The 54,933-nt window shown below is 38.4% G+C and carries 61 protein-coding genes and 1 pseudogene (1 of these 62 cut by a window edge); 26 read left to right on the top strand and 36 right to left on the bottom strand.

The genetic code is table 11. The annotated features are described in order from the left end of the window. From ACTCIM_RS05815 to ACTCIM_RS05770, 10 genes are all read right to left on the bottom strand, one after another. A partial coding sequence (locus ACTCIM_RS05815) for a hypothetical protein (RefSeq protein WP_472314383.1) occupies positions 1 to 189 on the bottom strand: 189 nt, incomplete at its 3' end. A 36-nt stretch (positions 190 to 225) separates the two neighbouring features. Further along, entirely contained in the window at positions 226 to 471 is a 246-nt protein-coding gene (locus tag ACTCIM_RS05810) for a hypothetical protein (RefSeq protein ID WP_464280082.1), read from the bottom strand. Positions 472 to 1,679: 1,208 nt separating this feature from the next. Then, a complete protein-coding gene (locus ACTCIM_RS05805; protein WP_029967977.1) occupies positions 1,680 to 2,216 on the bottom strand; it encodes a Fe-S-containing hydro-lyase in 537 nt (178 codons plus the stop codon). After that, the gene (locus ACTCIM_RS05800) at positions 2,217 to 3,053 is read right to left on the bottom strand and encodes a fumarate hydratase (protein ID WP_464280083.1); all 837 of its coding nucleotides are present in this window, start codon (positions 3,051 to 3,053) and stop codon (positions 2,217 to 2,219) included. A 9-nt stretch (positions 3,054 to 3,062) separates the two neighbouring features. Beyond that, positions 3,063 to 3,812 carry a fumarate reductase iron-sulfur subunit gene (locus tag ACTCIM_RS05795; RefSeq protein ID WP_464280084.1) on the bottom strand — a complete coding sequence of 250 codons (750 nt, stop codon included), beginning with the start codon at positions 3,810 to 3,812 and terminating at the stop codon, positions 3,063 to 3,065. Positions 3,813 to 3,830: 18 nt separating this feature from the next. Beyond that, positions 3,831 to 5,684: a fumarate reductase flavoprotein subunit gene (locus tag ACTCIM_RS05790; RefSeq protein ID WP_035260325.1), complete on the bottom strand. Its 1,854-nt coding sequence runs from the start codon at positions 5,682 to 5,684 to the stop codon at positions 3,831 to 3,833. 15 nt (positions 5,685 to 5,699) lie between these two features. Beyond that, on the bottom strand, positions 5,700 to 6,344 hold the full coding sequence (locus tag ACTCIM_RS05785; protein ID WP_464280085.1) for a succinate dehydrogenase/fumarate reductase transmembrane subunit: 645 nt from the start codon (positions 6,342 to 6,344) through the stop codon (positions 5,700 to 5,702). A 12-nt stretch (positions 6,345 to 6,356) separates the two neighbouring features. Next, positions 6,357 to 7,121, bottom strand: a complete 765-nt coding sequence (locus ACTCIM_RS05780; protein WP_029967986.1) for an exodeoxyribonuclease III — start codon at positions 7,119 to 7,121, stop codon at positions 6,357 to 6,359. 21 nt (positions 7,122 to 7,142) lie between these two features. Continuing rightward, positions 7,143 to 7,805 carry a metallophosphoesterase gene (locus ACTCIM_RS05775; protein WP_464280086.1) on the bottom strand — a complete coding sequence of 221 codons (663 nt, stop codon included), beginning with the start codon at positions 7,803 to 7,805 and terminating at the stop codon, positions 7,143 to 7,145. A 15-nt stretch (positions 7,806 to 7,820) separates the two neighbouring features. Next, positions 7,821 to 10,076, bottom strand: a complete 2,256-nt coding sequence (locus ACTCIM_RS05770) for a cysteine synthase (RefSeq protein WP_464280087.1) — start codon at positions 10,074 to 10,076, stop codon at positions 7,821 to 7,823. Positions 10,077 to 10,100: 24 nt separating this feature from the next. On the opposite strand from ACTCIM_RS05770, the gene ACTCIM_RS05765 reads away from it, so the two are divergent. Then, entirely contained in the window at positions 10,101 to 10,973 is an 873-nt protein-coding gene (locus ACTCIM_RS05765) for a DMT family transporter (protein ID WP_472314380.1), read from the top strand. On the opposite strand, the gene ACTCIM_RS05760 is transcribed toward ACTCIM_RS05765, so the two are convergent. After that, positions 10,942 to 12,171, bottom strand: a complete 1,230-nt coding sequence (locus ACTCIM_RS05760; RefSeq protein ID WP_472314378.1) for a mechanosensitive ion channel family protein — start codon at positions 12,169 to 12,171, stop codon at positions 10,942 to 10,944. The two genes, ACTCIM_RS05765 and ACTCIM_RS05760, sit on opposite strands and share 32 nt — an antisense overlap. 97 nt (positions 12,172 to 12,268) lie before the next feature. Between ACTCIM_RS05760 and ACTCIM_RS05755 the strand changes: the two genes are divergently transcribed. Beyond that, entirely contained in the window at positions 12,269 to 13,744 is a 1,476-nt protein-coding gene (locus ACTCIM_RS05755) for a DUF4139 domain-containing protein (RefSeq protein WP_472314376.1), read from the top strand. A gap of 17 nt (positions 13,745 to 13,761) precedes the next feature. Then, positions 13,762 to 13,854 (top strand): annotated as a pseudogene (locus ACTCIM_RS05750) (peroxiredoxin); the annotation flags it as partial. A 57-nt stretch (positions 13,855 to 13,911) separates the two neighbouring features. Here the strand turns inward: ACTCIM_RS05750 and ACTCIM_RS05745 are convergent. From ACTCIM_RS05745 to ACTCIM_RS05695, 11 genes are all read right to left on the bottom strand, one after another. Beyond that, entirely contained in the window at positions 13,912 to 14,364 is a 453-nt protein-coding gene (locus tag ACTCIM_RS05745; RefSeq protein WP_464280092.1) for a metal-dependent hydrolase, read from the bottom strand. A 2-nt stretch (positions 14,365 to 14,366) separates the two neighbouring features. Further along, positions 14,367 to 15,539, bottom strand: coding sequence for a SufB/SufD family protein (locus tag ACTCIM_RS05740; protein ID WP_464280093.1), 1,173 nt, complete (start codon positions 15,537 to 15,539; stop codon positions 14,367 to 14,369). Further along, entirely contained in the window at positions 15,527 to 16,288 is a 762-nt protein-coding gene (locus ACTCIM_RS05735; protein ID WP_464280094.1) for an ABC transporter ATP-binding protein, read from the bottom strand. Before ACTCIM_RS05735 ends, ACTCIM_RS05740 begins: the two co-directional genes overlap by 13 nt. Before the next feature lie 88 nt (positions 16,289 to 16,376). Continuing rightward, positions 16,377 to 17,930 (bottom strand): dephospho-CoA kinase, encoded by a 1,554-nt coding sequence (coaE, locus tag ACTCIM_RS05730; RefSeq protein WP_472314375.1) that lies wholly within the window; start codon positions 17,928 to 17,930, stop codon positions 16,377 to 16,379. Between the two features lie 12 nt (positions 17,931 to 17,942). Then, positions 17,943 to 18,824: an acetylglutamate kinase gene (gene argB / locus ACTCIM_RS05725; RefSeq protein WP_029968003.1), complete on the bottom strand. Its 882-nt coding sequence runs from the start codon at positions 18,822 to 18,824 to the stop codon at positions 17,943 to 17,945. A 10-nt stretch (positions 18,825 to 18,834) separates the two neighbouring features. Further along, on the bottom strand, positions 18,835 to 19,332 hold the full coding sequence (locus ACTCIM_RS05720) for a bifunctional nuclease family protein (protein ID WP_029968004.1): 498 nt from the start codon (positions 19,330 to 19,332) through the stop codon (positions 18,835 to 18,837). Beyond that, on the bottom strand, positions 19,322 to 20,662 hold the full coding sequence (miaB, locus tag ACTCIM_RS05715; RefSeq protein WP_464280096.1) for a tRNA (N6-isopentenyl adenosine(37)-C2)-methylthiotransferase MiaB: 1,341 nt from the start codon (positions 20,660 to 20,662) through the stop codon (positions 19,322 to 19,324). The genes ACTCIM_RS05720 and miaB overlap by 11 nt, the downstream gene beginning before the upstream one ends. Positions 20,663 to 20,665: 3 nt before the next feature. Continuing rightward, positions 20,666 to 21,253: an adenylyl-sulfate kinase gene (locus ACTCIM_RS05710; protein ID WP_472314373.1), complete on the bottom strand. Its 588-nt coding sequence runs from the start codon at positions 21,251 to 21,253 to the stop codon at positions 20,666 to 20,668. 4 nt (positions 21,254 to 21,257) lie between these two features. After that, positions 21,258 to 22,334 carry an aminoglycoside phosphotransferase family protein gene (locus tag ACTCIM_RS05705; protein WP_464280098.1) on the bottom strand — a complete coding sequence of 359 codons (1,077 nt, stop codon included), beginning with the start codon at positions 22,332 to 22,334 and terminating at the stop codon, positions 21,258 to 21,260. Beyond that, entirely contained in the window at positions 22,335 to 22,658 is a 324-nt protein-coding gene (gene cutA / locus ACTCIM_RS05700) for a divalent cation tolerance protein CutA (protein WP_029968012.1), read from the bottom strand. A gap of 11 nt (positions 22,659 to 22,669) precedes the next feature. Then, a complete protein-coding gene (locus ACTCIM_RS05695; RefSeq protein ID WP_029968014.1) occupies positions 22,670 to 22,918 on the bottom strand; it encodes a hypothetical protein in 249 nt (82 codons plus the stop codon). A 226-nt stretch (positions 22,919 to 23,144) separates the two neighbouring features. Here ACTCIM_RS05695 and ACTCIM_RS05690 point away from each other — a divergent pair, with 226 nt between their 5' ends. Genes ACTCIM_RS05690 through ACTCIM_RS05675 form a run of 4 tightly spaced genes read left to right on the top strand, consistent with a single transcriptional unit; the run spans position 23,145 to position 27,983 of the window. Further along, the gene (locus ACTCIM_RS05690) at positions 23,145 to 24,827 is read left to right on the top strand and encodes a 2-oxoacid:acceptor oxidoreductase subunit alpha (RefSeq protein ID WP_464280100.1); all 1,683 of its coding nucleotides are present in this window, start codon (positions 23,145 to 23,147) and stop codon (positions 24,825 to 24,827) included. Beyond that, the gene (locus ACTCIM_RS05685; RefSeq protein WP_472314371.1) at positions 24,805 to 25,659 is read left to right on the top strand and encodes a thiamine pyrophosphate-dependent enzyme; all 855 of its coding nucleotides are present in this window, start codon (positions 24,805 to 24,807) and stop codon (positions 25,657 to 25,659) included. The genes ACTCIM_RS05690 and ACTCIM_RS05685 overlap by 23 nt, the downstream gene beginning before the upstream one ends. Before the next feature lie 14 nt (positions 25,660 to 25,673). After that, the gene (locus ACTCIM_RS05680) at positions 25,674 to 26,789 is read left to right on the top strand and encodes an SPFH domain-containing protein (protein ID WP_029966639.1); all 1,116 of its coding nucleotides are present in this window, start codon (positions 25,674 to 25,676) and stop codon (positions 26,787 to 26,789) included. A gap of 3 nt (positions 26,790 to 26,792) precedes the next feature. Next, complete coding sequence (locus tag ACTCIM_RS05675; RefSeq protein WP_472314369.1) at positions 26,793 to 27,983, top strand: hypothetical protein; 1,191 nt, start codon at positions 26,793 to 26,795, stop codon at positions 27,981 to 27,983. Here the strand turns inward: ACTCIM_RS05675 and ACTCIM_RS05670 are convergent. The 3 genes from ACTCIM_RS05670 to ACTCIM_RS05660 are packed head-to-tail and all read right to left on the bottom strand — an operon-like array spanning position 27,936 to position 30,496. Next, entirely contained in the window at positions 27,936 to 28,772 is an 837-nt protein-coding gene (locus ACTCIM_RS05670; RefSeq protein ID WP_472314366.1) for a metal ABC transporter permease, read from the bottom strand. The genes ACTCIM_RS05675 and ACTCIM_RS05670 overlap by 48 nt on opposite strands. A gap of 1 nt (position 28,773) precedes the next feature. Beyond that, positions 28,774 to 29,541 carry a metal ABC transporter ATP-binding protein gene (locus tag ACTCIM_RS05665; RefSeq protein ID WP_029966642.1) on the bottom strand — a complete coding sequence of 256 codons (768 nt, stop codon included), beginning with the start codon at positions 29,539 to 29,541 and terminating at the stop codon, positions 28,774 to 28,776. Then, entirely contained in the window at positions 29,522 to 30,496 is a 975-nt protein-coding gene (locus tag ACTCIM_RS05660) for a metal ABC transporter solute-binding protein, Zn/Mn family (protein ID WP_472314364.1), read from the bottom strand. Before ACTCIM_RS05660 ends, ACTCIM_RS05665 begins: the two co-directional genes overlap by 20 nt. Between ACTCIM_RS05660 and zupT the strand changes: the two genes are divergently transcribed. Further along, positions 30,435 to 31,232 carry a zinc transporter ZupT gene (zupT, locus tag ACTCIM_RS05655; protein ID WP_029966646.1) on the top strand — a complete coding sequence of 266 codons (798 nt, stop codon included), beginning with the start codon at positions 30,435 to 30,437 and terminating at the stop codon, positions 31,230 to 31,232. The two genes, ACTCIM_RS05660 and zupT, sit on opposite strands and share 62 nt — an antisense overlap. Before the next feature lie 5 nt (positions 31,233 to 31,237). Here zupT and ACTCIM_RS05650 read toward each other — a convergent pair whose 3' ends face one another. From ACTCIM_RS05650 to ACTCIM_RS05615, 8 genes are read right to left on the bottom strand one after another with little or no spacing between them, the layout of a single operon-like run. Then, a complete protein-coding gene (locus ACTCIM_RS05650) occupies positions 31,238 to 31,759 on the bottom strand; it encodes a nitroreductase family protein (RefSeq protein WP_472314361.1) in 522 nt (173 codons plus the stop codon). 15 nt (positions 31,760 to 31,774) lie between these two features. Beyond that, positions 31,775 to 32,356: a peptidoglycan-associated lipoprotein Pal gene (gene pal / locus ACTCIM_RS05645; RefSeq protein WP_464280108.1), complete on the bottom strand. Its 582-nt coding sequence runs from the start codon at positions 32,354 to 32,356 to the stop codon at positions 31,775 to 31,777. Between the two features lie 32 nt (positions 32,357 to 32,388). Continuing rightward, entirely contained in the window at positions 32,389 to 33,681 is a 1,293-nt protein-coding gene (locus ACTCIM_RS05640; protein ID WP_464280109.1) for a hypothetical protein, read from the bottom strand. Further along, the gene (gene tolA / locus ACTCIM_RS05635) at positions 33,678 to 34,400 is read right to left on the bottom strand and encodes a TonB family protein (protein WP_029966655.1); all 723 of its coding nucleotides are present in this window, start codon (positions 34,398 to 34,400) and stop codon (positions 33,678 to 33,680) included. Before tolA ends, ACTCIM_RS05640 begins: the two co-directional genes overlap by 4 nt. Then, positions 34,401 to 34,805 carry a protein TolR gene (gene tolR / locus ACTCIM_RS05630; protein ID WP_029966657.1) on the bottom strand — a complete coding sequence of 135 codons (405 nt, stop codon included), beginning with the start codon at positions 34,803 to 34,805 and terminating at the stop codon, positions 34,401 to 34,403. After that, entirely contained in the window at positions 34,805 to 35,506 is a 702-nt protein-coding gene (locus ACTCIM_RS05625) for a MotA/TolQ/ExbB proton channel family protein (protein ID WP_029966659.1), read from the bottom strand. Before ACTCIM_RS05625 ends, tolR begins: the two co-directional genes overlap by 1 nt. Before the next feature lie 12 nt (positions 35,507 to 35,518). After that, entirely contained in the window at positions 35,519 to 36,271 is a 753-nt protein-coding gene (locus tag ACTCIM_RS05620; protein ID WP_029966661.1) for an NAD-dependent deacylase, read from the bottom strand. After that, positions 36,255 to 36,926, bottom strand: coding sequence for a histidinol phosphate phosphatase domain-containing protein (locus ACTCIM_RS05615; RefSeq protein ID WP_464280113.1), 672 nt, complete (start codon positions 36,924 to 36,926; stop codon positions 36,255 to 36,257). The genes ACTCIM_RS05620 and ACTCIM_RS05615 overlap by 17 nt, the downstream gene beginning before the upstream one ends. Positions 36,927 to 37,058: 132 nt before the next feature. Between ACTCIM_RS05615 and ACTCIM_RS05610 the strand changes: the two genes are divergently transcribed. The 15 genes from ACTCIM_RS05610 (at position 37,059) to rfaD (ending at position 50,900) form a co-directional block, all read left to right on the top strand. Beyond that, a complete protein-coding gene (locus tag ACTCIM_RS05610; RefSeq protein ID WP_472314359.1) occupies positions 37,059 to 38,342 on the top strand; it encodes a radical SAM/SPASM family putative metalloenzyme maturase in 1,284 nt (427 codons plus the stop codon). Further along, complete coding sequence (locus ACTCIM_RS05605) at positions 38,330 to 38,920, top strand: D-glycero-alpha-D-manno-heptose-1,7-bisphosphate 7-phosphatase (RefSeq protein ID WP_472314356.1); 591 nt, start codon at positions 38,330 to 38,332, stop codon at positions 38,918 to 38,920. The genes ACTCIM_RS05610 and ACTCIM_RS05605 overlap by 13 nt, the downstream gene beginning before the upstream one ends. Next, positions 38,913 to 39,908 (top strand): glycosyltransferase family 9 protein, encoded by a 996-nt coding sequence (locus ACTCIM_RS05600; RefSeq protein WP_464280116.1) that lies wholly within the window; start codon positions 38,913 to 38,915, stop codon positions 39,906 to 39,908. The genes ACTCIM_RS05605 and ACTCIM_RS05600 overlap by 8 nt, the downstream gene beginning before the upstream one ends. A gap of 190 nt (positions 39,909 to 40,098) precedes the next feature. Beyond that, positions 40,099 to 40,488, top strand: coding sequence for a type IV pilin protein (locus ACTCIM_RS05595; protein WP_472314353.1), 390 nt, complete (start codon positions 40,099 to 40,101; stop codon positions 40,486 to 40,488). A gap of 75 nt (positions 40,489 to 40,563) precedes the next feature. Further along, positions 40,564 to 42,441 carry a glycosyltransferase family 117 protein gene (locus tag ACTCIM_RS05590; protein ID WP_472314350.1) on the top strand — a complete coding sequence of 626 codons (1,878 nt, stop codon included), beginning with the start codon at positions 40,564 to 40,566 and terminating at the stop codon, positions 42,439 to 42,441. Further along, positions 42,422 to 43,021, top strand: a complete 600-nt coding sequence (locus tag ACTCIM_RS05585; protein ID WP_464280119.1) for a hypothetical protein — start codon at positions 42,422 to 42,424, stop codon at positions 43,019 to 43,021. Before ACTCIM_RS05590 ends, ACTCIM_RS05585 begins: the two co-directional genes overlap by 20 nt. A gap of 39 nt (positions 43,022 to 43,060) precedes the next feature. Then, positions 43,061 to 44,098, top strand: coding sequence for a glycosyltransferase family 9 protein (locus ACTCIM_RS05580; RefSeq protein ID WP_472314348.1), 1,038 nt, complete (start codon positions 43,061 to 43,063; stop codon positions 44,096 to 44,098). Then, positions 44,095 to 44,805, top strand: coding sequence for a polyprenol monophosphomannose synthase (locus ACTCIM_RS05575; RefSeq protein WP_464280121.1), 711 nt, complete (start codon positions 44,095 to 44,097; stop codon positions 44,803 to 44,805). The genes ACTCIM_RS05580 and ACTCIM_RS05575 overlap by 4 nt, the downstream gene beginning before the upstream one ends. Continuing rightward, positions 44,789 to 45,370, top strand: a complete 582-nt coding sequence (locus ACTCIM_RS05570) for a class I SAM-dependent methyltransferase (RefSeq protein WP_464280122.1) — start codon at positions 44,789 to 44,791, stop codon at positions 45,368 to 45,370. Before ACTCIM_RS05575 ends, ACTCIM_RS05570 begins: the two co-directional genes overlap by 17 nt. Further along, positions 45,357 to 45,599, top strand: a complete 243-nt coding sequence (locus ACTCIM_RS05565; protein WP_472314393.1) for an FkbM family methyltransferase — start codon at positions 45,357 to 45,359, stop codon at positions 45,597 to 45,599. Before ACTCIM_RS05570 ends, ACTCIM_RS05565 begins: the two co-directional genes overlap by 14 nt. A gap of 127 nt (positions 45,600 to 45,726) precedes the next feature. Further along, on the top strand, positions 45,727 to 46,806 hold the full coding sequence (locus tag ACTCIM_RS05560) for a glycosyltransferase family 4 protein (protein ID WP_472314347.1): 1,080 nt from the start codon (positions 45,727 to 45,729) through the stop codon (positions 46,804 to 46,806). Beyond that, positions 46,800 to 47,999, top strand: a complete 1,200-nt coding sequence (locus tag ACTCIM_RS05555; RefSeq protein ID WP_464280124.1) for a lipopolysaccharide biosynthesis protein — start codon at positions 46,800 to 46,802, stop codon at positions 47,997 to 47,999. Before ACTCIM_RS05560 ends, ACTCIM_RS05555 begins: the two co-directional genes overlap by 7 nt. A 66-nt stretch (positions 48,000 to 48,065) precedes the next feature. Continuing rightward, entirely contained in the window at positions 48,066 to 49,211 is a 1,146-nt protein-coding gene (gene icd, locus ACTCIM_RS05550; protein ID WP_029966671.1) for an NADP-dependent isocitrate dehydrogenase, read from the top strand. Positions 49,212 to 49,230: 19 nt separating this feature from the next. Further along, positions 49,231 to 49,527 (top strand): MTH1187 family thiamine-binding protein, encoded by a 297-nt coding sequence (locus ACTCIM_RS05545; protein WP_029966673.1) that lies wholly within the window; start codon positions 49,231 to 49,233, stop codon positions 49,525 to 49,527. 401 nt (positions 49,528 to 49,928) lie between these two features. Next, complete coding sequence (gene rfaD, locus ACTCIM_RS05540; protein WP_464280125.1) at positions 49,929 to 50,900, top strand: ADP-glyceromanno-heptose 6-epimerase; 972 nt, start codon at positions 49,929 to 49,931, stop codon at positions 50,898 to 50,900. Here the strand turns inward: rfaD and ACTCIM_RS05535 are convergent. Genes ACTCIM_RS05535 through rsfS form a run of 3 tightly spaced genes read right to left on the bottom strand, consistent with a single transcriptional unit; the run spans position 50,892 to position 53,008 of the window. Beyond that, on the bottom strand, positions 50,892 to 51,122 hold the full coding sequence (locus ACTCIM_RS05535) for a hypothetical protein (RefSeq protein WP_029966678.1): 231 nt from the start codon (positions 51,120 to 51,122) through the stop codon (positions 50,892 to 50,894). The genes rfaD and ACTCIM_RS05535 overlap by 9 nt on opposite strands. Further along, positions 51,115 to 52,650, bottom strand: coding sequence for a 2,3-bisphosphoglycerate-independent phosphoglycerate mutase (gene gpmI / locus ACTCIM_RS05530; RefSeq protein ID WP_472314345.1), 1,536 nt, complete (start codon positions 52,648 to 52,650; stop codon positions 51,115 to 51,117). The genes ACTCIM_RS05535 and gpmI overlap by 8 nt, the downstream gene beginning before the upstream one ends. Position 52,651: 1 nt before the next feature. Next, positions 52,652 to 53,008, bottom strand: coding sequence for a ribosome silencing factor (gene rsfS / locus ACTCIM_RS05525; RefSeq protein ID WP_472314344.1), 357 nt, complete (start codon positions 53,006 to 53,008; stop codon positions 52,652 to 52,654). 495 nt (positions 53,009 to 53,503) lie between these two features. Between rsfS and ACTCIM_RS05520 the strand changes: the two genes are divergently transcribed. The 3 genes in view from ACTCIM_RS05520 to ACTCIM_RS05510 are tightly spaced (each overlapping or abutting the next) and all read left to right on the top strand, a layout consistent with a single transcriptional unit that may run on beyond the window. Continuing rightward, on the top strand, positions 53,504 to 54,301 hold the full coding sequence (locus ACTCIM_RS05520; protein WP_472314342.1) for a lysophospholipid acyltransferase family protein: 798 nt from the start codon (positions 53,504 to 53,506) through the stop codon (positions 54,299 to 54,301). Continuing rightward, on the top strand, positions 54,294 to 54,443 hold the full coding sequence (locus tag ACTCIM_RS05515) for a hypothetical protein (RefSeq protein WP_464280129.1): 150 nt from the start codon (positions 54,294 to 54,296) through the stop codon (positions 54,441 to 54,443). The genes ACTCIM_RS05520 and ACTCIM_RS05515 overlap by 8 nt, the downstream gene beginning before the upstream one ends. Then, positions 54,419 to 54,933, top strand: partial view of a type IV pilus twitching motility protein PilT gene (locus tag ACTCIM_RS05510; RefSeq protein WP_472314390.1) — the 5' portion only. 415 nt of this gene lie beyond the right edge of the window; only the first 515 of its 930 coding nucleotides appear in the window; the start codon lies at positions 54,419 to 54,421; its stop codon lies beyond the right edge, outside the window. The genes ACTCIM_RS05515 and ACTCIM_RS05510 overlap by 25 nt, the downstream gene beginning before the upstream one ends.

Below are 54,933 nucleotides of genomic sequence, written 5' to 3'. Positions count from 1 at the left end.
GGTTTCCCTGGCCTTGAGGTAGATTTTTCGTCCGTAATTTTTCAACCGCTCTATTACTGTTTCCCAATTTGCAGCCTTGGGGGACCTGGGGTCTCTTATACGCATAAATTTCAACACAGCTCCGTTAACTGTAGTCTCTCCTGAACCTTGAGCCAAACGCAAAAGAGAAGAAAAGCGTGCTCCCCACATCTTATAGTCCTGATTTTCCGGATACTGCTGTACAAGCTATTTTATCTCTTCTAAAATGCCTTCAACTTCATCCCTGTCTCTGGCCTTGGCCTCCATCCACTGTAAATAAGGCTCCAATTCAGGAGGATCTCCTTTGGGTTGATTGTAATTTTTCTCAATCCGGGAATGGAGCCTCTCATAAGCCTGGCTCCATTCCTCAGGGCTTGAAGATTCAGCCATCCGAAGATTAAATAAAACAAGAAAAAATAATGAAATTAGGCTAAAATAAATCTGCTTTTTCATGGTGGTCCTCCATCCCATTTATAGAGATGGTTCATTGAATCAGGCCTTGAAAAGTTATAGGAGGCCAATTCAATCCTGAACACCTTCCCCTCAATCTTAACCTCTTCCCCCTTTGTTCATTGACAAAATCAGCAACACCCCAATCAACAGTCTCACAGCTATAGATGTAATGTTGCGGCATTCTGCTTACAAAGGGATGATCTTTCCAACCTTTCGCATCTGTTTCTGCCCAAAGAGTGGAGGAGGTTAAGAAAAGTAAAGTAGTAAAAATAAAAGACCAATCTTAATTAGCCTACCCATCTTTTACCTCCTAAAAAAGATATAGTACACATATAAAAATATATATTCAAAATAACTTTACATATCATACTCAAATACAAATACTTTTGTAGTTCACTCTAAAAGCACATTCAATTCTTTTAAAATAAGCTATATTCTTTTAAAATTAAATTTATATTGATAAACACCAAAAAAACAGAAAATTTTTAAACCCCAAAATGAGTTAAAATTTTTCTTGTTTTTATTTTTAATTTACCAATAATATCAAATAGATATTAAATATTTTTTTAAGCATTTTAACTTTATCACATCTTTTTAAGCCTGTAAATATCCCTGACTACAATTTGCAGGAAAATCTAAAGGCTATTTAGTTATATACTGTTAGCACACATTTAATGCTTTTGAATGTACGAACACCTGAACCTTAAGCACCTTAAATATTACCAGAAATAAAAAAAGACAATAAACATACAAAAATAACCAGCAATAAAAAATTAAAAAACATAATTTTTATTGGAAATAAAATGCAAGAAGTCTTAGATATATGCAACACTAATATATCTACTTAATGCTAATAGCAAAGAAACATTAAACGCTTTGGGTGTGAATTAAAAGTGAAAATACTACTGATACGGATTGACAATAATAATTAAGAGTCCCTGTCCAAAGAAATAAATTTAAAGAAAAGATAATACTTCTCAGTTCTGGCAATTACTACAGGATAATATTTAAAACTATTAACCCTTATTATCTCAGAAAAAAATAAAGTTAATAATCAATTTTAATCTAGTTCAATTCTGACAAGTTAAATTAAAAAAACTAAAAATGTTTTTCTTTATCTTCTTTTCCTCCTGTTTTTTTATTGTTATTATTGTTTTTTCTATTTTAAAATATTAACTATTATTTAAAAACATACTTTTACTATTTTTCTAATCAAAGGTCACATAAAGTTCTCCCCCATAGGCATCATTGACCACCAAAAGGGGAAAGTCCTCTACCTGTAAGGCTCTGATGGCTTCTGGACCCAGATCTTCATAGGCAATTATTTTAGCACGCTTAATACACTTGGAAAGAAGGGCTCCAGCTCCACCTGTGGCCCCAAAATAAACTGCTTTATATTTTTGCAAAGCTTCTTTTACTTCTGGGCTTCTTTTACCTTTACCTATGGTTGCTTTTACTCCCAGCTTGTGCAAGGTAGGGGCATAACTGTCCATTCTATAACTAGTGGTAGGCCCTGCAGAGCCAATCACTTTTCCAGGAGGAGCAGGTGAAGGCCCTACATAATAAATAACCGCACCCTCTACTGGAAAGGGTAACTCCTCTCCCTTAGCCAAAGCTTCCAGCAAGCGTTTGTGGGCAGCATCTCTGGCTGTATAGATTATACCTGAAAGTAAGACCTTATCCCCTACTTTTAGTTGCAAAATATCCTCTTCAGTCAAAGGTGTCTGTAATCTATATTCACTCATTTAAAGGATAACCTCCTTATGCCTAGCCGAATGACACTGAATATTTACTGCCAGAGGCAAAGAAGCAATATGACAGGGATGGACTTCTATTTTTACTCCCAGACAGGTTGTTTTCCCTCCCAGTCCCATGGGACCTATGCCCAGATTATTAATTTCAGCTAAAAGTTCCTTTTCCTTGGCAGCTATCTCAGGGTCAGGATGAAACTTATCTAGAGGTCTAAGCAAAGCCTTTTTGGCCAAAATTGGGGCCAGATCAAAACTTCCCCCAATGCCAATGCCCACAATAATGGGCGGACAGGGATTGGGCCCAGCTTCTTTTACTCTTTTCAGAACAAAGTTTTTTATCCCTGCAAATCCTTGAGCAGGAGCCAGCATGGTGCACCTGGACATATTTTCACTCCCGCCCCCTTTGGCCATAAAACTTATCTTCAACTTATCTCCAGGAACCAGGTCCAGGTGAATTATAGCTGGCGTATTATCTTTGGTATTCTGCCTGGAAAAGGGATCACACACGGATTTGCGCAAATAACCTTTTTCATACCCTTGTCTAACTCCAGCCTGAATAGCTTCTTTTAAACTGCCCTCTACCTTTACCTCTTCTCCCAATTCTACAAAAAATATGGCCAAACCAGTATCCTGACAGAGAGGAAGACCACTTTCTTCTGCCAGTTTATAATTGGCAATGAGCTGGCTTAAAATTTCTTTCCCAGACTCGCTTTCTTCCCTTTCCAGAGCAGTATGTAAAGCCTCTTTTACATCCTCAGGCAAAAACAAATTGGCTTCTACTACCAACTTAGCTACAGCTTCACTAATTTCTGAAGCCCTTATTACTCGCATTCCTTTCTCCTATTTTTCTTTGCGCCAGAAAAGATAATTTTTTACTGCTCCCAGCCCCATTTTGCGTCGTAAATAGCCCAACTGGTCTTGCAAAGGAATATTTTTGGGACACACATCTTCGCAGGCCAAAAGCCCCATACAACCAAAAATCCCCTGATCTGTTCCAATAATTTCAAAATATTCCTTTTCTGTACGCTTATCCCTGGGGTCCAAGATAAAACGAGCCACTCTATTTAGGGCTACAGCACCTAAAAAGTCCGAACGCATTTGGGCTGTGGCACAGGCAGCAATACAACAACCACACTCTATACATCTATCTAATTCATAAATCTTTTCGGCCAAACTGTTGTCCATTCTCTCTTCTTCTGCTGTAGGGTCAAATTCTTTATCCTGATGCACCCAGGCCTTTACCCGTTCATTCATACTTCTAAACCAGCTACCTGTATCTACAGAAAGGTCTCCCACCAGTTTAAATCCAGGTAAAGGCAAAAGATTTATCTGGTCTGGAAGGTCTTTGGTTTTGGTCTTACAGGCTAAAGAGGGCTTACCATTTATAACCATAGCACAGGCCCCACAAATAGCAGCCCGGCAACAAAAATCAAATTGCAAAGAAGGATCTTGCTCTTCTCTTATTTTATTTAAAGCAATAAATAAGTTCAAATTAGGAGTTTCTTCTAGGTAAAAAGTCTGCATGTGTGGTTTAGAATCCTCATCCTGGGGATTATAACGAAAAATATTAAATTGCAGCATTCTAGGCATTTTTAGACCTCTTTTCTGTTATTTTTCCTCTTCAAAGGGAAGAGGTTTGTCTTTGGGATAATCAAAGGGAACAATTTTGGCCCCACCATAGCCACGCTCTCCTGGAGGTAAAATGACCTCTTTAGTTGCAGGCTCGTATTTTAAGGTAGGCAAACTCTTGCCCTCTTCAAAATAGGCAAGTGTCCTTACCCACCAATCTCGGTCATTGCGGTAGGGATAGTCTTCTCTGGCATGACTACCTCTACTTTCCTTTCTTTCCAGGGCCCCGTAAGCAACACACAGAGCCAATTTAACCATACCTTCAATTTTCAAGGCCAGGGTAAGCTCTGGATTGGCTCCTTTGCCACTGGACTTTAAGCCCACATTCTTAGCCCTTTCCAAAATTTCCTGCAGCTTATCCACAGCTGTTTGCAGGTCTTTACCATTTCTAAAAATACCCACATAGTCCATAAGGACATCTTGCATGGCTTCTCGCACTTTATACACATTTTCCTTGCCACCAGAAATGAGCCTGGCAATGCGTTCTTCCTGTTTTTTTACTTCCTTTTCCACAACAGAAGTCTTAAAATTGACCTCCCTTTCCTGTAAAAATTCCACTATCCTCTTGCCCACAATCATTCCAGCTACCACTGTTTCAGCCAGAGAATTTCCCCCCAAACGATTAAAGCCATGCATATCCCAGCAAGCAGCCTCTCCTGCGGAAAATAAACCCTTTAAACCATAAGCTTCTCCATACTTATTGGTGCGAATACCTCCCATGCTATAGTGCTGGGTAGGACGCACAGGAATAAGCTCATGCACAGGATTTATTCCCAAAAAATTCATACAAATATCATAAACTTCTCTTAATTTGGTCTTAATATGGGCTTCTCCTAAGTGTCTAATATCCAGCCACAAATGCTCCCCATAGGGACTTTTTACGCCCAAACCTTTACGCATGTGCTCTACCATGCGTCTAGAGACCACATCTCTAGAAGCCAATTCTGCCTTTGCTGGCTCGTAAATATGCATAAACCTTTCTTCATTTACATCCAGCAAAGTTCCCCCATCACCTCTACAACCTTCTGTCACTAAAATATCTCCAGGAACAATGCCAGTGGGGTGAAACTGGACTGCTTCCATATTGCCTAAAGGCACTAAACCTGTATTTAAGGCAATTATCTGGCCTCCACCTTCGTTAATAACTGCATTGGTTGAAGCCCTATAGATTCTACCAAAACCACCTGTGGCAATTAAGGTCGCTTTAGCCAGATACACTCTAAGCTTACCTGTACGCAAACAGCGAACCACTGCACCCAGGCAATTTTCACCGTCGTGAATAAGGGAAATGGCCTCTGCCCTATCGTGTACTTCTACTCCCTTGCTCACTGCCACACTGTCCATGGTATAAAGCATGGCATGCCCGGTACCATCTGAACAATAACAGGCCCTCCACTTGGCTGTCCCGCCAAAATCCCTGGCTGTAATCAAGCCTTCTTTTTCTTTTTTCTCTTCTTTTTCTAACTTTTGTCCGCCTTTGTAATAAAAGGATTTTCCTGCCACCACTCTATTCCAGGGAACTCCCCAATAGGCCAGTTGTCGAATGGCAATGGGCGCTGTTTCAGCAAAAAGTTTGGCCACTTCCTGATCGCAGCCCCAGTCAGAGCCTTTGACAGTATCTTCAAAGTGAATATCCGGGTTGTCCCCTTCACCTTTAATACAATTACCTAAAGCAGCCTGCATTCCCCCTTGAGCTGCAGAGGAATGAGACCTTCTGGCCGGCACCAGACTAAGACAGATAGCCTTAAAACCAGCTTCTGCTGCCTCTACAGCTACTCTTTCTCCTGCCAGCCCTGCTCCTATACACAACAAATCTGTATAAATTGTCTCCACCATAACTTCCCCTTTTTATAAGAAGTAAAAACGAAATAAACTAATAAGGTCCAATAAAATTAAACCACCAATAAGCCCCCAAATCACCTTTTTTACCTGAAAACGATTACTTCTGGTAACAAAACCCCACTTGGCTCCTACCCGATACAGGCCTATTCCCAGGTGCAAAGCCACTGAGAATAAAAACAGTAGATTAAAATACAACCACAGCCCACTCTGAACCAGCTCTTTAGATTTTAAGGCAGTTATGGGCAAATCATTTAAAATCACCCAGACATGAATACTCCCTAAAAGCAATAACAACATTCCTGTAATGACCTGAACCAACCAGAGCCAGGTATCACTGTGCTTTAACATTAAAGCCTGTCTCCAGACTATTTTTTGCTCTTTGGTGGTAAAGGGAATTTTTCGCGCAGCTAAAATAAAATGCACCAGAAAAATCAAACCCACAATAGGCCCGCCTATTTGAGCTAAATTGGTGCTTTCCAAAAAACCCGCTACCTGGTCAAAAAATTTTGCTCCAAAAACAATCCCAAAGACAAAAAGGGTATGTCCCAGCATAAACAGACTTAGCAAAATTCCGCTTAAAGCCTGACTCAAATCCAGGTAAGCAGAACCTTTACCAACTCTGCCCACCATAACCTTGCTTGCACTGTTCATAATGCCTCCTACTTAAATTTCTACTTCCAAACCAATGGGACAGTGATCAGAGCCATAGACCTGAGCTTCAATCCAGGCCCTTTTGACCCTGTCTTTAAGACCAGCAGAGACAAAAAAATAGTCAATTCGCCATCCCGCATTTCTTTCTCTGGCCTTAAAGCGATAGTCCCACCAGGTATAGTGCCCACCTTCTTGCACAAACATTCTAAAGGTATCCACAAAACCAGCAGCTATAAATTTATCCAGCCACTTCCTCTCTTCTGGCAAAAAACCAGAACGGGTTTCATTTTGTTTAGGGTTTTTCAAATCAATCTCCCTGTGAGCAGTATTAAAATCTCCACAAATAATCAACTCCTTCTCTTTTTTAAGCTCCTGACAATATTCCAAAAAATGCTCATAATACCCCAGTTTAAACTTAAGCCTTTCTTCATTCATCTGCCCATTGGGAAAATAAACATTTAAAAGATAAAACTCTGGATAGACCAAAGTAATCATTCTGCCTTCATCTGCATATAAACCACTGGGAAACCCCAGGTAAAAATCCTCTGGCTCTTGTCGACAAAAACAAGCCACCCCTGAATACCCCTTTTTCTTTTTGGAATAATTCCAGATAGAAGTATAACCTGGAGGATTTTTATCCCGGGGAGCAAGCTGCTCCGGATGTACCTTGGTCTCTTGTAAACATATAACATCTGCCTGGGTAGAAAAAAACCAATCCCAAAAACCTTTTTTAAGTATGGCCCTAAAGCCATTTACATTCCAGGAATAAAAAATCATCTTTTTTATACTACCCTCCAACTAAAAAGAAGTTTCCACTTCCAACCGACCATCTTGAAAAATAATCTTCACATAACCACCTGTAGCCAGAGTCCCGGGATTAATCACCAGAGTACCACCCACTTCATCCACACTTCTGGCCTCGTGAATATGCCCGGTAAGACAAATATCTGGTGCTACTTCTTGAATAAAATCTAAAACCGCCTTACTTCCCACATGCGCTCCAGAAAATAAGGTATCACACCTGGTCCCATAAGGAGGAGTATGGGAAACAAAAAGCAAGGGACTTTTATCCTGAACTTTACTTTTTAACTCACCTAACCAGGTAGCCAGGGTCTGTTCACTTACTTCTGAAGGAGTGCCAAAAGGGGTGGGCGTAGAATATCCCATTCCAGCCACATATAAACCAGGCTCCACATAGACCACTTTCCTGTGCAGGTTAACCCCTGCCTCTTCCAGGGCCTCTTCTACTTCTTTGCTATCCATATTGCCTATCTGAGCGAAAACCACAGGCACCTGCTTTTTTAATTGCTGCAAAAACTCAAGAACTTCTGCTTTATTGCCTCTATTGGTTAAATCCCCGGAAATAATTACCCCTTGGGCTTTATTTAAATCTGGCAAATTTAAGACTTTGGAAAAGCTATTATGGACATCTCCCAGACCAAGCCAGAAAATCTCTTCCATTTCTCCCTCCTGGCCTTAAAGTTTTTTTACCATTTGCTGATTCTTTTCCAGATCTATTACCAAATAACCCAGTTGTTTTAATTTCTCTCTAAGTTCATCAGCTAAAGAATAGTTTTTAGCTTCTTTGGCTCTTTTTCTCTGCTCCAAAAGCTCTTGCACAGCCTGGGGCAAAGTGCTTTCTTCACTTTTTAGTCCCAGAATATCCCTTAAAAAAGAAAATACATTTAACAAATTTTCCTTATCTTTTGAACTCAAATCCCTGGTCTGTATTCTTTTATTTACCAATTTTAAAAAGGAAAATATTTCTGGCCACAAACGAAAAAGCTGAAACCCATTGCTCAAATATAAGTTAACCTGTTCTTTTAGCCTGGAACAATAACCTTCTATTTTTAAAGAACTTTCTTCGCCTTGAGTGGTAATTTTCTTTAATTTCAAATAAGTATCTGAAAACTTGCGCCAGTTTTTCTGCCACATTTTTAAATTTTCTTCCTTTATTTCCAGGACCTTGGACCAGGAAGTAGCTGAAAACAGGCTCCGCAAAACAAAAAAATCTTCTTCCCTTAACCTTAAGAGTTCACTTTTGACCCCACAAATGTGCACCCATCCCAAAGGTACACCCTTGGCTGTATTTTGCCATAAACTGTGTAAATTATCTATGTGTGGCAGGATATGCTCACATCCACAAAATACCAAAAAGGGATTTTTAGAACGAGCCAGTACAATGCTTGCCTGCTGTAGATACCAAGAAGGCCTGACATTACCCCAACTGGTCTTTAAAACTTCTCCTTCTTTCAAATCTTGCAAGCTGGCCCTTTTGAGCAAGGTAAAATCCTTGGGATTGTCTTTGAGATAGTAAACTCCCAAACCTCTTTGTTCCAATCTTAACTTGGTGTTTTTTAACACCAGTTTCCCATATTCTGGCTCTCTTTGCACATCAAAGTAAACAGAGCGCAATTTTTCATAAGCCTTGCCTTTGGAGAGTGAAAGGGAGCAAAGCTTAACTCCTTCCTCTAACACCTCAGAAGCAAACAGAAATTGTACTTCTTGTAGCTTAAATCTGGATGCTATTTTTTCCAGCTTTTCTTTAGCCCTTTCCTTTAATTTCTCTCTTTTAAGGCCAAGGCTTCGGCATAAGTTTAAAGTCCTGTCTTCAAAATCAGCAATACCCACCAGGATATTGGCCTCTATATTTAAACTCCTGAGGTATCGAGCCAGGATATCCAAACCCACCATTCTCCGCCAAAAACCAAGCTCTTCAAGCTGATCCAGACTGGGCCCAAAGGTAAAAAGATCTAAATTTTTCTTTTCAATTTTTACAGGAGAGGTAAGGCCCTTTAAACTAAAGCTAAAGGCAGGCTCTTCCAAAAACAAAGGTGTACTTAGATAGCGCTCTCCTCCATCAGGGAAAACAACCACCAAAACACCCTGCTCTATCCTTTTAGCTATTTTTAAGGCCCCAGCCAGAGCTGCTCCAGAACTCATGCCCACAAGCAAACCTTCTTCTCTGGCCAAACGACGACAGAGCTCAAAGGCTTCCTCATCTTCCACCCTTAAAATCTCATCCAAAAGGGTGGGGTCATAAATACCAGGTGGATAGGATTCCTGCATATTCTTAAGTCCCTGAATCTTATGCCCGGGACGGGGCTCTATGCCCACACAAAATACTTTGGAATTGAATTTTTTCAAACGCTTGGTAGTGCCCATGGCTGTACCAGAAGTACCCAGGGCTGCTACAAAGTGGGTAATTTTTCCTTCTGTTTGCTCCCAGATTTCCCTGCCTGTAGTTTCATAATGGGCTTTAATGCTGGCAGGATTGTTAAATTGATCCATCAGCACATACTTTTCTGGCTCTTCTCTAGCCAGACGATAGGCTTCTTCAATGGCCCCATCTGTGCCCAGGTGGGCTGGAGTTAAAATGAGTTTGGCTCCATAAGCCTTTAAAATCTTTTTTCTTTCTTGAGAAGCAGATTCAGGCATAAGCAAAGTAAGCTTATACCCCTTTTGTGCACACACCAGGGCCAATCCAATACCAGTATTACCACTGGTAGCTTCTATAACAATCTTATCCTGGCTTAGCTCTCCTCTTTGCTCTGCCTCTTCAATCATGGCCAGGGCCACTCTATCTTTTATGGAGCCACCAGGATTAAAACATTCCATTTTGGCATAAATTTTTACTTGGGAATTGGGAGAAAATCTTTTTAACTCTATCAAAGGAGTATTACCTATGAGCTGTAATAAATTTTGTGGTTGCTTTGTTTTAGTAGTTTTCATAGAATAGCCTTTAAAGGAGTTTTTATGGTCAATCAAAAAAAAGCCTACTTTTTTGGTTTACTCACTGTCTTTATCTGGTCCACAGTAGCTTCAGCTTTTAAACTTAGCCTGCGTTATCTAACACCTCTGCAATTACTCTTTTACGCCAGCTTAACTTCTACTATTATACTCTTTTTAGTGCTTCTGATTCAAAAAAAACTCTCTTATCCCCCTGCAAAAGAGTTGTTAAAATCAGCCCTTCTTGGTTTTATCAATCCTTTTTTTTACTATTTAGTACTCTTTAAGGCCTATGACCTTTTGCCTGCCCAAGAAGCTCAGCCTCTAAATTATACCTGGGGAATTACCCTGACTCTACTGTCCATCCCCCTCTTAAAACAAAAAATTTCTCTCCATCAACTCCTGGCCATTATTATCAGCTACTTAGGAGTACTGGTTATCTCCACGCACGGCAATCTACTATCCCTTAAGTTCACCAATGGCTGGGGAGTTTTCTTAGCCCTTTTTAGCACCCTTCTCTGGTCTATTTACTGGATAATGAATACTCAGGATACCCTTCATCCTGTGCTGAGGCTTTTTTATAACTTCTGCTTTGGCTCCCTTTATATATTTCTTACCCTTGTTTTTACTTCTACTCCTTTTAGCTCAGCTTTTCCAGGATTTTTAGGTGCCCTTTATGTGGGCACCTTTGAGATGGGTATAACCTTTGTTTTCTGGTTAACAGCTCTAAAATACTCTAGAACCACTGCTCAGGTAAGCAATCTCATTTACCTTTCTCCCTTTTTATCCCTTGTCTTTATTCACTTTTTGGTAGGAGAAGAAATTTTACCTTCTACCCTAATAGGACTTATTCTAATTTTAAGTGGTCTTATTTACCAGAATCGGGCCACTCAAAAATAGCCTGAGCCACTTCATCTCGCCTGTCCACCAGGGCATTACGCTGGTAAGCCTTAAGGCCAAAAAAGGGCAAAGCAGCCAAAAGATGATCAAAAATATCTGCCTGCAGGGCTTCGTATTCAGCCCATCGAATTTCATCCACAAAACAATATATTTCCAGGGGAATGCCCTTGTCTGCCTGAGGCTGAAGATGCCTTACCAAAAGAGTTAAATTTTTAACTACCCTGGGATGTTTTAATAAATAGTTATAAACATAGGCCCGATAAGTGCCCAGGTTGGTGAGATATCTTCCATTTAAAACAATTTGATCCTTTCTATCTTTATTGGCTTTGGCCAAAGCTTCTTCTTTCTGTCTTAAATACTCTTCCAACAATTTTATTTTTTTTAACTTTTCCACCTCTTGCGCAGATAAGAAACGCACACTGGACTGATCAATGGGAATGTATCTTTTTATCCTTCTAGCTCCTGCTTCATACATTCCTCGCCAGTTTTTAAAGGAATTATCCAAAAACTTATAAGTGGGTACAGTTACTATAGTTTTATCAAAATTTTGAATTTTTACCACGTGTAAAGATATATCTATAACATCCCCATCCACTCCAAAGGAAGGCATTTCTATCCAGTCTCCAATCTTCAACAAATTATAAGTATTTATCTGAACACTTGCTACAAAGGAGAGTATAGTATCTTTGAAAATTATCATAATAACAGCAGTTAAAGCACCAATTCCACTTACCAGCCCCCAGGGAGAACGGTCCAAAATATAGGCTCCCACAAATATTGCACCAACTATATAAATAAATATTTTTAGAAGTTGAATATATCCCTTTATAGGTCTATTTTTAGATATAGGTAGTGTATTATAAAAATCATTGCAAAAATTCAAAAATTTAGAAATTAGTAAGATTAACATTATTTCTACATAAACTATACTTACCTTCTTCCCATAAAACTCAAACCTGGGAATTAAATTGAAAAAATAATAGACAATCATTCCCGGAACAATGGCCACAATATTTTCTACTAACTTGTTTTTTACAATTAAATCATCTATCTTATTTTTGGTCTTGGCAAAAAACAGATGTAGCCACTTTAAAATGACTTTTTTGGGAATAAAATAAGAAAGATATAATACTACCAAGAAAGCTATTAACTTGGCCCAGGGTAAAAAAAGACTTAAATCAAAAGAATTACTTGACATTTTTCCTCCTCTTCAGTTTAAGCTTGGCTTAAAACAAACTATTTACAAGCTCTGTTAACTCAAAAAAAAACAAAATCCAAGTAAAAAGGAGAAATAAATGTTTATCATCACTTCCCTATGTCTTTATTTACTCTTGGTAGTACAGCCTCTTTGGGCTAAAGTAAGCCAGGTGGAGTTATATCCGAGGGGAGCTAAAATTACAGGAGTAATCCAGGTTAAAGATTTTCCTTATACCTTTACTTTGCCAGGCACAGCCAATCCAGAAACTTTAACTTTTAAAACCAATTCTCAAACTGCTATCTACAACTTTAGCTACAAGTCCAGCCCCACGCCCCCGCCCCTTATTGCTTTCTGGGAACAAAAACTGGCTGGTTTGCTACAAAAACAAAAGGAACTGGAAACTCAAATTCAAGTAAAAGAGATTAAGCTTAATTTTTGGATAAAACAAAGCGAGAAAAATAGCTTTAAAGTGGACCTATTAAAAAAAGTGGCTCAAGAACTGGAAGAAAATGTCCTTATTTTAAACAAAGAAAAACTGCTTTTACAAGAAAAGTTAGACAAATTAAAAGAAGAAATAAATTCTATTCAAGATAAAATAAAGGAACTAGCAGCTCAAGATAACAGCTGGGAAGTAAAATTAGAAGGACAAGGACAAGGAACAATATACTATACCTATTTTACCCCTCATGCAGGCTGGAACAACTTCTATTCTCTGCACAACTTTACCCCAAAAGACATATCTTCTTTAATCTGGCAGGGAAAACTCTGGCAAAAAACAGGTGAGGATTGGCAGGAAGCAAAGATCAGTCTTATCAGTGGCTTTTTTTCCAGAAAGTTAGAACCACCCTCTCTAACTCCCTGGATTTTATCCCCTTTTCCTGTGTTTCAGCCAATGGAAATGAACTTTAGAAAAAGTGCCCCCCTGAAGTCCCTGGACCAAGCATCCCCCAAACCTGGAGTACCTCAAAAAAAAGAAGGAATCTTTTTTGACAGTTATGAACTTCCCCAACTAACTCTTAAGGCAGGTGAAGAAAAGACTGTAACTCTTCAAAAGTTTACTCCCAGGGTAAAGCTTTCTTATATTCTAAGGCCCTATTTCTCTTCTCAAGTGTATGTACAAGCAGATTTAAAATTTTCCAATAACCTTAGGCTACCTCCAGGAAAAATTAATCTTTTCCTGGATAATGTCCTGGTGGGAAGCAAAAACTTTAGCCTGGCTACCAATAGCACTTCCCTATTTTTAGGAAATGACCCCCAAATAAAAACAAGTGTACACTTTAAAAAAGAACACGAGAAAAAAGGAGTGTTTTCCAAAGAACACACCTATCTCTATCAGTATGAAATAACTTTAAAAAACAACAAAAAGAAAAAAGTAAAAATAACCATAGAAGATAGTAAACCCATCAGTGAAGAGAAAAAAGTAAGCATAACCCCTCTTTTTGAAGTAAAGCCTCAAGAAGAAAAGGATGTTTTTAAGTGGGAAATAAACTTAAATCCTCAAGAAAAAAAGACTTTTCACTACGGCTATAAAATAAGCTACCCTGCGGATCTAAACTTAGACCTGGGGAGATAAAAGAAATTGAACTTTGTCCTGCTGGCTGGCAACCAGGGAAACACACCTTAAAGCCAAGTCCAGAACTAGTAGGCAAAGTTTGGGAAGTCTGGAAAGTAGAAGAAAATTAAATTATTAGGGCCTATGTGCTATCACTTTCAGACATAGGCCCTAAACTTATTTTTATTTTAAATCAGTTTTCTATCCAGTAAAAGATGGGAAAAATAGCCTAAAACAGCAGCTACATAATAAGGTAGTAAAAAAGATAGGGGGGTATTAAAAAAGAGAAAAGGCAGGACCAAAAGAATAAAAGGAGCCAGCAGCATGGCCCACCAGGTATGAGTCCAGCCTCTGTGCCTGCCCAGGGCAGGAAGCATAGCCAGAAAACCCAAAATAGCTGCCCACTTATAAAGACCTTTAATTAAAAAAGCCAGATCCAGGGCAGCTAAAAGACCATAAAAGATATTTTGCCCTTTAGAGTCAGTATCCAAATCAGGAAATAAAGCAAAAAGGACTCCTAAAATAAACGCTGTAAAGGCCTGAGATAAATCTGGCTTCCACCATTCAAGCCAGATAGCCACACCCACTCCCAAGCCTGTAAGGAGCATACCAAAACCAAAATGTGCTTTATATCCTGGCATTTTTAAAACATGTCTTTTTCAGTTTCAGAGATAATTTTATCAATGCTTTCCTTTAATTTCTTGGGCAAGCCCATAATATCCACATTCAAAAAGCCCCTTACAATGGTGGAAGTGGCTTCATCTTCATCCAGACCTCTGGCCATCAAATATTCTATTTCTTCTTGCGCTATTTTGCCTACAGCAGCTTCATGAGAAAGCTCTACACCTTCTTTGGTACCTTTAAGCTCTGGAATAGCATGAATGATTCCATCACTTAAAATAAGGCCTTTACATTCCAGGTGTCCCTTGGCTGGCACACTGTTGGCTTCAATCACACCAGGGGCAATCAGCTCTCCTCCAGTGGTAATGGCCCTGGAGATTATTTCTCCCCTTGTATCTGGGGCATTTAAAACAATCTTGTTTCCAGAGTTAATATAGCTTCCTGGATGAGCCACTAAAATGGAGTTAAACCTGGCAATAGAGCCTTTTCCATTTAAATAAATAGTGGGAAAGGATTGCACAGACTTTACTGGCTTTAACAAAATATAATTACTCTGAAAAACTCCTCCTTCTTCCACAATACCTACAGTTCTGGGCCTTACTTCTACCTTTTCACTCCAGTTATGCACCATAGTAAAGGTAAGTTTTCCACCTTTTTTAACATAAAACTCAGAAATTCCTAAATGCAAAGCTGATTGTACTTTATGCGAAGTAGCACAACCTGTTATAATGTGAACTTCAGAATCTTCTTCCACCACAATAATGTTGTGCACACTCTGTCCTATCTTTTCTCCTTTAATAAAAAGACAGGACTGTACAGGCTCTTTTATCTTAGCTCCTTTCTTGGTTCTAATAAAATATCCACCATGTACAACCTCTGCTGCTTTACGAGTGTATTCATCTTTATCTTTGTCTACAGCTTTCCAGAAATATTCTGGCAAACCATCGTACTTATCCAGAGCATCTTTAATATCCAAAATCTCCACGCCTTCCTGTTTGCTTCTGCAAACAGCCTTGGTGTGATTTAAGTGCAAATAAGTCCCACTTCGTTCTTCTTCTTTTACATCTACTCCTGCAAGCTCCAATTCTTCTTGATCTTCAACATCTATTTCTCTCAAGTCCTGCAGTTCTATTTTCTCTCCGCCACTAAACACATATTCTTCTAATTTTACCTTTTCTTTATCTAATTGAGACATCTTATACACTCCTTATATCCATACTTGCTAATATGCTCTAAAATATCCCTGGGCCTTCCTTCACAACAAAGCTTTCCCTGATACATGACCTGGCCTCTATCAGCATTTATATAATCCAGAATGTAACCAGTATGAGTAATAATTAACCCAGAGACCTTTCTTAGTTCTTTTAACTCTTTCATAGACATGCCAGGCTTGGGCTCGTGGCCATTGCCGGATAAAAGTTCTTTTACTACTTTGCCAATAAGCCCCATATTTTCTAAATCCACTCCTGATTCTGGCTCATCAAAAAGTAACAAATCAGGGTTTTGGGCCATAAGCTGTAAAAGTTCTGAGCGCTTGATTTCTCCTCCAGAAAAGCCAGCATTAATATCCCGGTCTAAAAAATCCACAAAATTTACCTTTTGGGCTAACTTTTCCACATCTACCTGTCTATCTCGAGCGCAAAGTCTAACCAAATCCCTTGTTTTTAAACCATGAATGGTAGGAGGCCGTTGAAAAGACATGCCTATGCCCATTCTAGCCCGCTCATACATGGGCAGATCTGTTATGTTTTTACCTTTAAAATAAATAGCTCCTTTGGTTACTTTATAGCCTGAAAATCCCATAAGGGTCATAAGCAAAGTGGTTTTACCACTTCCATTGGGGCCAAAGAGGATAAAGGTTTCTCCTTCTTTAATCTCCAGGTTTATACCCTTTAAAACCTCTTTTTCTCCAATTTTTACATGTAAGTCTTCTATTACCAGCATAAGAAAACACTCCTTTAGGCTTAAATGCTTTTTTCTCCCTTAATGCTTTTAGCCAGGATAGGCAAAATAAAATTATCTTCCTGGTTTTCTACCTGGCCTCTTTTAATAAACTCCTTAAAGTACTAAACTTTTTTCTTAATCTTTTTCTCTTTAAATCCAATAAAATTCCTTTCAGCGCTCTAACCTTTGTCCTTAACTCTTCCAGATTTCCCGAATTATTTAAAATAAAATGAGCTTCTTTTAATTTTTTTTCTTCAGGCAATTGAAAACTGTCCAGGGTTTCTATTTTTTCCTCTGACCAGCCTCGTTTTTTTAAAGCCTGCCAGCGCTCTTCTGGGTTTCTTTTGATGCCCACCAGCAATACATCCTTTTCCTTAAGCCCTGTTTCCAGGTAAAGGGGAATATCTCCTACAATAATGGGCTTTGTTGCCTGTGTTTTTTGAAAATTTTTCCATCTGGCCAAAACCAAAGGATGAATACTTTTTTCAATCTCTCTCCTTAAAGAAGGATTTTGTAAGTATTTAAAAAGCTTTTCCTTATCTATTTTTTTGTCAGCAGTTAAAATATCTGGCCCCAGGATGCGGGTAAGCAAAAAATAACCATCTGCTTGAGGCTGGTAAAGTTTTTCTACCTCCTTATCAGCCTCAAAAACATAAGGACTAAGCTCCCTGGCTACCAAACTTTTTCCACTACCAGGAAGGCCAAGCAAGACTACCTTTAAAGACTCCTTAAGCAAAAATAAAAGTGCCTGTTTAAAGTCCAGAGGCAAATCTGCCTCATATTCCTGCCAGCTATTTTGCCAGGGAAAGCGTAAATAAAAGGCGTGTAAAAGCTGTCTTTTTACCAGCTTGTTTAAAATTTGTTCTAGCCTGCTGCTAGGCGCAATTTGCCCGCCATAAAGTTCATCCCCTAAAATGGGGTGGCCAAGATGGCTTAAATGCACCCGGATTTGATGGGTCCTGCCCGTAAAAATCTTCACCTTAAGCACGCTATAATCGCCATTGGTCCAGAGCACTTCATAACTGGTTCTGGCTTCTCTTCCACCCTTGCTTAAAACTGCCTGTTTTATTTTACTCCTGGGGTCTCTACCCAGGGGCAAATCAATTTCTCCCTTTTCTGGAGAAGGACAACCTTTGACCAGGGCCACATACTTCTTATCCACCAAACGCTGAGCAAAAAGAGAGCTCAGTTTCACTCTAGTTTCTTCCCTTAAAGCCACCAGCAAAAGGCCACTGGTATCCTTGTCCAAACGATGAACTATGCCTGGGCGCTCTCCCTGGATTTTTTTTAGTTCTGGAAAATGATGGAGTAAAAAGTGAACCAGAGTATCCCCTTTTTCTGAGGGAGCAGGGTGAACACTGATTCCTGCGGGTTTATTTAAAACCAAAAAGTCCTCTTGCTGGTCTATAATTTGAAGCTGGCCAGGCTTGGCTTGCAGAGAATTCTCTTCTTCTGGAACTTCTAATTCTACCCTGTCTCCAGGCTTTAAGAGCAAGCTGGGCTTAACAATAACCTTGGTATTAACCTGACAGTGTCCGGCTTTTATCAGGGATTTTATTTTACTACGAGAAAGTTCTAAGTTTTCTCCTAAAAAAAGATCCAGCCTCTTTTCAGGACCAGAAAACTCCAGGCATACCTTCATTTACCATTATTCCTAACTGGGCACTATCTCAGTTCCAATACCTGCTTTGGTGAACATCTCCAAAATAATGGAATTTTCTATTCTGCCATCCACGATATGGGTCTTTTCTACTCCAGCTTCCAGGGCCTCCAGACAACACTTGACCTTGGGAATCATGCCGCCCTTAATTACACCCTGGTCCATAAAGTAAATGGCCTCTTTTTTGGTCAGGGAAGAAATAACCTTTTCCCTATCATCCATTATACCAGGAACATCTGTAAGTAAAATCAACTTGGCTGCTTTTAAACTAGAAGCTACAGCACTGGCCACAAAATCAGCATTGATATTATAGGTTTCACCTTGATCATCTACTCCCACAGGGGCAATTATGGGAATAAATCCCTTCTCCTGGAGAGAATAAATAAGAGCAGTATTTACCTCTACTACTCGCCCCACCTTTCCCACATCAATTATCTCCGGGGGAGCATCCTTTTTACTTATTACCAGTTGAAACTTTTCTGCCCTTAATAAAAAACCATCCTTGCCAGAAAGACCAACAGCCTTTCCGCCATTTAAATTAATTAAATTAACAATCTCCTTATTTACCTTGCCCACCAGAACCATTTCCACCACATCCATGGTCGCTGCATCTGTTACCCGCATGCCTTCTCTAAACTGGGTGGGGATGTTTAATTGCTTTAACATATTGCCAATTTGCGGGCCTCCTCCATGCACAATAACAGGATTTAAACCAATATATTTTAATAAAATCACATTTAAGGCAAAACTTTGTTTTAACTTTTCATCTATCATGGCATGTCCGCCATATTTAATCACTACGGTACGACCATAAAACTGACGAATATAAGGTAAAGCTTCTAGTAAAATCTTGGCTTTAAGTTTTTCTTGCTCCATTGTAAGGCCCTCACATTTTGTACTTGGTCAAATCAAAGTCATATTTTTCCAGTATTTCTGACCACTTCTTACTTTCTTCGTCTTTTAAGACTTCCTGTTGCTTTGAACCAATTAAATCTTCCACTTCTAACAAAATCTTTTCATCCACCATAATGTCCACCTTAGCCCTTAAAGCCAAAGCAATAGCATCAGAAGGACGACTATCTATTAGTAAGGTCTTACCCTCTTTTTTTACCACTAAATTGGCATAATAGGTGGAATCCTTTAATTCTGTAATTCTTATTTCTGCAAGACTTCCGCCCATGGTTTCCAGGGTGTTTAAAAACAGGTCATGGGTAAGGGGCCTGGGCATTTTTACCTCATTTAAGGGAATGGATATGGCCATGGCTTCCAGGGCTCCAATCCAGATGGGAAGCACATACTTTTCACTTTCATCCTTTAAAATAATCAAAGGCATTTTGGTGGTTTCATCTAAAGCCAGACCAAATACTTTCATCTTAACAAACATAACCCACCACCTCTCCTAGTAAAGAGTGTTTTTTGGCTTCAATGATTTTAACTTCTACCAAAGAACCAGGACCTACCTGGTCAGAAGAAGTTAAAACATTGACTACTCGATTATAAGGGTCTCTTCCTCTATAGGAAATTACACCTTCTAAGTCCTTTTTACTCCTGTCTTCTATCAACACTTCTGTTGTTTTTCCTTCTTGTTCTTTATATCGCCTTTCTGTAATTGTTTCTTGCAAGCTTTGTAAACGCATCAGCCTTTCCTGTTTTACTTCTTCTGCTATTTTATCTGGCATTTTTTCTGCCCTGGTTCCTGGCCTATCTGAGTATTTAAAGGAAAAAGAACTTTCAAAGCCAATCTGTTCTACCATTTCCAGAGTTTGTTTAAAGTCTTCTTCCCTTTCTCCAGGAAAACCCACAATCAGGTCTGTAGTTAAGGCAATGTCTGGACAATATTTTCTCAACAGCTCTACCAGACGCAAGTAATCTTCTCTTGTATATTTGCGTCCCATAGCCTTTAAAACCTTATTGGAACCAGCCTGCAAGGGAAGATGTAAATGTGGACACAGAGTGGCAAGGTCTTGAAATGCCTTTATCACCTCCAAAGACAGGTCCTTGGGATGGGAAGTGGTAAACCTAAGGCGCTTTAATCCTTCTATATTCGCAACTTCTGTAAGCAGCTCAAAAAAAGTGGTGCCATCTCCATATTTATCCTGGCCATAACTATTAACATTTTGTCCTAAAAGGGTAATTTCCCTGGCGCCTCGCTGGACCAACTCCTGACATTCCGCAAGGATTTCCTTTCTGGACCTGGACTTTTGTCTTCCCCGGGTAAAGGGGACTATACAGTAGGCACAAAAATTATCGCAACCCTGCATAATATTGACAAAGACAGAAGGAGGAGAGCTTTCAGGATAGACCTTTTCCCTCTCAGGGTAAAATTCTTCAAAGGATAAAAGGCTTACCCTTTTTTGCGAGTCATTTACCAATTTTTCCACCTGCTCTGGTACTAAATAAAGCCCATCTGTCCCAAAAACCAAACGAACAAAGGGAAAACGCTCAAAAAAACCATCGCCTATTTGCTGGGCTACGCACCCTCCCACACCAATAAAAAAGCCGGGATTGTGCTCCCATTTTTTCCTAAACCTTCCGATTTCACTATAGACCTTTTGTTCTGGCTTTTCTCTAACGCTACAGGTATTAATCAGGACAAAATCCGCCTCTTTTTCCTCTTTAGCCAGTTCAAAGCCTTTTTTCTGCAAACTCAGGGTCAACCAGCTAGAATCAGCAACATTCATCTGACAGCCAAAGGTAATTATCCAAAACTTCATTTTTTACTCACAAACTCCCTTTTCTTTTAACCAATTTATGGCAAAGGCATATATTTTTTCTCTTGCTTCTTCTAAAGATAAGAAGTCATTTTCCAAAGTAAACTCGGCTTTGCTGTCTTCTTCAAAGGGGACATCCACCCCAATAACTTCTCCCAAACCTGGAAATTGCTTGCCTGTTTTTTTTCTCTCCAAGGCCTTGGCATAGAGATTGGCCATAACTTTACCTTGAGGCCTCTTGCTTTCCCGCTCCATGGCAGTGTTTAAAGTGCACTTTACATATATCTCAGCAAAAGGAGAAAACCTTGCCCTTAAAAAAGAGCGATATTTCTGTTTATAGGCTGTACCGTCTAAAATAACCCCCTTTCCTTCTTTGGCCAGAGCAAGCCCTTCTTCAGCAAACATTTGATAGGCCAGCTCCCTTTCTTCCTTGGTATAAGAAGGCTGGGGAAAGTACTTTTTTCGCCTTTCATCCATTTCCAGAAGTACTATGTCCAAACCCTTTGTAGCCAGTTTCTCAGCCAAAAATCTGGCTAAAGAAGACTTTCCACAGCCAGGCAGGCCTACAAACCAAAAGATAAATCCTGTCTTCACCGCTCTAATCCATGTATTTGTTTATATTTTTATAGTCAAAAACCTCATCCTCAAGCACATTTTCCAAAAAGCGAAAAAGGCCCTTTCTCACTTCTTCAGGATGATTGGGATACCACTCAGGAGAAGCAATAACCAGGCCCCTGAAGACATAAAAGGGAGCTATTACTTTTAACATTTCCCTATCATTGGTCTCTTCTAGATAGGTGTCCCAGAAACTAAGGTAAAGTTTTTCAAAATTACCGCTTAACCTGGGTTTATCATAGAGGCCAAAAAGCAAGTAATTACAACTCATAGTAGCCACATCATCTGCTGGCTCACCCCATTCTCCTCTACTCCTATCCAGGACTGTAAAGTCTCCATTGTCTCGCACTAAAACATTCCAGGGGTGAAAATCTCCATGCACAGCACTCAAACGCTGGGCAAAATGTCTTAGCTTCCAGCGCCAGTCAACCAATTTTTTTTCCAGGGCAATAAATTTCTCTGGAGGAAAGTAATTATAAGGATAAGGATAGGCATCAATAATCCCCCAGATACATTCAGAATGCCCTATGAGGTCTCTAATCCTCCTTAGATACAGGTCCACATCTTCTTTTTTGTGAGCGTGCACTCTAGCCAGCCACCTGGCAAAATCCCTAGCCAGCTTAAAATCTTCCTCCCTTGCCTCTCCTTTCCGAATCCTTTCCAAATCCAGAAAATAATCCCTGCCTTCCACCTTTTCCGTAAGTAAAAAGAATTCTCTGGGTTTATTTACCGGGATTAAGTTGCCTTCTTCATCTAAATACCCAAGTCCTTGCGGTCTGGCATGTTTTTCCATTCGGCCAGCAGTCTCGTATTGAAACATCAAAATAGCCGCCCTATCCCAGTAAAACTGGTGGCCATATTTATCTCCCCGCATGGTGGAAAAGACCACTGATTTTTGTTCTCCCTTTAAGTCGTAATGAATAAGCAAGGGTTTACCATAGCCAAAATCCTTCATCCCCTGCTCATCTAAAGAACCAATTTCTCCTACCCCTATAAGTCTGGCCTCTTCTCCAAAGGCCTGTTTTAAAAAAATTTGCAATTTTTCTAAAGAAATATCCATCTATTCCCCCTTTACTTCAGTATCTATCCACTGCAAAAATTCAGGATTTCCATCTTTAATCTGAAAAAATACCACACACGGGCAAGAATAGGAATGAAGTTCTTTTACTCTGGCCACAACCCTGGACATCAAATTAGCTTTGGTCTTAATAATCATTACCTGTTCTTGACCTTCTTCAATTTTCCCTTCCCACCAATAAGCAGAAATAACCTCAGGAAAAATATTGGCGCAGGCAATAAGCCTTTCTTCCAATAAGGTTCTGGCTATTTTAGATAATTCCTTTTTATCAGCGCCAGTTATATAGCCAAGCACATACTCTGCCATTTAAAGCCCTCCTATTGTTGACTGAGATAATCAGCCAGAGCCTCCTGCTCTTCCAAAGACAAACTGGCTCCCTTATCCACCATTCTCTCAATGGTTATCAGCCAGGCATCTTTATCCTTTTTGGCCTTATAAACTACCTTTAAGGAATGACAACCTGTACATTTGCTCTCTAAAAGGTCTTTTTCCTCCTGAGCCAAACCAGGTAAAGCAAGTGCTATCCCCAGTAGACAAAGAATAATACTTGCTCCTATCTTTTTCATAATCCCCTCCTTTTTTGGGTATAAATAAAGATAAACTGAAGGACTTCTTTTGGCAACTTGAAAAGCCACTAATTATTTAAGCGCCTTAAATTTCTCAACCAGTTTTTAACCAAAAAACAATCCTTTTCCCCTTTAAGTTTTCTAACTTTTTTAAATCCAACAAATAAATTTAACTTTTTTTTCTTTAATTTTCAGTTAGACTGAAGAAAAAAAAGAGGTCTAGTTTATGAAGGAATTAACCATTAGTTTAGTGGGTTCTGCTGGCGAAGGCCTGGACTCCATAGGAAGCCTGTTTAGCACTGTGTTGGCAGAGCATAAATACGCTCTTTTTTCCTGGAAAGAATATGAGTCCAGGGTTAGAGGAGGATTTAATAGTTATCATCTAAAAATCAGTTCCCAGCCTCAAAACTACCCCAGAGAGCAGAGCGACCTGCTTTTAGCTTTAAATCCTGAGGCCCAGGACAAATACACTTCTTTACTCAAACCTTCAGGCCTTCTAATTGGTCCTAAGGAAAACTCCCGGTTTCAATCCCTGGTTCTATCCTTTAAGGATCTGGCTAAAAAGGAACTGGGTAATTCCCTTTATGCCAATGCCATTGCCCTGGGTTTTTTAACCGGAATTTTAAAACTCAAACTAGAACTCCTCCTTGAGGCCCTTCAGAAAAAATTTGCCACTAAATCCCTGGCAATAATCAACAACAACCTCGAAGGAGCAAGGCTGGGATATGGTCAGGCCCTGGATTCTTCTCTAAACTTAACCCTGCCTCCTTCTGGCGAGCACAACTACTTCTTTACCACTGGCCATCCAGCCACAGCCCTGGGTGCTGCCAGAGCTGGCTGCCACTTTATGGCTGCCTATCCCATGACTCCTTCCACAGGTCTCATCACTTACCTGAGCCAGAAACAAGAAGAATTAAAAGTCTTTACCTTGCAGGCAGAAGATGAAATTGCCGCCATTAATCTGGCCTTAGGTGCAAGTTTTGCAGGGGTAAGGAGCATGACTGCCACCAGTGGAGGTGGTTTTGCCCTGATGGTGGAAAGCATCAGTTTAGCAGGTATGACTGAAACCCCAGTGGTCATAGTGCTGGCCCAAAGGCCAGGTCCTGCTACGGGGTTGCCCACCAGGACTGCTCAAGGAGACCTGCTTTTTGCCATCTTTGCTGGTCATGGGGAATTTCCCAAAGTGGTTTTTGCACCTTCTGACCCGGAAGAACTGTATTTAAAGACCATCAAGGCCTTTAATCTAGCTTACAAATACCAGCTACCTGCAATTATTTTAACCGATCAATTTCTGGCTGATTCCAATTTTTCCTATTGGGATTTCAACTGGGAAGGAGAAACTCCCCAGTTTTTTAGAGCCAATCCTTCAGAATTTAAAGAATATAAACGCTACCAGTTTACTCCCTCAGGAATTTCTCCCAGGCTTTGCCCTGGACAAAGTGTCCACCTGGTAGGTGCTGATAGTGACGAACACGATGAATGGGGGCACATTACTGAAGAGCTGGATAAAGTAGCCAAACCCATGCTGGAAAAAAGACTAAATAAACTTAAAGAGTTGCAAAAAGAAATAGCTCCTCCTCTGGAAGTAGACATTGCAGACAGTAAATACATTTTTATAAGTTTTGGTAGTACCAAAGAAAGCGTTCTGGCTGCGCAAAAACACTTGCGAACCAAAGGAGAAAAGGTGGGAGTCATTCACTTCAGTGAACTCTGGCCCCTGCCCTCTTATTCTTTCCCCCAAAACGCTCTTTTAATTACTGTAGAAAACAATGCCACAGCCCAGCTGGCTAAACTCCTTAATTTAGGGTATAGCTTAAATCTTAAACACTCCATACTCAAATATAATGGTTTACCTTTAACTCCAGAAGAGATAGGGAGGAAATTTGATGAAATCCAAAACCAAATTTAGCAATAATGTCCCCAGTCAGTGGTGCCCGGGATGTCCCAACCATCTAATCCTCAAGGCCCTGCAAAATGGACTGGAGGAATTAGAGCTAACCCCTCAGGAAGTATGTTTGGTATCTGGCATAGGACAGGCAGCTAAACTGCCCCATTATTTAAAGGGAAATTTTTTCAATGGCCTCCATGGAAGGGCACTTCCTGTGGCCACTGGCATAAAACTGGCCAATCCCAAACTAAAAGTAATTGTCACCACTGGGGATGGTGATTGCTATGGAGAAGGCGGCAATCACTTTTTACATACCTTGCGCCGCAACCCGGATATTACCCTGCTGGTACACAACAACTCCATTTATGCCCTGACCAAAGGACAGGCCTCTCCCACTACTCCTAAAGGAGAAAAGAGGGCTTTAAACCCCAGGGGTGTGGAAGATGAGCCTTTAAACCCCTTAGCCCTGGCTCTTATTCAGGGAACTGGCTTTGTGGCCAGATGCTCAGCTCTGGAAATAGAACATCTAAAGGAAGTTATCAAAGAGGCCATCAATTATCCTGGGCTGGCTTATGTGGACATTTTACAACCCTGTATTAGCTGGCTCAAACCCAGCCTTGAGACCTTGAAAAAAGAAACATTTTTCCTTTCTCACGACCCGCAAGACTTTGAACAGGCCTTAAAAATAGCCCTGGACCCTGCTCAAAAGTGGGGACTGGGAATAATTTATAAAAATCCCTGGCCCAAACCTGTGTTAGGAGAAGGATTTTATCAACACTTTTCTCTGGAGCAACTTACTCACCTTCCACCTCTGGATTTAACTATAGCTCAAAACCTATTAAAGGCCCATTAAAAGGAGAAAGCTAAATGGGAACTAACAACCTAGTTTTTTTGGAAGTTATTGAATGGTTTGACAATAAAGGCACAGAACTGGCCCATCGCATCCCTCAAGAAGGTTCAGCTGAAATCAAATGGGGTGCCCAGCTTATCGTTAGAAACAGTCAGGCTGCTGTATTTTATTACCAGGGACAGGCAGTAGATGCCTTTGGGGTGGGCAGACATACCCTTACCACTGCCAACATCCCCATTTTGACCAAGTTATTAAGTGTACCCTGGGGTTTTACCAGTCCCTTAAGGGCAGAAGTTTATTTTTTAAACATGAAAGTTTTCCCCAACTTAAAGTGGGGTACCAAAGACCCGGTGGCCTTTAAAGACAAAGAATTGGGGCTGGTTAGATTAAGGGCCTTTGGCAGGCTGGACATTAGAATCATTCAACCTGCTCTTTTTGTAAATTCCCTGGTGGGTACCAAGGCTTCCTTTACCATAGAAGATATTGAAGAATATTTGAGCCAGATTGTGGTTTCCAGGTTAAATGACTATCTGGGAGAAAAGGTGGACACCCTTTTTAACCTTCCAGGCAACTACAAACAATTTTCTCAAGAACTCCAACAAATCGTCTCGCAAGATTTAAGAAAATTTGGCCTGGGGCTAAGTAGCCTGTACATCAACGCCATTACTCCTCCTGAAGAAGTGCAAAAGGCTATTGATGACAGAAGCAGGGTAGAGGTATTTAAGGACCTGGGCAAATTGACCCAGCTAAAAGCAGCCATGGCCCTGGAAAAGGCAGCAGCCAATCCTGGTCAGGGAGGAGCTGGCTTTAATATGGGCATGGGCTTTATGTTTCCCTACATGCTAAAGGATGCCTTTCAAAACACTCCTCAAGAAAAGATTCGCAGCAGGTGTCCTGACTGTGGCCAGGTAGTACCTGAAAACTCTAGATTTTGTCCCTATTGCGGCCATCAAATTCTGGTTTTAAAGCAGTGCCAGAAGTGTGGGAAAAACCTCTCTCCAAAGGCTAAATTTTGCCCCAACTGCGGCACTCCCACTGAAAACAAACCCCAACCCAAAAAATGCAGCCAATGTGGCTTTGAAAATCTGCCTGACTCTTTATTTTGTAACCAATGTGGAGAAAAGCTAAGCTAGGGCATGAATTTTCAAGTTCACTATTCCTGCTCTCAATGTGGCGCTCCCTTTACCTTTGAAGAAGGGGAGCGCATTTTATATTGTCCCTATTGCCGGGTTAAATCCCTTTTAGTAGGCGAAAAATACCTTCGCTATTTTCTTCCACCTAAATACAATCAGGAAGAATGCCTGTATGTGCCCTACCTTCGGGTCAAAGGTCCTCTTTTTTTTACCACAACCCATGACCTTATTCCCCTCTGGATAGATTCCACCATTCTGGGGCTGGAAAAGCTCCACTTCCCCCTTTCCCTGGGCCTAAGAGCCCAGGCCATGCCCCTACAAATGGTCTATTCCCAGAATTTAAACCTGATCCAGGAAGAACTCTCTTTTAAACAGGCTCTGGCCAAAATAAAAAACAGATTGGCTAACAGCAAAGTACGAGGAACTATCTACTACCAAGACTTTATAGGAGAAAATTTAAGCTATATCTATCTACCCCTTTTACCTCAAAAAGGCTATTACTTTGATGCCCTGGCCCAAAGACCCCTTAGCCCGGTTTTAAACCCAGCAGAACTTACTTTTCACCAGCAGGAAAACTGGCAGCTAAATATCTTGCCAGCTCTTTGTCCCAAGTGTGGCTATACCCTGGAAGGCCAAAACAAAGATCTCTTACTTATCTGTAAAAACTGCTCCAACCTCTATTACTTTGAAACAGAAAAATTAGAAATCATAAATCCTTACCTGCTCTTTTCAACTCCAGATGACCTCTACTTACCCTTCTGGCAGTTTGAAATAGACTTTGCTGAAGAAGATAGCGCCTTAGAAAGGCATTTACACTCCTTATACCTGGTTAAAGCAGATAATCTGGTTCTAAGTATACCTGCCTTTGCAGTAAGGCCAGATTACTTTATCAAATTTGCTACTGCCCTTTCCCTTTCTCCCCTGCTTCGAACCAATAACCCCTTTTCTTTGGAAGAAAAAATAAACTATATCTCTCCCACTGTTTCCAGAAAAGAGGCCATCATTTCCTTAAGACTTATTTTGGGCAATCTGATTAAAAATAAAGAGATATTGCAGGAATTAAAGAAGTTAAAAATAAAAATTAAAAAATTTAAGCTTACTTTTATTCCCTTTATTCAAAACCACATAGAATTAATTCAACCCCACTTACAATTGGCTATCAACAAAAATAGCTTTCGATTCTTTATTCAATAGCATTCTTTTTAAATTTACCAGAAGAAAAGAAAATATTGCCACAGAAATAATCGCAGCTCCACTATTTAAGTTAAGGTAAAAACTTAAAAATAACCCTGTATAGCTAAAAAACAAACTCCAAAGCGTTGATTTGAAAATCATTTTGTACAAAGTATCACTTTTGGGTTTGGCCAGGTATACAGGTATGGTCAATAAGGAGATAAGCAAAACAATACCTACCAGTTGCATAAGTATTACCACGCTAAATCCAGCCAAAACAATTAAAATTAAAAAACAGTTATTTACTTTAATGCCTAAAGTTTTAGCATATTCACTATCAAAACTTATGGTCACAAATTCTTTGTACTTCCACCAGATAGTGCCAACCAGAAAAAAATCCAAAACACAGGCCAAACTTAAATCAGACTTGCTTAAGGTAAGAATACTGCCAAAAAGATAACTGGTAAGCTCAGTTTTATACCCAGGGGTTAAGTCCAGTAAAATAATCCCTAAAGCCATGCCTCCAGCCCAAATAATGCCCACAATGGTCTCAGAAAGCTCCCTTTGGTTCACTACCAGCAGACCAAAAACAAGGCTAAGGAAAAAGGTATAGACAAACACAGTGGGTAAAACAGGCAAGGAGAAAAAAAAGGCCAATCCCACGCCTCCAAAGGCAGCATGAGCCATGCCTCCAGCCAAGAAAACCTGCCTGTTAATTACCACCAAAGGCCCAATAAAACCACAGGCAATACTCAAAAGCAATGCAGCCACAAAGGCGTGTTGCATAAAGCTAAATTGAAAAATTTCCATTTTATTTCACCTTGGAAGCAAAGTACTTGGGTATCTCTTGAATAAATCCGTCCACAGCACAGGCATGGGTATGTTTGCCATAGATAAGGGACAGGAGTTGAGAAGAAAGCTCTTTTTCTCTACTTACTCGCACCTGCCTGTTGACCACTGCCAGGCCATCAATGCTGGCTGAAGCAATCACCAAGTCGTGGGTTACCACCACTACTGTCATTTCTCCTTTTAAAGAACTTAAGAGTTCATAAAGGCACACCTTTCCTTCAGGGTCCACATTGGCAGTGGGCTCGTCAAAAATCAAAATCTCTGGTTTACCCACCAGCGCCCTTGCCACCAGTGCCCTTTGAAACTGCCCTCCTGAAATATCAAGAATACTCTTAGAGGCCAGAGAAGAAATTCCCACCTTTTCCAGGGCCTCTTGTACCTGCTCTTTAGTTTTGGAAGCGTAAAAAAAGCCTCTTTTCTGAGAACGCACTCCCATACTGACCAGTTCAAACACAGTAAGAGGCAAAAGCATATTTTTTCTAACCTGCTGAGGGACATAGCCTATTTTGGTGGCTATCTCCTTAGCTGGTTTTCCAAAAACCTTTATCTCACCTTCCCAGGGCTTTAACAATCCTAAAATAAGTTTTAATAAAGTGGTTTTTCCTCCCCCATTAGGGCCAATAAGAGCCCAGAATTCTCCCTGAGGAATGCTTAAGTTAACCCTATCTAAGACCCTGGTTTTGCTATAGCCAAAACTAACATTTTTTAAACTAATTGCTATCTTCTGCACACTGCCCCCTTATTTTCTGGGCCATTTTCAGCAAATTTGCCTTCCAGTCTTTGGCCAAAGGGTCCACCACTTCCAGTTGCAGCTTAGCCTTCTGCACTAAAAATTGCACTTCTCTGGGATTAAATTGAGGCTGAATAAAAATGCTCTTTAACTTAAATTGGTTTATAGTATCTAGCATATGCATAAGCTCTCTAGGAGTGGGCTCTCTTCCTTCTACTTCCACACTTACCTGTTTAAAGCCATAGGTATTGGCAAAATAACCCCAGGAAGGGTGAAACACCAGAAAAACCTTTTTTTTACAGGGTGCTAAAAGTTTTCTAATCTGTGCATCCACTTCTTTTATTTCTTTTTCCAAAGCTAAGTAATTAGCCTGAAAACGCTCTTTTTGCTCTGGCCAGTTGGTTAAACAAAACTCATATATATTTTTTACCACTTGCAAACAATTTGCAGGGGAAAGCCAGATATGAGGGTCTAAAAAATGTCCTTCCTCCCTGGGTTCTTGCTCTGCCAACAAAAATTCACTGGTCTTTTGAAACTGGAGATATTTTATTCCCTGAGCACAATTTACAATTTTTAGATCAGGATTAAGCCCCTGAAAGCGCTTTAACCACACCTGCTCAAAAGGCAAATTCCAGGAAAAATAAACCTGGGCTTTGCTTAATTTCCGCAAATCAGCAGGCTTGGGCTCATAGGTATGAGGGTCTGCTCCCTCAGGAAGCATGGTTTGAACTTCCCAAAAATCTCCTCCTAATTTTTCTAAGAAATAGGACTGAGGCAAAATAGAAGTAAAAACCACAACTTTAGAATTAGCTAAACTAAAGGAAGTTAGGTTAAAAAACACAAGAGCAAAGAAAACAATTGACTTTAAAAATGTTTTCCTGGACAAATAAGGCATGCCTGCTAATTTCTGGTCTGCTTTTCTTTTAACCTTGCTTGCTGGTATGGCCACTGGCATAGGCTCTCTCCTTTCTCTAGTAAAAACTAAATCCAATCCCAAATTCTTGGCTGGTTCTTTAGGGTTTTCAGCAGGAGTAATGCTTTACATTTCCTTTGTGGAACTTTTACCTTTAGGAAAAGAATATGTTAGGAAGGCAACCACTATAAGTCAAGGCGACAGTCTGGCTATTATCTGTTTTTTTGCTGGGATTTTTTGCGTAGCTGCCATTGACTTTCTCGTTCCCTCTTATGAGAACCCACATGAGACCAGGTTAATAAAAAAACATTCCTTTCCTTCTGCAGAAAAACTCAAAAAAACAGGTCTAATCACAGCCCTGGCCATAGGTATACACAATTTTCCCGAAGGTCTGGCCACTTTTATGAGTGGCCTTAGTTCCCTGGAACTGGCCCTGCCCGTAGCTGTGGCCATTGCCCTGCACAACATTCCCGAAGGCATTGCCATTTCCACCCCTCTTTTTGCAGCCACCCAAAGCCGTAAAAAGGCCTTTTGGCTTTCCTTTGCTTCTGGACTGGCAGAACCCATAGGAGCTCTGGTGGGATTTTTCTTTCTCCGCTCCTTACTGGGACCACTTATGCTAGGGGTATCTTTTTCCTTTGTGGCTGGAATTATGGTCTTTATTTCTTTAGATGAGCTTCTGCCCACAGCAGAAGAATTTGGTGAGCATCATGTGGCCATCTACTCCCTTATAGCTGGCATGGGAGTGATGGCCACCAGTTTGTTTCTTTTAAGCTAATAATCTTAATACCCTTCGTCCCAGGTATTGTAGTGAATCCTTTCCTTCTTAAACCTATCCACCTTACTGTATTCCTGGTTGGGAAACCCCAGAGGGATAAAAGCCAGAGGGACGACCTCTTCAGGGAGTTTAAATAAGCGCTGAAAACCTTTAACCCTTTCCTCTACTGGATAAATACCAGTCCAAACAGCGCCCAGGCCCAGGTCATGCACAGCTAACAAAAGGTTTTCCACAGCAGCAGAAAGGTCTTGCACCCAGAAACCTGGAAACTTTTCCAGCTTTAATTCAGCACAAACCAAAATGCCCAGAGGAGCTTCTACTGCCATTTTAGCATAGGGATTTAACTTAGGAATTTGTTCCAAGATCTCTTTACTATCCACCACAATAAAGTGCCAGGGTTGAGCATTGCCAGCTGAAGGTGCAGCCATGGCAGCGCGTAAAACCGTTTCCAGCATCTCCCTGGGAATAGGGTCTGGTTTAAACTTGCGAATACTTCTTCGGCTAAAGATGGCTTCTAAGGTCTCCATTTAACTTCACTCTCCTTATTTTTTTACAATCTTAAACTCATCCCTTCTATTTTTGGCCCAGGCAGTTTCATTGTGGCCAGGATCCAGGGGATATTCTTCTCCATAGCTTACAATTTGCATTCTATTGGCTTCTACTCCCAAAAGAATCAAAAACTCATAGGCAGCACGGGCCCTTTTTTCACCCAGAGCCAGGTTATACTCTTCTGTGCCCCTTTCATCACAGTGTCCTTCTATAATCAACATCAAGTCAGGATGGGCCTTTAACACTTCTGCCTTTTTTTGCAAAACCTGTCTGGCCTCTGGTTTTAGTTCGTAAGAGTCAAAATCAAAGAAAATTCTTTCACCTATAATCTTCAGGGCCTCTTCTTTAGAAGCTTCCTTAGCCTGTTTTTCCTTTAGTTCCTTTTCCTTTAACTCCTGTAATTCCCTGGCTCTTTTTTCCTGAAGCTCTTTCAAGCCTTTAATTTCACTTCCTTGAGTCTGCTCGCTTACAGAAGTATCTCCAGTAGTGGCAGGAACAACTACTTTTTTCTTGGCACAACCCACAGTAAGCACACCTAAAAACAAACCAACTACCACCAATACTTTAATCTTCATAAAATCTTCCTCCTTCAAAAATCAAAGATTATTTACTCCAATTTATGCACCCAGGCAGGAGAATAGGCATTTAACTCCTGCGTATCTACCAGATAAGGGCCATCTCCATTTATGGTGGTAAGATAGAGTTTGTACTTACCACTTCGATTGGAACTAAAAAGGACAAAATAGCCATCTGAAGCAATAAAAGGCTCTTCATCATTTCCAGGACCAAAACTTATCTGTTTTTCCTGTCCACTTTCCAGATCGTGCACAAAGATACGGTGCCCTTCAGCAAGTAATCTGGAAAAAACCACCAGCCTGCCATCAGGGCTTAACACTGCGCTGGTATTGTATTTGCCTTCATAACTTACCCTTCTAATCCTGTTTTCCTTTTTAAGCCAAACAAAAATATGGGGATTGCCTAATCTGGCCGAGGTAAACACCATTTTTTCTCCATTACGGGCAAAAAAGGGAGAAATGTCAATAGCCCAATGTGAAATCAAGGTCTTTTTTATCTTAAAATCCTTGCTCAGAAGATAAATATCTGGATTGCCTTTTACATCCAGACTGACCACAATCTCTCCCTCTGGAGTAAATATGGGAGAAATAATACTATTGCCAGGTAACAGATGCTTTTCCAATTTATTACTTTGCTTATCCCAGAGCCCTAAAAAATGCCTTCCGTGCTCAATCAGAGTAAAAACAATCTTCTCTCCCCTAAAATCCCAGGCCGGACTGGCAATAATGCCATCTACCTCCAGCAACTTTTTTAAACCATAACCATCAGCATAAATCTCGTATAAAGCCTGTTTTTGCCTTTGCTTGTGCACAAAAACTATGGGCTCAGAAAATAAAGAATCCCTGCCTGTAAACTGCTGTAAAAGAGCACCACAAAAACTGCGCAAAGCCAAAGGAAGCTGGGCTTCACTTTGCAAATCATAGGCTTTACCTACTATTAACTGCTGTCTCAACACATCAAAGGCCCTAAGCTCTATCTCTCCCCAATTAGAACCTGGCTTTAAATTAATGGTCAGTAAAACATCTACCCTGGACAAAAGAAACTTTCTAAAATCAATATCAACCAGACCAGGCCCTTTTATCTCTCCTTTATTTAATACATCTTCTGCTGGAATAATTCTTAAAAAAGGTAATAAGCCCAGTTTATCCTTTAAGGTAGAAACCAATTTATCATCCACCCGGAATTGCTCTGCCACAAAAGGCTTGGCTATAAACAAATTTATCTTTTTGTCCCCTGGTCCGTAAATATTTATGGTCAGGGCCAAAAGAGATTGAAAATTAAAAAAAATACCAGCTAACAAAATAAAAACTATCTTTTTTATCATTTACTTCCCTCTAATTCCTGAGAATTAAATTCAATCTCAATACCTTCTCTTAAAATCTTTTCTCGAATACCTGGTGGAGGCAAAGGCAAAACTTTGGTATCTAAAATAGCCCTTAAGGCCAAACTATCATAGACTTCATCTCCAGAACTCTTTTTTAGGTGATACTCTAAAATTTCACCCCTTTCATTTATCTTTATGCTAATAAAACAAATCAAAAGTTTACCAAATTTAAAATTGGGATAACGAAAATTTGCCTTAATTTTACTTTCTACTATCCCCTGGTAAAATTCTTCAATTTCTACTCCCGCACTGCCTTCTTTATCTTCTTTTACCTCTCCCTGTATCTCCTTTAAAGCAGAAACCAATTCTCCTTTTTCTTCTTTGCTTTTTAGTTTATTTTCTTTCTTTAAAGTAGATAGAGTTTTTTTATATTCTTCTTGAGCCTGCTTTCTTTTTAGTGCTTCTATTTGTTTTTTACTCAGTTTAACCTTTTGCTTGCTTCCGCCAATAGTGGCAATCTTTTGTCCGGTTTTAATCTTTATTTTAGCTTTTTTATAGGAATAGGTTTTGGCCTTTTTTTTCTTTAAGGTAACTAAATTTAGCTCATATCTGATTTTAGCTGGTCTTTTATAGTCTATATTATTCTGAATCTGGTAAACAAAGATATAGACCAAAAACAAGTGAAAAAATAAAGAAAAAATAAAACCAACAACTTTCATCTAATCTTGTTCTTCCTCTTCCACAATAACTCCCAATTTTTCTATTCCTGCTCCTTTCACCTTACTCATTACCTTAATTACTTCTCCATAGTTTACATCTCTATCTGCCTTTAAAAAAACCATCTCTTTATTTTTAAAATTCTTTTTTAAAAAGTTTTCCAATTCTTCAGCACTTACTTTATAAGTATCTACATATATGGAGCCATCTTTTTTAAGGGTTATGAGCATGTTTTCTGCATCTTCAGGCAAAGTGGTTACAGTTTCGGCCTTGGGCAAGTCCACCTCTACCCCTTGCGTTAGCATGGGAGCTGTAACCATAAAAATAATTAACAAAACCAACATTACATCCACAAAAGGAGTAACATTGATTTCTGAAAGCAAAGAATCATTTGGGGAAGTTTTCACTATTTTTCTCCTTGTTTAAGCAAGCTTAAGTTCCTTTCCAAAAGATTCAAAAAGACATTGGCCAGGATATCCAGATCCTTATCCACATCCTGCAATTTGGTTATAAAGTAGTTGTAAGCCATGGTAGCAGGAATAGCTACAGCTAACCCAATGGCAGTGGCAATCAGGGCCTCCGAAATACCTGGTGCTACTGTGGACAGGGAAGCGCTTTTCTGCAAGCCAATGGCATGAAAGGAATGCATAATGCCCCACACTGTACCAAAAAGCCCAATAAAAGGAGCAGAATTGGAGCAGGTGGCCAGAAAAGCCAAGCTCTTTTTTAGGCTCAAAAAAATCTCTGTCCTGGAGTTGAGTAAAGACCTTTGCAGATTTTCTTTAATGATTTCTTTTTTCTCCTGTTCAGAAGCATTTAACTGGCCAATTCGCTTTAATTCAAAAAGGGCTTTTTGGAGCATGGCGCTACCCACCCTGGAACTATGGGTTTCTAACACATTTTTTAAAGAGCCCAGGTTACTGCTTTCTTCTGTTAATCTACGCAGCAAGTGAACATCCCTTCTGGCCTTTAAAAAGGTTAAGAACTTGAAAAAAATAATAGCCCAGGAATAAATGGACATACAAAGTAAAACCACCAAAACCACTTTTACGGCCAGAGTAGCCTTTAACACCAGAGCCCAGGCAGGATTAGTCCCTAAAAAATCCATTGCTTTTCTCCTTTATTTCTCTTCTTCTAAAAAACTCACTATTTGAGGTAAAACCTCTTCAGCTCCCCTTGCTATTTTCAAATCTGAAACGCCTTCATAGGCACTAGGCCCCAGGTTTATCTCTATCACCTTACCTCCTCTGGCCTTGACCATAGAAGGAAGGGTGTTGGCTGGAGCCACCTCTCCGGAAGTACCTATAACCAGCATTAGGTCTGCTTTCCTACTTAAATCCTGGCTCAAATACAAGGCCTTTGTGGGAATAGCTTCCCCAAAAAAGACCACATCTGGCCTGATTACTCCCTGACACTTGCTACAAAGCCAGGGAAGCTCCTCTTTTTTCAAACTAAAGGCCTTTTCCCTGGGATATTCTAAGCCACAAAGATTGCAATAAAACCTATTTACTCCCCCGTGAAACTCTATAACTTCTTTAGAACCTGCCTCCTGATGCAGTCCATCAATATTCTGGGTAATAATGGCCTTTAAAATTCCCCTGGCTTCTAACTCAGCCAGAGCAAAGTGGGCAGGGTTGGGCCTGGCCTGTTTAAATAATAACACAGCTTCTCCCAAAAATTCCCACACTCCTTTGGGATTAAACTTTAAGGCATAGTCAGAACAGACTTCCCAGGGATCAAACTTAGACCAAAGCCCGCCCGGGCTTCTAAAGTCAGGAATCCCACTGGGTACAGAAATGCCCGCGCCAGTAAGAGCCAGAGCAAACCTGGCTTGCTTTAACCATCTAGCTGCTAATCTACACTTTTCTTCCATGGCTCCTGCTCCGTATTTTTTCCACCAGTTCTAAGCTGTTGTTTTCTAGCAGGTTTACCTCTTCTAAAGTCAAACCTGCTCCCAGGGCAATCCTGGTCCTTAGTTCTTTAGAAACCAGGTCAGAAGGGCTATGGGCATCATTATTGATTACCACCTTTGCCCCCCGGGCTAAAGCCAATTTTAAAACATGACCATTGGTAAGGCTATGCCCCTTTCTGGTGCTTAGTTCCAGGTAAACTCCCTTTTCCCTGGCCAGGTCAACTTCTTCTGGAGAAATGAGCCCTGGATGGGCTAAAATATCTGCTCCACCTTCCAGGGCTGCCAGATTGGTCCCCTTTTGAACTGGCTCCACAATGGTTTCACCATGCACTACCACATACTGGGCACCCAAAGCCCTTGCCTGGGCAATGGTCTCTGGAATCAGGGCTGGAGGCACATGAGTCAATTCTACCCCCACCAATACCTCTATGTCTGCATAGGTACTGTAAAGAGTGGATAGAGGTAAAAGATTGTGCAAAATAAGTTCTAGATTACTGTGATCAGCATGATCACTTAAGCCTATCACCTGATAACCTGCATATCTGGCCCTGCGAATAAGCTCTGCTGGAATAAGCTCTCCATCACTAAAGGTAGTATGAGTGTGTAAATCAATCATTGTTCCTCCCCTTTAACTAACTAATTTTATACATAATTTAAACTTTATTGCCAAAAAAAACAACTTAAGTTAAGAAGGCCATCTCTATTTTTAAAGCCTTTCTAAACCCTTAAAGAAAAATGGTCAAAAGCTATGAGCTACCCCCAGAAAATATTCTTAGAGATTACTACTAAATGTAATCTAAATTGTAACTTTTGTGTGAAAAATATTTCAGCCAGCCTAAAAAAAGAAAAAATTTTTCCCTTTGCCCTTTTCAAAAAACTGGTCAAAAACTTTTCTTCTGTAAACAGATTAATTTTAAATGGCATAGGAGAGCCGCTTTTACATCCCCAGCTAGAAGAATTTGTCGCTCTAGCCAAAAAACATATGCCAGCTACTTCCACAATAGCCTTTCAAAGCAATGGCATGTTGTTTACTCCTGAAAAAGTGCAAAACCTGCTCTCAGCCGGACTGGACCAAGTATGCCTGTCTCTGGATGGAGTGGAAGCAGATTTTTTACAGCAAAAAAGACAGGGAGCTTCCCTAAGCAAAATCTTAACTTCTCTGGACATGCTAAACTTGCACAGACAAAAAATAAATCCCCACTTTAAAATGGGTATAGAATTTGTCTTGATGAAATCCAATTATAAACAATTACCCCACTTAATTGAGCTAGCCCAAGAAAAAAAGGTAGATTTTATTTTAGTTACACATTTACTTCCCTATTCTAAAGAAGTAGCCAATGAATGTCTATTTGAACCCAATACCCATAAAGCTAAAGAACTCTTTAACAAATATAAGGAAAAAGCCCAGAAGTTAGGCCTGGCCATTAAAGATTATTTTCAAGTACGCTGGAAATTCCACAAAAAAGAGCAGGATAAAAAACTTATAAACCTGGTAGAAACAATGATAAAAGAGGCTGAAAAAGAAAATATTTTACTACATCTAGAAAACCTGGTTTTCTGGGATGAACAAGACCTTACAGATTTAGAAAATATCCTGGAAACATCTTCCAATCTTGCCAGAAAATATAATATCTCTTTAGACTTACCACCTCTAAGGGCTCAAAACAAAAGAAAATGTGAGTTTGTAGAAGAAAAAAGTGTTTTTATTGATGTAGAAGGCAATGTTGCTCCCTGTTATTTTCTCTGGCATCAGTATAGTTGTTATATGGATAAACGCACTAAACACATCTATCCTGTATTTTTTGGCAACATCAAAGAAGAGGACTTGCAAGCTATCTGGAACAAGGAAAAGTTTATTCAGTTCAGGGAAGAAGTACTGCAGGTAAATTATCCTTATTGCAGCAATTGTCCTCTGGTGCCCTGTGATGACCTCTTGAATGAATCCTTTCCCTTTGAACACGACTGTTATGGAAACACAGTTCCCTGTGGCCATTGCCTGTGGTGTATGGGAGGCATTAGATGCCTAAGGTAAAAAATATTTTTTTAGATAGAGATGGAACTATCATCAAAGAAAAACACTACCTCTCCAACCCCCAGGAAGTAGAGCTCATTTTTGGGGCAAAAGAAACCCTGCTGGAAATGAAAAAAAGGGGATTAAAACTTTTTATCATTACCAATCAAAGCGGTATTGGCCGTAATTATTTCTCCCTGGAAGACTTTTATAAGGTGCAAAAAAGATTAGATAGCCTTTTAGGAGAAGAAATTTTTACCCACACTGCTTTTTGCCCCCACACTCCAGAAGATAATTGCAATTGCCGCAAACCCAAAACTGGCCTATTTACAGCCCTTAAAGAGCAATACCACTTAAATCCAGAGGAATGTGTGGTTATTGGTGATAAAGTTAGCGATATTCTCTGGGGGAAAAACCTAAATTTTGCCCTATCCTGTCTGGTGCTGACCGGTCATGGCCCAAAAGAAATAACCAGGCTAAATTTAAAACTACCCTGGCAACAATTACCTTATCAAAAAGTGGAAACAGATTTTCCCCTTTTAATTGCCAGGGATTTAAAAGCTGCCTGGCAGGGGATAAAAGACCTGGATTATGTCTAAAGAAACCATCTTGCTTATTCGCTTCAGTTCCCTTGGAGATGTGGCGCTTACCAGCGGGCTGGCCAGGTATCTAGCAGAAGAGGAAAAAAAACAGGTTGTTATTTTAACCAAAAAAATTTTTGCTCCCTTATTTAAGGAAAACCCCTTTATACAAGAAGTGCTGGAAATAAAAAAAGGAAATGTAAAGGAACTCCTTCAGCTAAGTAAACACATAAGAAAAAAATATCCTCACCTAACCATCCTGGATTTGCACCAAAACTTGCGCTCCTTTTTAATTAAACTTTTTACTCGAAAACCTCACAAAAGTTATGCAAAACTATCTGTAGCCAGAAGGCTCTATCTCCTTTCTAAAGGAAAATTTAAAACACCTAAGTTAAAACTATCTGTGCCTCAACGCTATGGCCTGGCCTATTATTCCTTAGACAACCTGCCTCCAGCCAGGGCCTTAAGGCCTCAATTTTTTTTACATCCCGAGGAAATAGAAGAAGCTAAAAAACTTTTAACCTCCTTAAATATCCCTTCTCCTTTTGTGGCCATTCACCCTTATGCTTCTTATCCTACCAAGACCTGGCCTGGAGATTACTGGCAAAAGTACATTGCCCTGTTAGAACAGGCCAATATTCCCTTTATCATTCTGGGACGCTCTGCTTATTCTTTGGTAAACACTAAAAATGATTTAACCAATAAAAGCAACTTAAGGCAAACTCTGGCCCTTTTAAAACTGGCCAAAGTAGTGGTAAGTACAGATTCTGGACCTTTGCACCTGGCCTGGGGACTAGACAAACACATTATAACGCTCTTTGGCCCAAGCGATTCTGCCTGGGGTTTTTTCCCCTATGGAAACAAAGTTACATTAATCCAGGAAGCAGTTAGCTGCCGCCCTTGCTCCTTACACGGGTCTATTAGCTGTGCTTATAATTTACAGTGCTTAACAAAAATTAAACCTAAAAAAATATATCAATTGACAAAAGATACCTTTTTTCTTTAAGAGAGGTTTCTATAAATAACTTACGAACAGGTTTTTTAAAAATTAGGGACAATTTTTGTCAACCAACTGACAAAAATTGTCATTCAAAAGAAAAAAATAAAAATAACTCATTTAATTAGCTGGGGTTTAATTTTGGCATACTCCTTGAGAGTATACATAAAAAAGATAAAAAATTTTAAGGAGGTTTTTTATGAACAAGGAAAAAGGTTTTACCCTGATCGAACTTTTAATCGTAGTAGCCATCATTGGTATCCTGGCTGCTATTGCTATTCCTCAGTTTAACAAATACAAAGAAAGAGCTGCCAAATCTACTGCTGTATCTGATGCCAAAAATTTAGCTACAGAAATTGAAGCTTATTATGCTGATTATGCTAGCTATCCTAGTAGTATTAATGGTACTGGAAATGTAGCTATTGTTGGTACAAATACCTTTAGTCTTTCTGATAACAACCAAGTTACTGGATATGGGTCTAGTGTAGATGGTTATTCCTATTCTATAAGCAATACTCAATATGGCGAATATGTCACTTACGACTCCACAGCTGGTGGTGTTGATGCCTCTACCTGGACTATTGATTAGTTATTAGTTTGCTTTGCTTGAAAATACATTAAAAAGCAGGTAAGAAGAATCTTACCTGCTTTTTATTTTAAAAAAATGAAACGCCCTACAACTAAAATAAAAGTAGAAAGTCTTTTCTTTATCTTAATTTTTTCTTTTCTTTTTATTTTACAGGCCAAATCTCTTACCACTGGCGATGGCGGAGAGCTTATTGGGGCAAGTTTTAGTCTAGGAATAGCTCATCCTTCTGGTTATCCTGTCTATTTACTTTTAAGCAAACTACTTACCTTTATCCCCTTGGGAAATATTCCCTTAAAAGTGGTATTACTGTCTTCTTTATCCAGTGCAGTTATCCTTACCCTAATCTTTTCTTATTTAAAAAAACACTATTCCTTTGGGACTGGTCTTTTTACCGCTCTTTTACTCTTAAGTTCCTATTCCTTTGTAGGGCAATCCCTGCTGGCTAAATTTTACCCTTTAATTACTTTAGTTATTCTACTTGTTTTTTATCTTGGGTTAAAAACCTTAGAAGAATACAGCTTAAAAAATCAATTAATTATCTCTTTTCTTTTTGGCCTGTCTTTTAGCTTACACCATCTAGTCTTTTTAATGTTTATTCCCCTAGTAATTCCTCTGGTCGTACATTTTAAACAAGCAATAAAAAATATCTTACCAAGTTTACTTGTCTGCTGCCTAGGAGCAACTTCTACTCTTTATATTCTAATCCGTTCTTTAAAGCCAACTTTAATAAATCTTTCTCCTTCGCCTAATTTTTCTGGTCTCATTTATACTTTACTTAGAAAATCTTACAAACAAAGTTCTTCTCCAGAATTAGTCAAATCTCTATTTTTTATAAATATAGATAAGCTGGGTAATGCCTTAAAAAACTCTTTTTTACTCTTAAAAAATCAATTCCATATTTATGCTTTTGTCTTTTTTCTTCTGGGACTTATTTTTCTTTTTAGCCATAAAAACTTACGCACTAAAGTTTTTTACCTTATGTCCTCCTTTATAACCTATTGTTTTATTTTAGCCTATCTTACTTTTTCCAATCCAAACATAACTCTAGATACTGCTTATATAGTTGAACACCAGTACTTTCTACCTGCTCTTTTATTTTTTGCTCTTATATGCGCATTGGGATTTTTCTATATAGAAAACAAGCTAAAAAAAGTTAAATATTTTCTTTTAATTTTTCCCCTAATCTATATCCCCAACAATCTTTTCTTGAATAATTATGATAGCAATGAAGTAGCTAAATACAAAACTGTTGATTCTCTATTTATAAAACCAGTAAAATCAATTATTGTCTATTCTGGAGACAATGATGTTTTTCAAGGCTGGTATCAAAAAAATATTGAAAAATTTAGAGACGATATTTGCTTAATCAGTGCTCCAAAAGTTGAAAGTAAAATTTGGGATATTAACAATGGTTGCAACTACGAAATATATGCAAAATCTTATCCTGAGATCCATGATCTAAATAATATTTTTAATTGGGCTAAAGTTAAATCTTATATGAATAAATTCAGAGTATATTCTTCTTCTCCAATAGAAAATAATCAAAATCTTTCTCCATACTTAAAATCATATTATTCAGCATTAGATTTTTTAGTTTTGCCAAAAGAAACAAAAATAAATTATCAGCAAATTGACCATTTTAATAAGAACCTTAGAAAAAAATTAAACATTTTTATTCATGATAGAGTATGTATACGAAATAAAACAGATGACCTATTCTCAATGTCTTTATGTCGTAAATATTCAACTTTTTTTACTTTTTTAGCAAAAGACACTTCAGAAAAATACCCCTATGGTAAAAAAATAAACATCAATTTATATTTTGAAAATACAAATTACAGTTTTAACATTCCTATAAACAATCATACAGGCAAGTTTCTAATTCAATCTAAAACAATAGAAGAGTATAATAATTACAATCATTTTTATCTTTATGAAGAAAATAATAATTAGTTCCATCCTTAGTTTAATAATAATTTTTGTCTTTATTCTTGGAAAACAGATTTATCTCTATCACTCTGCTTCTTCTATAAAGTCCCCAAAGGAGAAAATAGACATCTATAGCAGGATTATTTATCTTCACCTTCCCTTTTCTCCTTTTGAAAAAAAAGCCATACAGAATATTTTAGAACTGGCAAAAACTCATCAAGAACTAGAATTATATGCTTATGAAATACTCAGAAGCACTATCTATGGCATAAGACACTTTTCTACTCCCTATAAAAGAGAACTTGCTTTTCTAGAAGATAAAATAGCTAACCTTAGAGCCCAAAAATTACTAGCAGACGGCTATAAAAAAAGCTATGAAGAAACCTATGAGGAAATGAAAAAAATCATGAGCACAGACCTGGCTCCCAATAGTTTTTTGTCCTTAATAAGCATTTTATCATTTCTCTTTTTTATATATTTTACTATTACTTCCATTTCTAAATGTTGTGAAAATAACAAATTTCAATATAAAAAATTTGCTTTTAGTTTTATAAAAATATTTATAATGTGGTTAATATGGATAACAACTCTGTATCTAGCTTAATTTTAAAAAAACTATTCTTATTCTTAAATAAATAAGGATATGAAAATTTTAATTACCCCTCAGTTTGGCATTGGCGATGCCCTGATGACTACACCAGCGATAAAGCTTTTAAAAGAGTATAAGCCTGATTTTGAAATTCATGTATTAACCATGAAAAAGGCAATTTATGATCTTTTTTTAAAAAATCCATATATAGATCAATTAATTTATTTTCCTCTATTAAAGAAAAATAAATTGGAGATATTAAAATTTATCCTTACCACTATCAGTTTTAAATATGACTGTGTAATAAACTTTTACCCTTCTAACCGCGCAGCTTATAATATTTTTGCCCTGCTAACCTTTGCGAAAAAAAGAATTGGGCATTCCTATTTACACTCCAACTTAACTCAGTTAAATTTTCTAAAAAATTATCGCCCAATGGAGTTAAATGCCCTTCATTGCGTAGAAGAAAATGTAAGACTTTTAGAATTTTTTGGTATTAAACTTAAGCGTACTCAAATACCTGAAATGCTGGTAATGTTGTCTACAGAAGAAATAAAAAAAGCTCAAAATTATTTAAACCAATTCCCTACTCCACGAATAGGCATTCATACAGGTTCAAGTACCTTTAAAAACCATAGATATAAAAGGTGGCCTAAAGAGTATTTTCTTGAGGTAATCAATAATCTTTCAAATTATCAATTTTTTCTATTTGGAACTGATGAAGAGAAAATAGAAAATGACTTTATTTTCAAAAACCGCTTGTATGATAACGTAACGATGGTAAAAACTAAAAATATTAGAGAAACAGCAGCAATTATCAAAGGACTGGACTTATTTGTTAGTAATGATTCAGGTCTTATGCACCTATCTGCTGCAGTTGGCACAAAAACGATTGGAATTTTTGGCCCAACTAATCCTGTTTGGGTAAAACCCTGGGGTAAACAAAATGCAATCGTAAAACCTGAAATACCATGTTCACCCTGCTTTGTCTATTCTCCCAAACCCCTTGTTTGTAAAAATTACCATAAATGGGCTTGTTTAAAAAAACTAGATCCCCAAATAGTACTTCATACAATAGAGAAAGTCTTATGAAAACCCTGTTAGTACTTCCCACTTACAATGAAAAAGAAAATATTGAAAAGATATTAAACAATTTATTGCAGCAAACTTCTCTGGATATCCTGGTGGTAGATGACAATTCTCCAGATAATACCGCCCAGATAGTTAAAAAGATTCAAGCCCAAGAATCCAGAGTTTTCTTAATTGAGCGTCCAGCTAAGCTGGGATTGGGTACAGCCTATATCACAGGATTTCAATGGGGATTAAAAAAGAGTTATGATTGTTTTATGGAAATGGATGCAGATTTTTCCCATGACCCTAAAGACATTCCCAGATTTATGGAAAAGATAGAAAAGGGCTTTGACCTGGTAGTAGGTTCCCGCTACCTCCAGGGGACAATTAGTGTTGTTGGCTGGGATTTCAAAAGATTATTACTTTCTAAGTTTGCCAACTGGTATGCTACTACGATTCTGGGGATAAAAAAATACTCTGATGTCACCAGTGGCTATAGGGCTTACTCCAGAAAAGCTCTGGAAACCATAAACTTAGAAAATATAAAGTCCAATGGTTATGCCTTTCAAATTGAAATGGTTTACAAAATACACCAGGCTGGTTTAAAAACAACCGAAATTCCCATTATTTTCTATGAGCGAGAACATGGCTCTTCTAAAATGAGCAGGAAAATAGCTTTAGAAGCAGCTATAATAGTTTGGAGGTTAAGATTTGAACATAAAATTTAATAAATTTATATTTTATTTGTCTTATTTTTATTACAAAATGATTATTCCATTTGAAATAAAGAAGCCTAAGTTTAAATTTTTTATTTATGAAATTATTTATTCTTTTAAAAAACTTTTTAACTATTTTGATATGTTCAGATATCCTTTTAACGACAATAATATTATTACTAAATATGGTAAATATAAAATTAGACCTAAAACTACTGATGCTATAACTATCTCTCCAGCTTATGAAAGATTAGACTTAAACTTTACTATAAACTTAATAAAAAATAATATATCTAAAAATATATTATTTTTTGATATTGGAGCAAACATTGGCGGGTATAGTATTTCAATTGGAAATATATTTAAAAATAAGAAAAATTTAGATATTTTTTCTTTTGAACCTATTGAAGAAAATTACAAATTACTTATTGATAATATTAAATTAAACCAACTAGAACACAAGATAACTCCAGTTAAAAAAGGTTTATCCGATATATGTGAATCAAGAGAAATTAAATTTAAATTTGGAAAACATAGGCAAATTTGTGAAATTACAACATTAGATACTTTTTTTTGATTCGTGTATTAAAAATAAGTATGATTTAATTATACTTAAAATTGATGTAGAAGGTATGGAGAAAAATGTTATAAGAGGTGGAAAATATTTTTTAAATAAAAATAAAGGAAAAATATTTTTGATGGTAGAAGATTTTATAGATGAAAGTATAATTGAGTATCTATTTAAAAAATATAATGCAATTTTATTAAACAAATTTACACCTTATAATAGCTGGTGGCTACTATAAGAATTCGAGATTAGTAAAGATAAGATAGAAATAATTGCCAATTCAAATTTTTTAGTTATCACATCACCTTAGAAAGGTCAGAGATTCATTGCCATAAAAAGTTTGTCTATAATATGCAATTAAAAAAATGAAAATCCTTCATCTACTCTACGACCACATCCACAACCCCTGGATTGGAGGAGGTGCTGCTGTTCGAGCCTATGAGATTTATAAACAACTAGCTCAAAAAGGACACCAAATTACTATAATTTCAGGAAAATATCCCGATTGTAAAGATATTGAAGAAAAAAATTTGCAATTTAAATTTGTAGGTACTGGCAAGAACTATATACTTAGTACCTTTTCTTATGCTTACTTTGCCAATCAATTTCTAAAAAATAATTTTCATAAATTTGATGTAATTATCGAAGATTTTGCTCCCTGGAATCCAGTATTTTCCTATAAAATAGCCAGGCAAAAGCCTATTATTCTTCAAATTCATCATAGAGAAGAGTATAACATATTAAAAAAATATTTTATTTTAGGTATTCCTTTTTTTATAATAGAAAAATTTTACCCTAAAAAATTTATAAATATAAGTTCTGTTTCACAACAAACATCATATAAATATTCTTTGAAAAACTATAAAATAATACCAAATGGAATTGATGAAAATTTACTTAAAATAAATACAAATAACACTAACAATTATATTCTGTATGTAGGTAGAATAGATTTATACAATAAAGGCATAGATTTACTAATTCAAGCAACTCATACTTTTCCCTTAGCTATTGCTGGAAAAGGTAAAGATGAAAAAAAGTTAAAAACTAAAATTAAGAGTAAAAAAAATATAAAATTTTACGGCTTTGTTGATAATAAAGAAAAAATAGATCTAATATCAAATGCTAAATTTTTAGTTATGCCTTCTAGATTTGAAGGACAAGGTATAGTAGCTCTAGAAGCTGCTGCCCTTGGTAAACCTCTTATAGTTTCTGATATACCTGAGCTATATTATGTGGTGGAAAATGGTTTTGGTATATGTTTTAAAAAAGATGATCCTGAAGATCTGGCAAAGAAAATAAAATTTCTCTGGGATAATCCAAAATTAACTGCAGCAATGGGAAAAAAAGGTCGTCAGTTTGCCCAGAATTTCACCTGGGAGCAAATTGCTAAAACCTACGAAGAATACCTACTTCAAACCTATAGAGAATTTCACTCATGTTAAAAAATATATCTTTTGTTTCTCTCTCTTTTTTATACATCAATATCCTTGGATATATTTTTCACTTTTATGTTAGCAGGCACCTGGGTCCTGCTGGTTATGGTGAATTTATGGTACTTTACTCTTTAATGTTAAGTGTTGGTAATATGGCACGTATCTTTAGCACTGTCTCCGTAAAAAGTATTGTGGAAAATTTTGAACAAAAATACGCAGTGCTCAGGTTTCTGCGTAAATTTGGGCTCTTATTTGGAATTCTACTTTCCCTTTCAGGCCTTATCCTTTCTCCTTTTTTAAAATCTTTTTTAAAAATAAGCTACTTGCCTTATGTCTGGGTTATAGCCCTGACCTGGGGGGCTATGTTTTTGGTAGCTGTAGAAAGGAGTTTTTTACAGGCTACTGATAGATTTGGACTTTTTGCCTTTTCCTCTTCTTTAGAACTCACCCTGAGGTTAATGTTTACGCTTATCTTTTTTCTTCTTGGCTTTTATATCTGGGGAGCAATTTTTCCTTCTCTTTTGGCCTTAATTCTTATTTTTATTTTGCTTTTAAGCATAAATAAAAATTTTTTTGGCCCCCTGAAAAAGATACCTTTAAAAAAGCTATTCCTTATTGCTGCCTATTCTTCACCTTCTGGTTTTTTTATTTATTTAGACGATATATTTATCAAAAGATTTTTTTCTCCAGAAAATGCCGGTTATTATGCTTCAGTCTCTATCCTGGGAAAGGCTTTAATCTGGTTTTCCCTTACTATTTTTTCTGTATTTTTCCCTAAATTAGTCGCCAATAAAAAAAATATTTCTCTTTTTAAAAACCTTGCCCTTAGCTCTGTATTGCTCACTACTGTTATTTTTATTTTAACTGAAATTTGTATCTTAACCATAGGCAAATTTGTATTTATTCATCTTTTTGGCAGTAAATACCTTCAGGCTTTTTCCCTGCTTCCCCTGTACATAATAGCCATATTACCTCTAACCATATCCATAATTATCATAGGCATAAATACTTCTACAGAAAAAAGACTAAAAACTATTTATATCCATCTATTTTCCTATCTCCTGGGTTTTTTAATTTTACCCTTTAACAACCTGAAAAACTATATGCTCTACATCTTTTGCTTAAATCTATTTTTCTGCCTCATCTCTTTATTTAACCTATTTTCTAAAGACAACCTCTTACCTCTTTCTGAGTCTGGATAACCTAAAAATATTTGACCAACCCAAACTATCCTTTTAATCTCTGGCAAAAAATCAAGGGGAGGGAATATGGAGACTGTTTACTTTATTGCTGGAGATGGAATTGGACCAGAAGTAATGTCTGTAGCTCAAGAAGTGGTAAAAGAAGCTCTAAAACTGCACAACCTGGAACAGGCAATAACCTGGCAGGAACTTCTGGCTGGAGAAAAGGCCTTTCAGGAAACAGGTGAATATTTGCCTGAGGAAACCCTGGCCACACTCAAAAGAGCCAGATTTGCAGTAAAAGGTCCTTTAACTACTCCTGTAGGCAAGGGTTTTAGAAGTTTAAATGTGACCTTAAGGCAAACCTTTGATCTTTATGCCTGCATAAGACCCATAAGATACTTTCAGGGTGTATCCAGCCCGGTAAAGCATCCAGAAAAAGTTGATATGGTTGTTTTTAGAGAAAATACTGAAGATGTTTATGCGGGGATAGAGTGGCAGGCCAATTCTTCAGAAGTAAAAAAACTTATCTCCTTTTTGGAACAAGAACTAAATATTGCCTTGAACCCAGAATCAGCCCTGGGCCTAAAACCCATGACTGAAAAGGGATGCAAGCGCTTAATAAAAAAGGCCATAGAATATGGGCTGCAAAACAATAGAAAGTCAGTTACCCTGGTGCACAAAGGTAATATTATGAAATATACTGAAGGTGCCTTTAGAAACTGGGGCTATGAACTGGCCAGGGAAGAATTTGCAGGAAAAGTAATAACAGAACAAGAAGCCCAAGAAAACAAAAAGGGATTGGTTTTAAAAGACAGGATTGCAGATGCCATGTTTCAGGAGGTCTTATTACGCCCTGAAGAATACGATATTGTCGCCACTACCAATTTAAATGGAGACTATATCTCTGATGCCCTGGCTGCTCAGGTGGGAGGCCTGGGGATTGCTCCAGGAGTGAACAAGGGAGACAACCTGGCCATTTATGAGCCCACCCATGGCACTGCTCCTACCATTGCTGGACAGGACAAAGCCAATCCCTGTAGCATGATTCTAAGTATGGCCATGTTGCTTAGAGATATGGGGCTCTCTAAAGTTGCTTTCAGCATTGAACAAGCAGTGGAAAAAACCATTGCCCAAAAAACAGTTACCATAGATCTGGCCTCGCAAATGGAAAAGGCCAGCGTCCTTGGGTGTAAGGCCTTTGGAGAAAGGGTAATAAGTAATCTGGCTTAAAACTTAAGCAGGAGTGAGTATGAGCACTTTGGCAGAACTAAGCATTTTTCCTTTGGACAAGGGAGAAAGCTTGAGTAAATATGTGGCAAAAGCTGTAAAAATAATTCAAAAAAGCTCCTTACCTTACCAACTAACCCCTATGGGGACCTGTATAGAAGGAGATTTTGAAGATATCCTGGAAGTGGTAAAAAAATGCTTTCAAGAACTTGAGCCAGAATGTAATCGTATTTATCTCAATTTAAAAATTGACTTTCGCCAAAATAGAGAACAGGGGCTTATAAATAAAGTAAAATCAGTCCAGGAAAAACTCACCTAAAAAACAAAAAAGGGAGGCTAAAATTAGCCTCCCTTTTTCCTGGCCTCTTTAAAAAATCTTAATCCATACTAGATAAATAGGAATTAAAAATATTTTGATTTAAGGTCCTAAAAGCCTTGATAAGCCTTTTTTTCATCTTCTCTCCTAAATAATATAAACTGCGAAGAATCATAATTTACCTCCTTTTATCCAGGGTTAACAACCACTGACCGAAAACTCCTTTAAGCATTTAAGACATCCTGTCAAGTGAAAAATTTCACTTTCCTCCTTTTTACTCCCAGTTATTCTTTATAACTTTCAAACTTATGCTTTAACCTGCTAAATTAACAGCTTTTTTTGATTTGCCCTTTTGCCTGAGAAAAGTTATAGTTTTTTAAATTTAGCCTTAAGGAGACGCTTTTATGTACATAGTTACTGGAGGAGCAGGTTTTATAGGCAGTGCCTTTGTCTGGAAGCTAAATAAGCTGGGCCTGGACAACATTTTAATTGTGGACAACCTAAGCACTACGGAAAAGTGGAAAAATCTGGTGTCTCTGCGTTTTAAGGACTACATTCACAAAAATCTTTTTTTAAGTTTATTAGAGCAAGAAAAATTTGGCTCCATAAAAGCCATTATTCATATGGGAGCTTGTTCTTCTACCACGGAAAAAAATGCAGACTATTTAATGGAAAATAATGTTTTTTATTCCAAAGCCTTAGCCAAGTTTTGCCTGGCTCGCTCCATCAGGTTTATCTATGCCAGTAGCGCCTCCACCTATGGAGATGGCTCCTTAGGTTTTGCAGACAAAGAAGAGGATTTAGAAAAGTTAAGACCTCTTAATATGTATGGTTATTCCAAGCATCTTTTTGACCTCTGGCTCAAAAGAGAGCATCTCTTAAACCAGGTGGCAGGGCTTAAATTCTTTAATGTCTTTGGGCCCAATGAATATCACAAAGGGGACATGAAAAGTGTAGTCTGTAAAGCCTATGCCCAGATCAAAGAAACCGGCAAATTAAAACTCTTTAAATCTTATCATCCAGATTATGGTCATGGAGAACAAAAAAGGGATTTTGTCTATGTCAAGGATTGCGTGGAGGTAATGGCCTGGCTCTTAGAACATCCAGAAGTAAATGGTATTTTTAATGTGGGTACAGGCAAGACCAGGTCCTGGAATGAACTGGCCAGGGCAGTTTTTACCGCTCTAAATCTGCCTATTAATATTGAATATATAGAAATGCCTGAAACTTTAAAGGGAAAGTATCAATACTTTACCCAGGCTGAAATGACCAAGTTAAAACAGGCTGGGTGGCAAGAGGAGTTTACTTCCTTAGAAGAGGCAGTAGCAGATTATGTCCAAAACTATCTGGCCAAAGATTATCCTTACTTAAGCTAAATTCTCATCTACCAGACTAAGGCCTCCAGCTAAAACGGTTTTTAAATAAAGGATGTCTTCCACTTTTACTGGAGCCAGGGGATAACTATAGCCACACTGATCACATTTAATCATGGTGGGTTCTAAGGGGGCAATTACAGGCATTTTTCTCTGGCACTTGGGACAGGGATAAAAAAGTAATATTTCCACATCTGTAGGCCAGATAGGTTCTTGTTTACTCATTTTTTTCACCTAAAAGCAAAGATTTAGCGCTCATTTCTCTGGGCTTTTCCACCTGCCACAAATCCAAAATAGTGGGAGCAACATCTCCTAAAATTCCTTGCTCTCTCAAGCTATACCTGGAAGTCTCACTGATCAAAATAAAAGGTACAGGATTGGTACTATGGGCAGTTTTGGGTTTACCATTTTCCAGCATATCCTCAGCATTGCCATGGTCAGCAGTTAAAAGCACCTGCCCGCCTATCTGCAACATGCTGGTAACCACCTTGCCCACATTTTCATCCACAGCTTCACAGGCCTTTATGGCTGCAGGAATGACCCCGGTATGGCCTACCATATCTAAGTTGGCAAAATTACACACATAAAAATCAAAATCCCGAGCCAAAATGTGCTTACACAAGGTATCAGCCACTTCATAAACACTCATTTCTGGTTTTTGGTCATAGGTGGCCACTTCTCGAGGGGAAGGGATGAGAATGCGCTCTTCCCTGGCAAAGGGCTCTTCTACACCCCCATTAAAAAAATAGGTTACGTGAGCATATTTCTCTGTCTCAGCAATGCGCAATTGTCTTAGACCCAAATGGGAAACCACTTCACCCAAAATATTTTTCATCAACAAAGGAGGGAAAAGTACAGGCACGGGAAAGTCCTTTTCATACTGGGTCATGGTGATGATATGGAGTTTGGGGTGTTTTTTGCGTTCAAAAAAGGTAAAATCCTGCTCAAAAAGAGCCTGGCAAATCTGCCTTACCCTATCTGCCCGAAAATTGAAAAAGATTACTCCATCTCCATCTTGAAGATAACCATTACTCCCCTGGATAAAAGTAGGTCGCACAAATTCATCGCTTTCACCCTGCTCATAGGCTTCTTCAAGAGCCTGGAGAGGATTTGTGGCCTGCCTGCCTTCTCCTAGCACTAAAGTATGATAAGCCAGAGAGGTCCTATCCCAGCGTTTATCCCTATCCATGGCATAATAACGCCCACTTAAACTGGCTATCTGGCCAAACTGAATCCTCTGTAAAAAAGCACTTAGTTCTGCTAAATACTTTTTAGCACTTTTAGGAGGTGTATCTCTTCCGTCCAAAAAACAATGGATAAAAACCTCTTTCACTCCTTTTGACTTTAAAATTTCCAGCAAACTATATAGATGCTCCTGTAAACTATGTACTCCTCCGTCAGAAAGAAGACCCAGCAGGTGAACTCTGGTCCCTTTTTCTTTTACTTTGTTCACCAGTTCTTCTAAAACCGGATTATGAGCCAAAGAACCATCTTCTATGGCCTTGTTAATGCGCACAATATCCTGGTAAACAATCCTTCCAGCCCCTAAGTTGAGATGCCCTACTTCTGAATTACCCATTTGCCCGGCTGGAAGACCTACTTGCTCCCCACTGGCAACCAATCTGGTATGGGCATAGGATTGAAAAAGTTTATCCAGATTAGGAGTAGAGGCCAGGCTTACAGCATTACCTGGACCTGCAGGAGCCAGACCAAAACCATCTAAAATCAAAAGCAAAGTGGGTTTTATGTTCATTTTAAAGTTCCACCTTTTCAGCTTTAAACCAAAAACCTTCCAAATTATAAAATTCCCGAATATCTTCCAAAAAGATATGCACAATCACATCATTTAAATCCAATAAAATCCACTCTCCTCCCTGATATCCTTCCAGTCCCAGCAGTTCCCAATTCTCTTCTTTTACCTTCTCCAGGATATAATCAGCTAAACCTTTGGCATGCCTGGCATTGCTGGCTGTGGCCAAAATCACTCCTTCAAAAACATTGGAAAGTTTACTTACATCCAGTAAAAGCAAGTCTTCCCCTTTTTTCTCTTCCAACCAGGAACCAATAAGTTTAAGCTTTTGAACAATCTCTTTTTGTTTTTCTTTACCCATCACTGATACTACCACTCCTTTTTTAAGGCTTTTCTATTTTGACTTTACCCAAAAGACAAGCTAAATTAAACTAAATAAATACATAATAAGCACTATGATTTGTCAAGCCAACCGCAAAATTCACTTGCTTATAGCTGCCTCTCTCTGGTTTTTGATAGGCCTTTTACTCCTAGTCAAGGCCTTAATTTTTTCTTCAACTTCTATAAACTTCTTATTTTTTTCGCTGGGACTGGCCTTTAGCCTGCTCTTTTTTGCCAGAATATTCTTAAAACTGGTTAGCAAGAATATCTTGCGGCTGCAAGGAAATAATTACAAATGTATCTTTGCCTTTCAATCTTTTAAAAGTTATTTAATTGTGCTTTTAATGATAACTCTAGGGATTATAATTAACCATTTTAAAATCAGGGGGAACTCTATAATATTCATTTATTCTGCTGTAGGATGTAGTTTGATTATTGGAAGTTTAAAATATTTTATAACCTTGAGGAAGGAAAAATGTGGTTTAAAGAAAAAGTAGACTCCTATCAAAGCCCGGAAAAAAAGATATCCTGGATTGCCAGACATTTTCCAGGACTTTGCTTTTATCACAATCTAGTGCACAAGGTAGTTTTTCCAGCAGCCAAAAAGAGTAAACAGGGTGTATACACTGATGAAGAATGGGTAAACAGCAGTTATCAAACTCTGGACTATCTCGAACAGGTAGGGGTAAAATTTTTTATTGAAGGAAGAAAAAATTTTTATTCCTTTGAAGGGCCTTGTGTCTTTGTAGCCAATCACATGAGCACTCTGGAAACTTTTGTATTGCCCTGTATCATTCATCCCTTAAAACCCATTACCTTTATCATTAAACAAAGTCTTCTGGAATATCCTGTCTTCAAACACGTTATGCGGACCAGAGACCCCATAGCTGTTTCCAGGACCAATCCCAGAGAAGATTTCAAAGTGGTCATGACCCAGGGAGTAGAAAAAATAAAAAAAGGCCTTTCCATTGTGGTTTTTCCTCAAACCACCAGGACCAGCTATTTTTCTGAGAAACAATTTAACTCCATTGGAGTGAAACTGGCCAAAAAGGCCAATGTCCCTGTAGTGCCCATAGCCTTGAAAACCGATGCCTGGGGCACGGGCAGACTTATAAAAGACATGGGCAAAATAGATCCTCAGAAAAAGGTACTGTTTTCCTTTGCTAAACCTCTTTCTTCAAAAATGGTTCAAGAAGACCCCAAGGAAGCTCAAGCCCAGGTAGTAAACTTTATCAAGGCTAAACTCCAAAAATGGGGTGCTATAAATGAATAAACAACAACTGGAAGAAATCGTAGTAAAGTTTTATAAAGAAGGTTATACAGACATTCATTTAACAGGAAAAAGGCCCTTAGCAGCCAGAAAAGATAGGCAAACCCATTTTTTCCCCAAATCAACTTTACCCCAGAGCAAATAGACGCTTTAGTTAAAGACATCCTAACTACCAGGCAGTTAAACTACTTACGCGAAAATTGGGCTCTGGACCTTGCCCTGACCATCCAAAATATTCGTCTCAGGGTAAACATCTTTTCTTGCTTTACTGGTTTAAGCCTGGCCATTCGCTTTTTACCCTTTCACATCCCAGGTTTAGAAGAACTAAACCTGCATCCCTGCTTGCAAAAGTTTACCTTTTTGGACTCTGGTCTGGTCATCTTTTGTGGCTCTACAGGTTCAGGAAAAACTACCACCATTGCTTCTCTGCTAAATGAAATCAATCAAAAAAGGCATGTCCACATCATAACTCTAGAAGACCCCATAGAATATATATTTAACCATCAAAAAGCCTTTATCCAGCAAAGAGAACTGGGGACTCACTTTCATTCTTACCAGCAAGGGTTAATCAATGCCCTGCGCGAAGCTCCAGATGTAATTTTTATAGGAGAAATGCGTCAACCAGAAACTATTAG

Source organism: Desulfonauticus sp. (assembly GCF_055126295.1).
This window is presented reverse-complemented; position numbering and strand designations above follow the sequence as displayed.

Bases quoted from the DNA above. Each gene is read 5' to 3' on its own strand.
- ACTCIM_RS05810 (WP_464280082.1), bottom strand. From the start codon at position 471: ATGAAAAAGCAGATTTATTTTAGCCTAATTTCATTATTTTTTCTTGTT.
- ACTCIM_RS05580 (WP_472314348.1), top strand. From the start codon at position 43,061: ATGAAAATTTTAATTACCCCTCAGTTTGGCATTGGCGATGCCCTGATG.
- ACTCIM_RS05670 (WP_472314366.1), bottom strand. From the start codon at position 28,772: ATGGAAATTTTTCAATTTAGCTTTATGCAACACGCCTTTGTGGCTGCA.
- ACTCIM_RS05585 (WP_464280119.1), top strand. From the start codon at position 42,422: ATGAAGAAAATAATAATTAGTTCCATCCTTAGTTTAATAATAATTTTT.
- ACTCIM_RS05675 (WP_472314369.1), top strand. From the start codon at position 26,793: ATGAATTTTCAAGTTCACTATTCCTGCTCTCAATGTGGCGCTCCCTTT.
- ACTCIM_RS05520 (WP_472314342.1), top strand. From the start codon at position 53,504: ATGTGGTTTAAAGAAAAAGTAGACTCCTATCAAAGCCCGGAAAAAAAG.
- ACTCIM_RS05620 (WP_029966661.1), bottom strand. From the start codon at position 36,271: ATGGAAGAAAAGTGTAGATTAGCAGCTAGATGGTTAAAGCAAGCCAGG.
- ACTCIM_RS05695 (WP_029968014.1), bottom strand. From the start codon at position 22,918: ATGAAAAAGATAGGAGCAAGTATTATTCTTTGTCTACTGGGGATAGCA.
- ACTCIM_RS05555 (WP_464280124.1), top strand. From the start codon at position 46,800: ATGTTAAAAAATATATCTTTTGTTTCTCTCTCTTTTTTATACATCAAT.
- ACTCIM_RS05740 (WP_464280093.1), bottom strand. From the start codon at position 15,539: ATGTCTCAATTAGATAAAGAAAAGGTAAAATTAGAAGAATATGTGTTT.
- ACTCIM_RS05720 (WP_029968004.1), bottom strand. From the start codon at position 19,332: ATGTTTGTTAAGATGAAAGTATTTGGTCTGGCTTTAGATGAAACCACC.
- zupT (WP_029966646.1), top strand. From the start codon at position 30,435: ATGCCTGCTAATTTCTGGTCTGCTTTTCTTTTAACCTTGCTTGCTGGT.
- ACTCIM_RS05590 (WP_472314350.1), top strand. From the start codon at position 40,564: ATGAAACGCCCTACAACTAAAATAAAAGTAGAAAGTCTTTTCTTTATC.
- ACTCIM_RS05595 (WP_472314353.1), top strand. From the start codon at position 40,099: ATGAACAAGGAAAAAGGTTTTACCCTGATCGAACTTTTAATCGTAGTA.
- coaE (WP_472314375.1), bottom strand. From the start codon at position 17,930: ATGAAGGTATGCCTGGAGTTTTCTGGTCCTGAAAAGAGGCTGGATCTT.
- ACTCIM_RS05660 (WP_472314364.1), bottom strand. From the start codon at position 30,496: ATGCCAGTGGCCATACCAGCAAGCAAGGTTAAAAGAAAAGCAGACCAG.
- ACTCIM_RS05650 (WP_472314361.1), bottom strand. From the start codon at position 31,759: ATGGAGACCTTAGAAGCCATCTTTAGCCGAAGAAGTATTCGCAAGTTT.
- ACTCIM_RS05605 (WP_472314356.1), top strand. From the start codon at position 38,330: ATGCCTAAGGTAAAAAATATTTTTTTAGATAGAGATGGAACTATCATC.
- ACTCIM_RS05515 (WP_464280129.1), top strand. From the start codon at position 54,294: ATGAATAAACAACAACTGGAAGAAATCGTAGTAAAGTTTTATAAAGAA.
- ACTCIM_RS05560 (WP_472314347.1), top strand. From the start codon at position 45,727: ATGAAAATCCTTCATCTACTCTACGACCACATCCACAACCCCTGGATT.
- ACTCIM_RS05770 (WP_464280087.1), bottom strand. From the start codon at position 10,076: ATGAAAACTACTAAAACAAAGCAACCACAAAATTTATTACAGCTCATA.
- ACTCIM_RS05640 (WP_464280109.1), bottom strand. From the start codon at position 33,681: ATGATAAAAAAGATAGTTTTTATTTTGTTAGCTGGTATTTTTTTTAAT.
- ACTCIM_RS05775 (WP_464280086.1), bottom strand. From the start codon at position 7,805: ATGGAAGAGATTTTCTGGCTTGGTCTGGGAGATGTCCATAATAGCTTT.
- tolA (WP_029966655.1), bottom strand. From the start codon at position 34,400: ATGAAAGTTGTTGGTTTTATTTTTTCTTTATTTTTTCACTTGTTTTTG.
- ACTCIM_RS05785 (WP_464280085.1), bottom strand. From the start codon at position 6,344: ATGAACAGTGCAAGCAAGGTTATGGTGGGCAGAGTTGGTAAAGGTTCT.
- ACTCIM_RS05575 (WP_464280121.1), top strand. From the start codon at position 44,095: ATGAAAACCCTGTTAGTACTTCCCACTTACAATGAAAAAGAAAATATT.
- ACTCIM_RS05690 (WP_464280100.1), top strand. From the start codon at position 23,145: ATGAAGGAATTAACCATTAGTTTAGTGGGTTCTGCTGGCGAAGGCCTG.
- ACTCIM_RS05615 (WP_464280113.1), bottom strand. From the start codon at position 36,926: ATGATTGATTTACACACTCATACTACCTTTAGTGATGGAGAGCTTATT.
- ACTCIM_RS05765 (WP_472314380.1), top strand. From the start codon at position 10,101: ATGGTCAATCAAAAAAAAGCCTACTTTTTTGGTTTACTCACTGTCTTT.
- ACTCIM_RS05805 (WP_029967977.1), bottom strand. From the start codon at position 2,216: ATGAGTGAATATAGATTACAGACACCTTTGACTGAAGAGGATATTTTG.
- ACTCIM_RS05795 (WP_464280084.1), bottom strand. From the start codon at position 3,812: ATGCCTAGAATGCTGCAATTTAATATTTTTCGTTATAATCCCCAGGAT.
- ACTCIM_RS05745 (WP_464280092.1), bottom strand. From the start codon at position 14,364: ATGCCAGGATATAAAGCACATTTTGGTTTTGGTATGCTCCTTACAGGC.
- ACTCIM_RS05800 (WP_464280083.1), bottom strand. From the start codon at position 3,053: ATGCGAGTAATAAGGGCTTCAGAAATTAGTGAAGCTGTAGCTAAGTTG.
- ACTCIM_RS05535 (WP_029966678.1), bottom strand. From the start codon at position 51,122: ATGAGTAAACAAGAACCTATCTGGCCTACAGATGTGGAAATATTACTT.
- ACTCIM_RS05760 (WP_472314378.1), bottom strand. From the start codon at position 12,171: ATGTCAAGTAATTCTTTTGATTTAAGTCTTTTTTTACCCTGGGCCAAG.
- ACTCIM_RS05705 (WP_464280098.1), bottom strand. From the start codon at position 22,334: ATGGATATTTCTTTAGAAAAATTGCAAATTTTTTTAAAACAGGCCTTT.
- cutA (WP_029968012.1), bottom strand. From the start codon at position 22,658: ATGGCAGAGTATGTGCTTGGCTATATAACTGGCGCTGATAAAAAGGAA.
- miaB (WP_464280096.1), bottom strand. From the start codon at position 20,662: ATGAAGTTTTGGATAATTACCTTTGGCTGTCAGATGAATGTTGCTGAT.
- ACTCIM_RS05735 (WP_464280094.1), bottom strand. From the start codon at position 16,288: ATGCTGGTAATAGAAGACTTACATGTAAAAATTGGAGAAAAAGAGGTT.
- ACTCIM_RS05685 (WP_472314371.1), top strand. From the start codon at position 24,805: ATGAAATCCAAAACCAAATTTAGCAATAATGTCCCCAGTCAGTGGTGC.
- pal (WP_464280108.1), bottom strand. From the start codon at position 32,356: ATGAAGATTAAAGTATTGGTGGTAGTTGGTTTGTTTTTAGGTGTGCTT.
- argB (WP_029968003.1), bottom strand. From the start codon at position 18,824: ATGGAGCAAGAAAAACTTAAAGCCAAGATTTTACTAGAAGCTTTACCT.
- icd (WP_029966671.1), top strand. From the start codon at position 48,066: ATGGAGACTGTTTACTTTATTGCTGGAGATGGAATTGGACCAGAAGTA.
- gpmI (WP_472314345.1), bottom strand. From the start codon at position 52,650: ATGAACATAAAACCCACTTTGCTTTTGATTTTAGATGGTTTTGGTCTG.
- ACTCIM_RS05610 (WP_472314359.1), top strand. From the start codon at position 37,059: ATGAGCTACCCCCAGAAAATATTCTTAGAGATTACTACTAAATGTAAT.
- ACTCIM_RS05625 (WP_029966659.1), bottom strand. From the start codon at position 35,506: ATGGATTTTTTAGGGACTAATCCTGCCTGGGCTCTGGTGTTAAAGGCT.
- ACTCIM_RS05780 (WP_029967986.1), bottom strand. From the start codon at position 7,121: ATGATTTTTTATTCCTGGAATGTAAATGGCTTTAGGGCCATACTTAAA.
- rfaD (WP_464280125.1), top strand. From the start codon at position 49,929: ATGTACATAGTTACTGGAGGAGCAGGTTTTATAGGCAGTGCCTTTGTC.
- rsfS (WP_472314344.1), bottom strand. From the start codon at position 53,008: ATGGGTAAAGAAAAACAAAAAGAGATTGTTCAAAAGCTTAAACTTATT.
- ACTCIM_RS05680 (WP_029966639.1), top strand. From the start codon at position 25,674: ATGGGAACTAACAACCTAGTTTTTTTGGAAGTTATTGAATGGTTTGAC.
- ACTCIM_RS05600 (WP_464280116.1), top strand. From the start codon at position 38,913: ATGTCTAAAGAAACCATCTTGCTTATTCGCTTCAGTTCCCTTGGAGAT.
- ACTCIM_RS05545 (WP_029966673.1), top strand. From the start codon at position 49,231: ATGAGCACTTTGGCAGAACTAAGCATTTTTCCTTTGGACAAGGGAGAA.
- ACTCIM_RS05755 (WP_472314376.1), top strand. From the start codon at position 12,269: ATGTTTATCATCACTTCCCTATGTCTTTATTTACTCTTGGTAGTACAG.